This window comes from Burkholderia seminalis (assembly GCF_001718535.1).
GTDB lineage: Bacteria > Pseudomonadota > Gammaproteobacteria > Burkholderiales > Burkholderiaceae > Burkholderia > Burkholderia seminalis.
The window spans coordinates 2,456,844-2,513,324 of sequence record NZ_CP013400.1 but is presented as its reverse complement, the minus strand read 5'-3'; the positions used below and the strand labels follow the sequence as shown (position 1 = coordinate 2,513,324).

Sequence of the window (56,481 nt, the reverse complement as noted above, 5' to 3'; positions counted from 1 at the left end):
CATGAAGTCGGGCGGCGTCGGCGTGGCCCGATGCTTGCTTGCAATGACGGCAAAGAGTCCGGCAGTTGACCGGAAGGATCCCCCGGAGGAGACAATGCGCGATGACGTAGAGCAGGCGGCCGGGTCACGGGCCGTGCATCCCGCTGGCTGGCCCGCGCCGTCGATCCAGAAGGCCCATGAGCGCTCGGAGACATTCGGCCTGCAGGTATCGGCGCGGCCTGATTACGACGTGCTGTCGACCTCGGCGCTGGTGCTCAAGCGCGAGCAGAGCCGGGTGCTGTGCGTGCACGCGATGCCGGTGATGGAGACGCTGCACGAACAGATCGTCAATACGCAGAGCATGATCGTGCTCACCGATGCGGAGGGGCTGATCCTGCACTCGATCGGCGACGACGATTTCCTGCGCCGCGCGGAAAAGGTCGCGCTGCGCCCGGGCGCGAACTGGGCGGAGAACCGGCAGGGCACCAACGCGATCGGCACGGCACTGGCCGAGCTGTGCCCGATGGTCGTCCACGGCGACCAGCACTTCCTGGCCGCGAACCGCTTCCTGACCTGTTCGAGCGTGCCGATTCTCGATCCGTACGGGGATGCGATCGGCGTGCTTGACGTGACGGGCGATCACCGCAGCTATCACCAGCACACGATGGCGCTCGCGAAGATGTCGGTGCAGATGATCGAGAATCACCTGTTTACGACGACGTTTCAGGAAACGCTGCAGGTATCGTTCCATGGCCGCCCCGAGTTCCTCGGCACGCTGATGGAGGGGATCGTCGCGTTTACCGCCGACGGGCGCTTCCTGTCGGCCAATCGCAGCGCGCAGTTCCAGCTCGGCATGCCGCTCGCCGTGCTGCGCGCGCACACGCTGTCGTCGCTGTTCGACGTCACCAGCGCGCAGTTGATCGACCGCATGCGCGCGAGCACCGACCGGCACCTGATGCTCAATCTCGGCAACGGCGCGGTGGTCTGCGCGCGCGTGCACTTTCGCCGCGCGACGCTCGCCGAAGGCAGCCGGCCGACGGACGTTCACGATGCGGGGGCGCCGGCCGCGCGCGCGAACGCGGTGCCCGCGCCGGCGGCGGGCACGTCGGCCGGCCTGTCGCGGCTCAACTATCTCGACACCGGCGATGCGCAGGTCGCCAGCGTGATCGCGAAAGTGCGCAAGGTGATCGGCAAGGACATTCCGATCCTGATTACCGGCGAGACCGGCACCGGCAAGGAACTGCTCGCGCAGGCGATCCACAACGACTCGCCGCGCCGCGACGCGCCGTTCGTCGCGGTCAACTGCGCGTCGATTCCGGAGACGCTGATCGAGTCCGAGCTGTTTGGCTACGAGGAGGGGGCGTTCACCGGCGCGCGCCGCAAGGGGGCGATCGGCAAGCTGCTGCAGGCGAACGGCGGCACGCTGTTTCTCGACGAGATCGGCGACATGCCGTATCCGCTGCAGGTGCGGCTGCTGCGCGTGCTGCAGGAGCGCCTCGTCAACCCGCTCGGCTCGACGAAGACGATCGCCGTGGATATCGCGATCATCTGCGCGACGCACCGCGACTTGCGCGACATGATCGCGCAGAACCGTTTCCGCGAGGATCTCTACTACCGGTTGAACGGCCTCGTGGTGCGCCTGCCGCCGTTGCGCGACCGCACGGATCTCGCGGTCGTCGTGCAGAAGATGCTGCAGCGCGAAGCGTTCGCGGGCCCGGGGCGTCCGCCCTTGTCCGTCGCGCCGGACGTGATGGCGCTGTTCGTGCGCTGCACGTGGCCGGGCAACTTCCGCCAGCTCGGCAACCTGCTGCGTACGGCGGCGGCCATGGTCGACGACGACGGCGAAATCCGCCGCGAGCACCTGCCGGACGACTTCTTCGACGACCTGCGGCGTGGCGATGCGCAGGCCGTGCAGGCCGCGCCCGATTCGTCCGCCGCGGCGGGCGCCGGGCCCTGTATCGCGGATGCGTTGCCGGCCGCCGACGCGCGGCTGCAGGACGTCGCCGCGTCCGCGATCGCCGCCGCGCTCGCCCGTCACGGCGGCAACGTGTCCGCCGCGGCGCGCGCGCTCGGCGTCTCGCGCAACACGATCTACCGGAAGATGCCGGCAGCCGACGCGGGGCGCCCGCCGTCGGACGAAAGCTGACGCGCAGCCGTCACGCCGGGCGCGGCCTGTCACAGCCGGTGTGTCAAGTTGCAACACCGGTGTTCAACGATTCAACACCTGTCACCACTCGCGGACATCGCGCCGCCGGGGTGGCGGCCCGCATTCGCGCGAATCGTGTCGGCCATTCGTAAGGATTGCGCCCCGATCCCCGGACGAGGGCCGTCTGCCGCCGCCGCACCGCCGAAATACGGCTTCGGCACGCTCCTTGCTGAAGAGTAACCGACCGCTCGATTGCCGCGGTCGTTCGACTCATCCGGCAACGCATCAATCCTCAACTCGACAGGAGACACACCATGCAGTGGACGACACCGTCTTACACCGACCTGCGCTTCGGCTTCGAAATCACGATGTACATCGCCAACCGCTGATCGCCGCGCGTGCCGCCCGCTTCGCCGTGGTCGGCGCGGGCGGTCTCGGGAGCTGACGCCCATGAAGATCAAGATACTCGGCTCGGGAGCCGGCGGCGGCCTGCCGCAATGGAACTGCAATTGTGCGAACTGCCGCCGTGCGCGCAGCGGAAGCGGCCACGTGCTGTCGCGCACGCAGTCGTCGATCGCGGTCAGCGACGACGGCATCGACTGGGTTCTGGTCAACGCATCGCCCGACATTCTTTCCCAGTTGCGCGCGGCGCCGGACCTGCAACCGGCGCGCGCGATCCGCGACAGCGGCATCGCCGCCGTCGTGCTGTGCGACGCGCAGATCGATCACGTGACGGGCCTGCTGATGCTGCGCGAGCGCTCGACGCCGCTGCCGCTCTACGCGAGCGCGCCGGTACTCGACGACCTGTCGACCGGCTTGCCGCTCGTGCCGCTGCTCGGCCATTACTGCGGCGTTGCCGCGCACACGATCGTGCCCGGCGAGCCGTTTGCGGTGCCGGCGGCGAGCGGGATCCGTTTCACCGCGATTGCCGTCGACAGCAAGCCGCCGCCTTATTCGCCGCGGCGCGCGTCGGCCGCGCCCGGCGACAACATCGCGCTGTCGATCGAAGACGTCGCGAGCGGGCGGCGCGCCTTCTATGCGCCGGGACTCGCGTCGGTCACCGACGACGTACGCGCGGCAATGGACGGCGCCGATCTCGTGCTGGTGGACGGCACCTTCTGGACCGGGACCGAGATGATCGATCTCGGCCTGTCGGGCAAGCACGCGTCCGACATGGGACATCTCGCGCAGTGCGCGGAACACGGGCGGCCCGGCATGATCGACTGGCTCGACAGGTTGCCCGCGCGAACGCGCAAGGTGCTCACGCACATCAACAACACGAACCCGATTCTCGATCCGCATTCCGTCGAACACGCGCACCTGCGCGCGCATGGCATCGATGTCGCGCACGACGGCATGCAATTCCAGGTCTGACGATGAACGCACCGATCCCCGCTACGGCGTTGCACGCGACGCCCTGGACCGCGACCGAATTCGAGGCGCGCCTGCGTGCGCTCGAATCGCGCTATCACATCCATCATCCGTTCAACCGGCGGCTCAACGGCGGCGCCTGTTCGCCCACGCAGATTCGCGGCTGGGTCGCGAACCGCTTCTACTACCAGATCTGCATCCCGCTCAAGGATGCGGCGATCCTGTCGAACTGCCCGGATCGCGAGACGCGGCGCCGCTGGATCCAGCGGCTGATCGACCACGACGGGCAGGGCGACAACGCAGGCGGCATCGAGGCGTGGGTGCGTCTCGGCGAGGCATGCGGTCTCGAGCGAGACGAACTGTGGTCGCTCGAACACGTGCTGCCCGGCGTGCGTTTCGCGGTGGATGCGTACGTAAACTTCGCGCGGCGCGCGCCATGGCAGGAGGCGGTGTGCTCGTCGCTGACCGAGATGTTCGCGCCGCAGATCCATCTCGACCGGCTCGCGGGTTGGCCGTCGCATTACCCGTGGATCGAGCCGGCCGGGCTGCATTACTTCCGCAGTCGCGTGCCGCTCGCGCAGCGCGACGTCGAGCACGGGCTCGCGGTCACGCTCGCCCATTTCACGACACCGGAAGCGCAGCAGCGCGCGCTCGGCATTCTGCAATTCAAGCTCGACATCCTGTGGTCGATGCTCGACGCCGTCGAAAAGGCCTACCCGTTATGAATGCGATCGAAGCCGCCAGCGGCGTGCCGCTGCGCCCCTGCCTCAGGGGCATGTACCGCCTGCAATGGGAGGCGGCCCAGGATGCGTACGTGCTGCTCTATCCGGAGGGCATGGTCAAGCTGAACCCGAGTGCGGGCGAGATTCTCGCGCGCTGCGACGGCACGCGCGAACTGGACGACATCATCGGCGAGCTCGAGCGCCTGTTCATGCAATCGGATCTCGCGACCGACGTCTACCGTTTCCTCGATCATGCGCGACTGCGCGGCTGGCTCGACTGACATGACGTCCGACACTTCCCGTCCGTCCGCGCCGCTGTGGCTGCTCGCGGAACTCACGTACCGCTGTCCGCTGCACTGCGCGTTCTGCTACAACCCGGTCGACTTCGCGACGCACGGCGCGGAACTCGACACCGACACGTGGCGCACGGTCATCAGCGATGCGCGCGCGCTCGGCGCCGCGCAAATCGGGTTCTCGGGCGGCGAACCGCTGCAGCGCGGCGACCTCGAGACGCTCGTCGCGCATGCGCGCGGGCTCGGCTTCTATACGAACCTGATCACGTCGGGCATCGGGCTGAACGTCGCGCGCATCGAGCGGCTCAAGGCCGCCGGGCTCGACCACATCCAGTTGTCGCTGCAGGATTCGACGCGCGAGCTGAACGATTTCCTGACCAGCACGCGCACGTTCGAACTGAAGCGCGACGTGGCGCGGCTGATCAAGGCGCACGGTTACCCGATGGTGCTCAACTGCGTGCTGCATCGCTACAACCTGCCGCATGTGGGACAGATCATCGAGATGGCGCTCGACCTCGGCGCCGATTACCTGGAGCTCGCGAACACGCAGTACTACGGCTGGGCGATGCTCAATCGCGACCAGTTGATGCCGACCGTCGAGCAGGTGCGCGAGGCCGAGGATACGGTCAACCGCTATCGCAAGCTGATCGGAGAGCGCTGCAAGATCCTGTTCGTCGTGCCCGACTATTTCGAACGCCGCCCGAAGGCCTGCATGAACGGCTGGGGTTCGGTGTTTCTCGGCGTCGCGCCGGACGGCACCGCGCTGCCGTGCCATGCCGCGCGGTCGCTGCCGGGGCTCGCGTTGCCGAACGTGCGTGACCGGTCACTGCGGGAAATCTGGTACGACAGCGACGCGTTCAACGCGTTTCGAGGCGACGACTGGATGCGCGAAACGTGTCGCACGTGCGACGAGCGGCATGCGGATCACGGCGGTTGCCGGTGTCAGGCATACCTGCTGGCGGGCGATCCGAACGAGGCCGATCCGGTGTGCGAGAAGTCCGCCCATCACGGCCAGGTCGAACAGGCCGTGCAGTTCGCGCGACGTCGCGCGCCGCGCGACGAACGGCCGCTGGTGTTTCGCAGCAAGGAGAATTCGCTCGCGCAAGGCGGCGCGGCGTGCGACGGCTGACGGGGCGCGGTCAGGACGAGCGCGGGTGAGGCAGCGCGACGCAATGGATGTCTGAACGATCGATACGCAGTCCTCCGGATATATCTGGCGCAATTTCGCGCGCAACGAAGGCTGAACGCGGGACGGAGTGCGTGATGCGTGCGGCTGATGCGGGTATTCGAAGGATGAACGGGGCGCGCGGCGCCCTCCACGATCGCGTCGACCCTGGCGGCGTGCGTATCGCGTTGGCGATCGCCGCGACCTGTGTGCTGCATGTGGGCGTATTGATCCTGCTCGCCCGCGAACCGGCCGTGCGCGGCGTGACCGTGCAACGCCGGGTGATGGTGGCGACGCTGATTGCGCCGGCACCGGCAGTGCCGACGGCGGCGGCTGCCGCGGCGAATTCGAGGGCTGCGTCGCACGCGATGCATCGCACGGTGTCCGCGCCTCGCTCGCCGGTGAGCAGCAAGCTGCCGACGATCCAACCCGCCGCACCGGATCGAACCCGGCCGCCGGCACGCGATGCGGCGGCGCCGTCGCCGCCCGTGCCGTCCGCGACGGCAAGCGAGCGAAGCGTCACGCCGCACGACGACGCGCATCCCGACACCAGGCAGGCACGATCCGAATCGCAGACCTTACCGGCGCCCGCGACGCCGCGCTTCGTCGCGCATCCCGACTGTGCGCTGGCCACCCCCGGCTACCCGCCGCAGTCGTTGCGTACGGGCGAGCACGGCACCGTACTCGTCGAACTGGTAACCGATGCGGCCGGCCGGGTGGTCGCTGCGCGTGTCGTGACCGGCAGCGGTTTTCCGCGCCTCGATGCGGCGGCGCGCGACGCGGTGCTGGAGAGCCGCTGCGCTGCGCAGGTCGAGAACGGCACGCCGCTGCCGATACGGGCGCGCGTGCCGATCACGTTCACTCTCGATGAATGACCGGGCACTCTGGCGACATTACCCGTCATCCGCCTTCGCCTGCAAATCCTTCAGCCCCTGGATCACGACCAGCAGCGCGCGCCCGTGCTCGTCCGACCCGTCCCACGCGTCGACGATCGCGTCGCGCAGCAGGTCGTTGTAGCGCCGGCGTGACGGCTCCGTATCGACGCCATAGAAACTGCATAGCTTGTTGAATGGCGCGCTGCGGCGCAGCCGCCGTCCGTTCGACAGCCGCAGGCGCGACACGGTCGGCTGGCTGACCCCGGAAAGTCGCGCTATTTCGCTGGACGAGCGTGTGTCTGCCAGCAGGCGGCGCAACAGGTCTTGAACGGGAAAATCTTGGTCCGGGGCTTCCATGCGATGCATTATACCTATACAGTTACGGCTGTTGAATGGGCTTGCTGTCACCAGCGAAGCTGTATCCCGAGAAAGTTGATGACACTGAAACACCTCCCTCCCACGTTCTGCTGGACCAAGATCGGTACCGAGTCCGGCGAGGAACTGCCGACCGTCGTGCTCCGCAAGGAATGGGAGCGCCGGCTCGGGGGCGGGCGTTTTCTGTGGGGCATCAACCAGCCGCTCGGCAGCAGCGCGCAAGTCGCCGCGCATCGCACGGGCTCGTTGCTCGCGTTGTTTTCGCCGGTCGCGTCGCGCCCGCGCGCGGGCGAGCGCAAGGACGCGCTGCTGTGGAATGCATGGGTCGACGCAAGCGGGCAGGTGCGGCCGTTGCCGCCGCATACGTTCATCGCCAGCCGCTCGACGTTGCCGTCGGGCCGGCGCCGCGAACAGCACTACGCACTCGTGTGTGCGTCGTCCACCGCGCTGACGGTCGGCACGCAGCTGCGCGTGTTTCCCGATCATCTGCGCAGCGTGAGCACCGGCAAGCCGCTCGGCGCCGCACAGGGTGCGGCCGTGGTCGATTGCGTCGGGCGGGCGAGGGAGCAGACGGGCAAGAGCTATCCGCTCGCGTTGTCGGTCGAGCTCGAAGCGCCGTATTTCGTGCGGCTCGCGCAGCCGTGCGTGCTGAAGGCGCGCGATCTCGCGGAAGTGAACAAGGCCACGCGCGCGGGCGATTTCGATCGCTTCGTCGAGCTCGTCGCGCGCCTGCGCGGCCGTTCGCCGACGGACGCCGTGCGCGGCGTCACGCGCGATCTGTTCGACGTGCCGCCGATCGAAACGGCGGCCGCGTATGTTGCGCCCGCCCATGTGGCGCGTATGCGCAACCGGCCGGCCGTCGAGCATCCGCGCGATCTCACCGGCGATCTGTTCGACCTGTCGCCGGGCGACGCGGCTGCGTTTGCAGGGCTTGCGCATCCGCGTATCGGGCGCGCGTGACGCCAGGCGCGCGGCAGGCCGCGCAAGAATTTGTTGCAATCTCGCCGTGGCGGATCGGCGAGCGCAGAGGGACAATCGGCACGAAGCGCGCTGCGCGGCGGCCGATGCGTCGATACGCGATGGGTCGTGGTTCACGCCGCCGACATGCGCACCACGTACACTGAGCGTCGGCGTGCTTCACACTGCAATCCTGAGGGAGGAGTGTCGATGTCGACCCACATCTGTTCGCGGGAAGCGCAGGCCGCACAGCGCTTCGTCGAAGCCACGCGCAACGTCGATCAGGCGTTTCGCGCGGTGCGCGGCGAAAGCGACGAAGACGGTTCGTCGGCCGAATACGCACGTGCGATGTCGCGCCTCGATCGCGCGCTCGACGAACTGGCGCGTGCACAGGAATGCTTCGATCGCGTCGTCGGCGCGGACGCCACGCACGGCAACTGACCGATCCGTTTCCGCCGTTGTCTTCGCACGCCGGGCCGCGTGCGTACCGCTTCATGCGAGCGGGTTGCCCGGCCTGTCAATCCATCATCGTGTAACCGAGTGCCGATTGCGGCACGCCGAGTCGGGCGGCCGCACGCGTGAAGCTGCGCTCGCGCGCGACGGCGACGAAGACACGCAAGCCTGCCGGGTTGTCGCGCGGCGCGTGCGTCAGCCCGCGCGCGTCATGCCCGGCGCGGCAGGCGCGGGGCGGTACGCGTAGCCGCGATGCTGGAACGACGTCGCGAAGAACCGCATCTGGTAGCGGATCGCGTTCGCCCAGTAATCCCAGGTATGACCGCCGGGCCGTTCCGTATAGTCGTGCGGCACGCCGAGCGCGACGAGCCGTTCGTGCAGCGTGCGGTTCGAGTCGACGAATGAATCGTCGCGACCGCAATCGATCGTCAGGTCGAGATGCGCACGGACGAACGCGCGCGCGCTTTCGACGATCACGTTGCGGTTCCAGAACGACGGATGGCGCACGGGATCGCCGAACACGTGGTCGATGCCCGGCTCGTCCGCGCAGCAGCGCGGATCGACCGCGCCGCTGATGCTGCCGACCGCGCCGAACGTGTCGGGCCGGTCGAGTGCGATGCGCAGCGCGCCGAAGCCGCCCATGCTGAGCCCGGTGATCGCGCGCGCGTGCTGCGTCGCGATCGTGCGGAAATGCAGATCGACGTAGGACACGACTTCGTCGCCGATGAAGGTTTCGTAGCGGCTGCCCGAATCGAACGGACTGTCGATGTACCAGCTTTCGTGTCCGCCGTCGGGCATCACGAGGATCGCGTGATAGCGGTCGGCCAGCGCGGCGATGCGCGTGTTCGACGTCCAGTCGGTATGGTCGCCGCCGGAGCCGTGCAGCAGATAGACGACCGGATAGCGTTCGTCGCCGCGGTTGCCGTGCGTGTAATCGTCGGGCAGCACGACGGTCGCCTTCAGCGTCTCGTGCATCGCGGCGCTCGGGATCGCGACGACCCGCGCGTGAAACGCGAACGCAGGGCTCGTGACGGCGAGCAGCAGAAGCAGCCAGAAGGTACGTGCCAGGTTCATCGATCCTCGCATGTGTCGACTCGGTCCGGCGCCGGGCACCGGGAAAACCCTGTTCAGGCGACTCTAGCAACCGTGCCTTTCAGACAAATTTCGGTGAATCCTACGGGTTGTCAGGTGGGCGGCGCGGCGACGATGCGCTCGATGGCGGCGCGAAACGCATCGGGCTGCTCGGCCGCGATCAGGTGACCGCAGCCTGCGATCGTGTCGAAGCCCGCACAGCGCGCGAGCGCCCAGTCGGGCACGTGCCAGCCCGCGCGCGAGCGTTCGCCGGCGACCAGCCAGACGCCGTGACGCTCGAAGACTTGCGCGAGCGCCTGCAGGTAGCCGGGAGCGCCGGTCGTCGCGACCACCGAGCGGCCCATCGCGCGCAGCGTCGATGCCGGCTGATGCGCGAGCCAGCGGCGTGCGGCGTCGAGCTGGCTCGGCGACGGTGCGTCGATCGCGCCGCGCAGCCAGTCGAGCGGGGCGGCGCGCAGGCCGTCGAGCATCGCGTCGGCCTCGTCGGGCGTCATGCGGCCGACCGCCGCCGACCAGAACGCATCGTCGAGCGTGAAGTTGCCTTCGACGTTGACGACATGCCGCACGCATTCAGGATGTGCATGCGCGAACAGCATCGCGATCGCGCCGCCGACCGAATGGCCGACGATATCGACCGGCTGCGCGCCGAAATGCGTGGCGACGGTCCGGCGCACGTGTTCGACCTGTGCGGCAAGCGAGATCGCATCGAACGGGGTTGCGCGATGCGCGCCGTAGCCGAGCAGGTCGGGCGCGAGATGCGGGCCGTTCCATCCGCGCACGTCGAACGTGCCGATGAAACCGTGAATGAAGACGACGGGCGCGGGCTGGGTCATTCGGCGGATACGGAGGGCAGGGGCGGCAACGCGAGTTCGGCGAGCAGTTCGTCGAGTTCGAGCATGTGCGTGCGGTCGTGGTCGAGCAGTTCGCGCACGAGTTCGTCGAGCGACATCCGGCGGATCCCGTCGCGCAGCCCGCAGCGCGCGCGTTGCGACGGTTCCAGCGCGGCGGCCGTGGCGCACAGCGCGGCGCGACCCGATCGGAATGCGTCGACCGCGGGGGCGAGCGGCTGCGCAAGATAGTCGCGCTGCGCGGCGAGGGCGGTACCGTCGACCGACTCGATCACGGGCAATTCGGCCGTACGCACGACGTCGATGCGCTCGGCGAACACGGCGTCGAGGTCGCGCAGGTGGTACGCGTGTTCGACGAGCGAGAAGCCGGTACCGGTCGGGCGGCGCGTGCGCAGCGCGACCGGCACCCGCGCGGCATACGCGGCGAGCCGGTCGGGCATGCGGGCCAGCGCGGCGACGACGTCGGCGAACGGCAGCCGCCGCGGAAACGGGCTGAACACCGCACCGTAGCTGAACAGCGCGCCGCCGAGCCGCCCGCGCGCCTGCACGACCTCGTGACCGTGACGGCGCATGACTTCCGCGACCATCGCGCCGCAGAACTGGCGAGCCGTCGTGTCCGCTTCGATTTCGGGGAATTTGCGCGCGATCTCGTCCTGGATCGCGCCGATCGCGGCGACGCCGACGCGCGACAGCGCCGCGAACTCGAGATAGCGCTCGGGCTGTTCGATCAACGCTTCGAGCTGGGCGCCGAGCGCGGTCGTGCGGAAACGGTCGAAACGGGAATGCATGACGAACGGGTTTCGATTAGTAACGTATCAAAACGATACGTTACTAATCGGGTGCTCGTCAACCGGCGTCTCCGGACACGCGCGAGGCGCGTGCCCGCCTGCTGCTCAGGACTTCTGCCGCGCGTCGACTTCCGCGCGCATCCGCGCTTCCTGTTCCTTCAGTTCGGGGGTGAGCGCGTCGCCGAAATCCTCGGCTTCGAACAGCGGGCGGATCTCGATGTCGGAGTCGCCCGGCATCGGGTTCGGGCAGCGCTTCACCCATTCGACGGCTTCTTCCATCGATTTCACCTGCCATAGCCAGTAGCCGGCGACGAGTTCCTTCGTTTCGGCGAACGGGCCGTCGACGACGGAGCGATGCGTGCCGGAGAAATGCACACGCTTGCCGTGGCTGCTGGGGCGCAGCCCGTCCGCGTCGAGGAGGATGCCGGCCTTGACCAGTTCCTCATTGAAGCGGCCCATTTCGGCCATGCTTTCGGTGTCGGGCATCCGGCCGGACTCGGAATCGGCGGTGGCTTTGACGATGACCATGACGCGCATTGTCGTATCTCCTGAAAAATGAATGAGGGAACCGCCGGCCGCATCGACGGCAAAACGATCGGTTACGACAACACGACGTACGAGAAGGACGCGTATCGACAGCGCGCGCGAAGAATGTTCCGCGAAGGGCGAACTGGCGGCCGCCGCCGCGGAGCGCATCACCAAAACTGGTATGCTGATCTTCACCACGTTGACGCGGAGGGTGCCATGGCTGCTAAGGAAGTCTCGAAGAAGAAGTACCTGAAGATCCTGAACAAGCGCCTGCGTGCGGAACCGGCCGCACCGGCCGGCGCGTCGTTTGTGTTTTTCCCGCTGGGTGCGAAGGCGAAGCACGCGACCGGTGTCGTGTCCGGCGACACGCGCAGCAAGCGCGAACTGGCCGTGATGGCCGCGGTCCAGCGCAAGGCGGCCGAAGAGTTCGTCGTCGCCGGTGCCTGACCGGCACCGGCCGCACCCTCATCGTTGAATTGCCGCCTCCGCGGCTTACGCGGCGGCGGCTTCGCAGTGCGCGATCGTCGCGCCGGGTATCGGCAGGAAGAGGCCGAGATCGGGTGCCGGGATCCGCCGCGGCGCGTTCGCCACGTGCGCGAGCGACGGCAGGTCGTCCGGGCGCCGGATCGATTCGAGGATGACCGGCCACGGGCGCGAAGCCTGACGGTTGACGCAGCGGCCGGGAACGGCGCTGAACGCGTTCCCGGCCTGAAAGCGAACCCCGGCGATCACGACACCTTGTCCGCCGCCGCCGCCGGATACCGGCCGCTGCCCCCGGCCGCGTCGCCGGCCGCCAGTTGTTCCAGTGCGAGGCCCTTCGTCTCGATCCCGAGCGTCCACACGGCGATCGCCGCCGCGACGAACGACAGCGCACCGAGCGTGAACACGCCGCCCTGGCCGAAGATCGGCAGCACGACACCGACCACGTAAGGCCCGATCAGCGAACCGACGCGTCCGATCGCCGACGCGAAGCCCGACCCCGTCGCGCGCGCGCCGGTGCCGTACAGTTCGGGCGTGTACGTGTACAGCGCGGCCCACATCCCGAACAGGAAGAACTGCATCGCGAGGCCCGTGACGATCAGCAGCGTCGTGCTGCCGCCGTACAGCGCGCTCTGGCCGTAGGCATACGCCATCGCGCCGCCGCCGATCAGCGACGCGATGCAGGTCGGCTTGCGCCCCCAGCGTTCGACGAGCCATGCGGCGCACAGGAACCCCGGCACGCCGCCCAGCGAGATCAGTACCGTATAGAACACCGATTTCGTGACTTCGAAGCCGGCTTGCTGCAGCAGGGCGCCGAGCCACGACGTGAGGCCGTAGAAGCCGAGCAGCGCGAAGAACCACAGCAGCCACACCATCACCGTGCGGCGACGGTACACGCCGCTCCAGATCTCGCGCAGCGCGCCGTGGCCCCGTGCGACGACCGGTTCCGCGAGTCGCGACGGCGGCGGCAGCGTCGTGACGCCGGCCGAGCGCATCACTTTCGCCTCGATCGCGTGCATCACCGTGTCGGCTTCCGCGTGCCGGCCCGCGTGCTCGAGCCAGCGCGGCGATTCGGGCACGATGCGGCGCACGACGAGCACGAATACCGCGGGAATCGCGAGCAGCGCGAACACGGTGCGCCAGCCGAACTGCGGCAGCACGAAGTACGCGACGACGCCGGCCGTGATGAAGCCGAGCGGCCAGAAGCCGTCCATCAGCGCGATCAGGCGGCCGCGCTTCTCGGTCGGCACGAACTCGGACAGCAGCGTCTGCGCGACCGGGAATTCCATGCCCATCCCGATGCCGAGCAGCACGCGGTAGACGATCAGCGCGTCGACGCTCTGCGCGGTCGAGCACAGGTACGACGCGGCACCCCACAGCACCATGCTCCACTGGAACACGGGCCGGCGGCCGAAGCGGTCGGCGAGCAGGCCGGCGACGGCCGCGCCGAGCACCATCCCGAAGAAGCTCGCGCTCGCGACGAGGCCGGCGGCCGCGGTCGACAGCCCGAACTCCTTGCGGATCGAGCCGAGCACGAACGTCATCGTGCCGAGGTCGACCGAGTCGAAGAAGAACGCGATCGCGATGATGAAGAAGATGCGCTTGTGATAGCCGGAGAACGGCAGGCGTTCGAGCCGGGCGGCGGCGGAGACGGGAGCGGTGGCGGCGGGCATGGCGTCCTCTGAAATGAAAAAGGGGCCGCGCAGCGCATGCTCCAGGGCCCCGATGCTTCACGTTCAGTAGACGCGACCACAAACTGCCGCATCAGAGGAAAAACGCCGCCTGCTTGCCCAAATGCGTCATCGGCGGCGCATGCCACGTCGATTCAATTCTTCAGCTTGTAGCCGGTGCGGAACATCCACGCGACGATCGCGAGCAGGATCACGAGGAACAGCCCGGTCGCGGCGAGGCTGATCCACACGTGCACGTCGGCCAGCCCGTAGAACGACCAGCGGAAACCGCTGATCAGGTAGACGATCGGGTTGAACAGCGTGACGACGCGCCATGCGGGCGGCAGCATGTCGACCGAGTAGAAGCTGCCGCCGAGGAACGTGAGCGGCGTGATGATCAGCAACGGCACGAGCTGCAGCTTCTCGAAGCTGTCGGCCCAGATGCCGATCACGAAGCCGAACAGGCTGAACGTGATCGCCGTCAGCACGAGGAACAGCACCATCCAGAACGGATGCAGGATGTGCAGCGGCACGAACAGGCCGGCCGTGGCGAGGATGATCACGCCGAGCAGCATCGACTTCGACGCGGCCGCGCCGACGTAGGCGATCACGATCTCCCAGTACGACACGGGCGCGGACAGGATCTCGTAGATCGTGCCGGTGAAGCGCGGGAAGTAGATGCCGAACGATGCGTTCGAGATGCTCTGCGACAGCAGCGACAGCATCACGAGCCCCGGCACGATGAACGACCCGTAGCCGATCCCGTTCACGTCGCTGATGCGCGAGCCGATCGCGGAGCCGAACACGACGAAATACAGCGACGTCGAGATCACCGGCGCGATGATGCTCTGCATCAGCGTACGGCGCGTGCGGGCCATTTCTGCGCGGTAGATCGCGCGGATTCCATGCCAGTTCATGCGTCAGGCTCCTTGCACGCCGTTGCGGCGGTTGTCGATCAGGCTGACGAAGATGTCCTCGAGCGAGCTCTGCGTCGTGTGCAGGTCGCGAAAGCCGATGCCGGCCGAGCCGAGCGCGCCGATCAGTTTCGCGATGCTCGCGTCGTCGCGCTGCGAGTCGTACGTGTAGACGAGCGCGGCGCCGTCGTCCGCGCGTTCGAGCCCGAACGGCGCGAGCGCGGGCGGCACCTCCGCGAGCGGGTGCTCGAGTTGCACGGTCAGCTGCTTCTTGCCGAGCTTGCGCATCAGCTCGCGTTTTTCCTCGACGAGCACGAGCTCGCCGCCGAGGATGATGCCGATCCGGTCGGCCATCTCTTCGGCTTCCTCGATGTAGTGCGTGGTCAGCAGGATCGTCACGCCGCTTTCGCGCAGCGAATCGACGAGCTTCCACATGTCGCGGCGCAACTCGACGTCGACGCCGGCCGTCGGCTCGTCGAGGAACAGGATGCGCGGCTCGTGCGACAGCGCCTTCGCGATCATCACGCGGCGCTTCATGCCGCCCGACAGCGTCATCAGCTTGTTGTCGCGCTTGTCCCACAGCGACAACGCCTTCAGCGTCTTCTCGATATACGCGGGATCGGGCGCCTTGCCGAACAGCCCGCGGCTGAACGACACGGTCGCCCAGACGCTTTCGAACGCGTCGGTGGTCAGCTCCTGCGGCACGAGGCCGATCATTTCGCGGGCCGCGCGGTATTGATCGCGGATGTCGTGACCGCCGACCGTCACGCGGCCTTCGGTCGGCGTGACGATGCCGCAGATCGAGCCGATCAGCGTGGTCTTGCCGGCGCCGTTCGGCCCGAGCAGCGCGAAGATCTCGCCGGGGCGGATGTCGAGGGTCACGTGCTTCAGCGCCTGGAAGCCGGACGCGTAAGTCTTGGAGAGGTCGGAGACGGAAAGGATCGGTTGCATGCTCACGGATGGTACGGCCGGCCGGCGCGACGCCGCGCCGCGCGTGCCCGGCGTCGCCGCCGCTGCGAAGCGGCCGGGACCGGGGACGGCATGGCGGTCGGGCGTCATGTCGAACGACGTTGTGGTGCGGGATCGCAGGACCGCCATATTAGCAATCGGTAGATCGAAATGCATTCCGGTGGAAAGGCCGCGTATTGCCGGCGCCGGATTTGCATGAATCGGCCGTACTTCGATCAGTAAATACGTGCTTTATTTGAATTGAGCGAACAATTTGCCGCATTTCTCATGATTCCCGCCGCGACCGTGGTTCCGCCGTTGCGGCACGTCGACTGTGCTGCCGGAAGACCCTTGCGCCGTACCGGGACGGCACGCATCGCGCTCGCGATAATGCGTTCCTTTCATCGTTCATGGAGCGGGGCGCATGTCTTTGATCGATTTCAAGTCCGTGGCCGCCGCGCAGGCCGCCGCATGGAAATCCACGATCGTCGGCGAGGTCGGGCCGGCCCGGATCAAGGTGCTGCGCATGGATGCGCAGCCGTACGACGCGGAAGTGCACGACTACAACGAGGGGCTGCTGGTGCTCGACGGCACGCTGATGCTCGAGGTTGACGCGGAAACGGTGGTGGTCGGGGCCGGGCAGATGTATCTCGCGCGCGCCGGGATACGTCACGCGGTGCTGCCCGGCAGCCACGGCACGCTCGCGATCATCGACGTATGAGGTTGCGCCGCAACATGCGTGCGGGCCGCTGAAGGCCGCCTGGCCTGGCTCGGCGCGGATTGCGCGAGTGCCGTTCAAACGCGTGTTCCACAGCCCGGGTATTTGTCTGAGCAAATAAAATGAAGGCTGTTTGAAAATCTGTTAAATACCGTGTAAACGCTAGGATCGCGCGGGTTCATTCGTTTGGAACTCTGCATCCATTTACTTGTTTGAATGGTCCGATCATAGTCTCGACAAACGACGCATCACGATAACGAATCAAGCGTACGTATGGAGACCACACCATGAGACGCCCATCCGCGGGGCCAGCCGGACTGCCGTTCCCCGATTTTTCGCTGCATGCAGGCGCGACGCAGGTCGCGTGCCTGCGTCGTCACCTCGCCGTGTAGCGCGGCGAACCACTTTCCGTTCCGATCGTTCCGACGGTGCCGTGCCGCATGACGGCGCTGCGGGACCGCGCTTGTCTGCCGCCGCGGCGTGTGCCGCACATGCCTGACCGGCATCGCGGCCGTCTGGCGCGCATCGTCATGCGCCGCGCGTTCGGGCGGCGGCGCGATACCAACCGGCGGGCCATGCAGCCTGGCCGGACGAGACTTGTCGTACCTGAAAAGGAGGGGTTGATGATTTGCATTCCTGAATGGCGGAAGGCGATCCTGTCGTGCGCGGTGCTGGTGCTGCCGTTCGTCGCCGGTTGCGGCGGCGGCGACGATCCGGGGCCGATCAACGTGCCGCAGTGCTCGGGCAGCGCCTGCGGGTCGAGCGGCGCCGAAACGACGCCGCCCGTCGTGACGAAGCTGTGTCCGGACGCGCTCGATTACACGACGACGTATACGGGCGGCGCCGGCAGCGGCGAGTACGTGAAGGTGAAGTTCGACACGACGAAGCTCACCTACCAGATGCAGTTCATCGAATCGTCGGTGCCGACGTCGGCAGGGCAAGTCAACAACACGCGCGCGGGCCTGACGATCAGCGGCGCGTTCCATCATCCGACCAACCTCCCGACGGCCGAGCAGAACCGCTGCGCGTTCGTGCTCGACAGCGGCGCGACGAGCGACGGCGCGTATGCGGTGACGATCAATCGCGCCGATCCGCCGATGCTGTTCGTCGGCAATGGTGTCGTGGGCGGCGGGATTCCGGGGGCGACGATCGCGTTCAAGGGCATCGACCTCGGCGCTCCGTTGCCCATCGGCTACGTGCCGTCGCGCACGTTCGATTTCTATCCGTTCATCGGCTTCATCGAAACGGAAACCGATTTTTCGAAGGTCGCGGGCAATTACAACGAGGTAGGCATCCATCTGTCGCCGCTCGGCGGGGGCGGGCAGAGCGCGCCCGGGCCAATCGGCTGGGAACCGGACGTCGTCAACTGGAACCAGACGCTCAATGCTGACGGTTCGTGCACGATCACCCCGGGCAGCGACTACTCGTGCCAGACGACCGGGACGCCGTGGACGCTGCGCAAGAATGCGGACGGGTCGGCCGACAACGTGTTCGTGAGCAACGGGCTGCCGAACGCGTTTGGCGTGCTCTCGTATCCGATCGCGGGGCAGGGGTCGTCGCTCATCCTTCTTGCGTCGAGCCAGGCCAAAGGCATCATGATCGTCGGCAAGCTGAATGGCGTACGGATACCGGTCGTGATTCGCGTCGGCTACACATATGTCGACGCGACCAATCTGCTCGCCTCCGTCGCCGATGCCGAAGTCGGTATCTCGATGCTGTCGTCGACCACCGCGATCGCCGCGAATTCCCTGAAAGGCGGCTACATCGGCGCGACCAGCGCCTCCGCCTGCGGCATCGTGACGTCTCCCGGCACGACGACCTTCTTCCCGACGGCGGGCCCGAGCTTCAATCCGAACGTGCCGCATCCGGAGCTGCCCGGCAGTTTCGTCAACGGCACCTTCCTGACGGAAGCGGGCACCTGCAACGACGGTACCGCCGTGTCGACGCTGGCTGCGAACTATACGTCCACGCTGTTCCAGGGCAATACCGCGGCATTCATCGATCCGCAGACGTCGTCGGTCACCTCGCAGTTCGCGCTCGACTATACGCAGGCCACGCCCGGCAAGATCAAGGTGACCGCCACGCAGGACTTCAACGCGAAGGGCGCGAACGGCAACGTGGCGATCTTCAGCAAGGGCGACACCGGCTGGCTCGTGACGGCCGGCAACGTCTACGCGATGGTCGTCAACAACAACAAGGTCAACCCGTTCTTCACGGTCGGCGCGTTCGTCCAGTAACCCTGCATTGAACACGTAACACCGGCGGCGCATGCGTCGCCGCCGGCGAATCGAATTTCAAGAGGATTCCTATGAATGTGAAGCAATGGATGGCCGCGGCATCGCTCGCGCCCGTGCTGGCCGCATGCGGCGGCGACGGCGACCCGCCGCCCGCGCCGGTGGTCCGGCTGTGTCCGCAGACGATCGACTACAACACGGTATTCATCGGCGGGTCGGGGTCGGGCGAGCTCGTGAAGGTGCAGCTCGACACGACGAAGATGACGTACCGGATGACCTACCTCGCGTCGCCGGTGCCGACCACCACCGGCACCGTGCAGCCGACGCGCGACACGGCGCCCGCCAATGTGGTCGACGGCACGCTGGCCGACGAAACGGGGCTGCCGACGGTGAAGCTGAACCAGTGCACGTTCCGGATGCAGAACGCGAGCCTCGACCCGAGCCGGCCCGCGCGGCTGTTCCTCGGCGAAGGCGTGCTGGGCGGCGCGATTCCCGGCGCGACGATCCAGTTCGACGGCGTGATCGGCGTCGGCAAGATCCCGAAGACGACGTTCCCGTATTACCCGTTCATCAGCTTCTCGTCGCTGGAAACCGACCTGACGAAGATCGCCGGCACGTACAACCAGCTCGGCTATCACCAGGTGCCGTCGCAGAACTTCCAGCCGGTGGCGCTCGACCAGAAGGTGACGATCAACGCGGACGGCAGTTATACGGAAACCGACAACTTCGGCAAGAAGAACGGCGGGTTGCCGCTCGCGTCGAGCGCGACCGTGAACCAGCCGTTCACGCTGCGCCCCGATGCGCCGGCGTTCCAGTCGCTCAACTACCAGCCGCAGATTCCGCCGACGCTCGCCGCGCTCGATCCGGCGAAGGCCGGCAAGGGGATCCTGATCGTCGGCAAGCTGCGCAACCAGCTCGTGCCGATCTTCATCCGCACCGGCGCCGCGAACGCGGACCTCACGCAAGGCCCGCCGAGCGCGGACGACGAATCGGGCATCTCGTTCCTGAGCCCGCAGACGGCGATCGCGCAGGGCTCGCAGGACGGCGAGTACACGGGCGTCGACAGCGCGTTCAACTACCGCGCGACCGCGCTCGTCGGCGCGCAGGCCACGCTGCTCGATCCGTTCAACGCGTCGCAGGCCGCGCTCACGCGCGCGCTGAACCTCGACTACACGCAGAAGGTGCCGGGCGTCGTGACGACCGTGCACGCGGATGCGGCGTCGGGGCCGGCAACCGGCAAGTTCGTGTTCACCGGCGGCGTGTTCGGGTTCCTCGACATGGCCGATACGAGCAACCCGTACTTCACGGTCGGCGCATTCGTGCAGTGACGCACGCCTGGATGGAGACACGGTGGCGCCGCGCGCGGATGCGCGGCGCCCCGACAGAACGAGGGGGAGACTTCATGAAGAAGCTGATTGTCGCGGGTGTCGCCGCAGTCGCGTCGACGCTCGCATCGGCCCAGCAGGCGGGCGACAACGTCGCGACGCTGGGCTGGCTGCACATCATGCCGCAGGATTCGACCAACGGGTTGACGACGAATCTCGCGAGCATGCCGATCAACGGGCCGCTGCGCCTGCCGGGCTCGTTCACGTCGCCGGGCACGAGCCTGACGGTCAACAATGCCGATACGGTCGGCCTCACGCTCACGCACTTCTTCACCGACCACATCGCGGTGACGTCGGTGCTCGGCGTGCCGCCCGAGTTCACGCTGACCGGCCACGGCGTGATCAAGCCGCCGGGCCCGGCCGGCGCGCTCGGCAACGTCGACATGGACAAGTCGGCGAACCAGCCGGCCGTGAAGAACGCGCGGCAGTGGAGCCCGACGATCATCCTGCAGTACTACTTCAATGCGCCGACGGCGAAGTTCCGCCCGTTCGTCGGGATCGGCGTGGCCTACAGCTGGTTCAGCAACATCGAACTGAACGGCAACTTCGCGAAGGACATCAACGAGAACCTCGGCAGCGTGCTCGCGGCCGGCGCCGGCAAGCCGGGCGCGACGTCGGTGGAGGGCAAGGCGTCGTCGTCGTTCACGCCGGTCTACAACGTCGGCGCGAGCTATGCGATCGACAAGCACTGGGGGCTGACGGCGACGCTGACCTATATGCCGCTGAAGACCTACTCGTCGCTCGTGATCAAGGCGGCCGACGGCTCGACGCTCGCGACCACGCGCACGCGGCTGAAGGCCGATCCGCTGATCACGTTCGTCGGGATTTCCTACAAGTTCTGAGCCGACCGGCGCGCATGACGCGTGCCGGCGGTTTCCTGCGCCCGGCTGGCCGGATCGTTCCGGCCGGAAGGTCGCGTTCCTGGCGGCGTGCCGCCATTTGTGAAGAGAGGGGGCAGTTCAAATGAGCATTCGCAAAATCGTATCGCTTGTTGCTGCAGTGGCTTTCACCGCGGTTTCGGCCGCGCCTGTTTTCGCCGTCACCGTTTCGCGTGCCGACGGCCAGCCGATGAATCCGAACGGCGAGCCGTTCTCGGCGTCGGGGCTGACGGCGCTGGCCAAGGGGTCGATCAACGCGAACTGCAACGCGACCTTCAACGGCACGATCACGTCGACCGGCATCGTCAACATCACGTCGACGACGTTCTCGGGCGGCGCGACGTGCGGCCTGATCAGCGGCAGCGCGAGCAGCACGTCGCCGTGGACGGGCCAGGCCGACAGCACGACGCAGTTGTCGATCAACAACGTGAAGGTGAACGTCACGTTGCTCGGTACCTGCGGGCCGAGCAAGGTCGTGACGGCGTGGAGCGATTCGAACTCGTCGCTGACCTTCGACAAGTCCGCGCTGACGCCGGATTGCACGGTGAGCGGCACGGTCGCCACGTCGCCGAAGTTCCACGTGCAGTAAACGCCGGGCGATCGAAGCGGAACCCGCCGCGCACGAGGGCCGTGCGGCATGTGCGGCGGGTTTCCGCGGCTTCGATGGGTTCGTGCCGTCGCGTGTATCGGCGCGGCGGCCGGATTCATTCGGCGGCGCGGTCGTTTCTGCCGGTGTGCCGCCATTCATATCAAAAAAGAGAGAGGGCAATGCAGATGAACATTCGTCCAATCGCATCGCGTGTCGCTGCCGTGGTGTTCACCGCGGTTTTGGCCGCGCCCGCCTTTGCCGTGACGGTTTCTCGCGCGGACGGTCAGCCGATGAATCCGAACGGCGAACCGTTCTCCGCGACGGGAATGACCACGCTCGGCAAGAAGGCGATCAACACCAACTGCGCGGTGACGTTCAACGGAACGATCACGCCGGCGGGCGTGATCCGCATCACGTCGGCGCAGTTCGGCGGAGGCAACTGGTGCCCGCTGATCAGCAGTACGGCGAGCAGCGCCGCGCCGTGGACGGGGCAGGTGGACAGCGCGACACAGCTGTCGATCAACGATGCGCAGGTGACCTTCACGCTGCTGGGTTCTTGCGGTCCCGACAAGCTCGTGGCGGCGTGGAACGATTCGAACGCGTCGCTGACCTTCAACCAGGCCGAATGGGCGCCGGACTGCAGGTTGGCCGGCACGCTCGTCGCGTCGCCGAAGCTCCACGTGCAGTAACCGTCGCGGAGCGCCAGCCGTGCGCGAGGATCGTGCGGTTCGCACGCGGCCATGTTCGCTTCCTCGATGTATTCGCGTCGTCGCGCTTATCCGCGTGCCGGCCGAGCCGCCCGTGTCGCGATCCGGCATGGGCGGACCCGCGGGGCGGGCGTGACGTACTGCGCTTCCCCGATTCGATCGAAACAAAACGATTCCAATTGGCCGGAACCATGCTTACCGATCCAGCAAAGTATGGCGATGCCCGCGACGCGACGCCCGACCGGCTGCGCACCGCCGCGTGGCTGCAATACCTGATCGACCATCTCGACACGGCGTCCTGCACGATGACCGCGCGCGATGCCGGCGACACGGCCGTCGCCGCGTCGTACACGACGCGCGCGGGAACCGGCACGCGCCTGTCGCGCGAAGCGGCGGCCGCGCTCCACCGGCTCGTCCCGTGGAGCGCGTCGGACGGCGGCGGCTGCGCGTGCGACCCGGCCGATCCGCTCGGCGCGTGCTCGCATGTGCCTTCCGTCCGTCAACTCGCCGAGGCCGAACGTTGCTGCCCGGGCTCGCGTGCCGTATTCGACTCCGCGCACGGCGTGATCGAGGCGTGCGCATTCGACGATCCCGACATCGGCTGGGCCGCGCTCGAACGCATTGCCGGCGGCGTCGAACGCCACGGCGAAGACGCGCGAGAACGCGTCGCGAACCCACCTGACGGGCCGCGCGAGATGCCGCCTGCGAAGAACCCGAGAGAAAGGCTGACCGCTATCGCGGCAGCGAACGGGGAAACGCCGACCCACCCCGGTGCCGTCATCGACGCGATCGTGCTGCGCGCATGCGGCCCGCGAGACGACGCGGCGCGCATCGACGAGATGGCCGCGCTCGCGATGTTCTCGGCCGGGCTCGCGGCCGGCAACGGCGTGTCGGTTCAGGCGTACGGCGGGCAGCACAATCTCGTCGCGCGGGCGATCCGTACGCATCGCGCCGATCTCGCGTCGATGGACGGGCTGCTTGCCGCGCTCGCCGTTTGCCGGCTCGATCGACTCGTCGGCGCGGGCAGCTTCTGGGCCTGCTACCTGCTGGCGGGCATCGCGATCGCCGCACCGGATACGGTGCGGGAAATCGGCGGTCGCTTCCACGGCGACACCTGGCAGGCGTGGCTCGACCACGTGCTCGCGTGGCCGGCGGTCAGCCGCTTCGGGTCGACGGAGGATATCGCGTTCGACCGCCTGCGCGACGCGATGAGCCTGACGTCGCGCTGGAATCCGATCGTCCGCGGCAAGCGGGTGCGCACGCGGGGCGTGACGATTTCCCGCTCAGGCGAAGACGGGAGCAAGGCCGGCTGACGGGGGGCTTGGCCTGGATGAAACGGCCGGCACCGCCTCGCGCGCAGGCGCTCGCCCCGGGGCGACATCCCGGGCCGCGTTGGCACGTGCGGGCGCGGCGTCACGCCATCGGCAGCGTCGTGCGACCGCACGACTGCCGCGCCGACCGGCCGCGCAACGCCTCGGTTCCGCGCTCCATCGACCGGACGCAGTATGTGATGCCGCCGACCATCGCGATCGGCGGCGTTTCATCAGGACACCATCCAGGTTCGGGCAGCGCGCCCGCCGTCGTCAGACCGTCTCGGGCTGCCGCACGGCCTTCGCGACGTTTCTCGCCATCGCGCCGTTCGCGACGAAGTAAGGGACGTCGACCCGCGCGAGCGGCTGGCGGCCGCGGATCTTGTCGGCAATCTTCTCGGCGATCATGATCGTCGGCGCGTTCAGGTTGCCGGTCGTGATGATCGGCATGATCGACGCATCGACCACACGCAGCCCTTCGAGCCCGTGGACGCGGCCTTCTTCATCGACCACGGCCATGTCGTCGTAACCCATCTTGCACGAGCACGACGGATGGAACGCGGTCTCCGCGCGGGCGCGCACGAACGCGTCGAGTTCCTTGTCGCTCTTGCAGTCGGCACCCGGGTTCAGCTCGCGGCCGCGATAGCGGTCGAGCGCGGGCTGGCGCATGATCTCGCGCGTCGCGCGGATCGCGTCGCGGAACTCGCGCCAGTCGAGCGCTTCGGCCATGTAGTTGAACAGGATGCTCGGATGGTCGTTCGGGTCGCGCGAGCGCAGCTTCACGCGGCCGCGGCTCGGCGAGCGCATCGAGCCGACGTGCGCCTGGAAGCCGTGCATCTCGATCGCGTTCGAGCCGTTGTAGTTGATCGCCACCGGCAGGAAGTGATACTGGATGTTCGGCCAGAGGTCGTCGTCGCGCGTGCGGATGAAGCCGCCCGCCTCGAAGTGGTTGCTCGCGCCGAGGCCCGTGCCGTTCAGCATCCATTCGAGGCCGATCTTCGGCTGGTTCCACCACTTGAGCGCCGGGTACAGCGAGACGGGCTCCTTGCACTCGTACTGGATGTACATCTCCAGGTGGTCCTGCAGGTTCTGGCCGACACCCGGCAGGTCGAGCACGACGGGGATGTCCAGTTCCTTTAGCCACGCGCCGGGGCCGACGCCCGAGCGTTGCAGCAGCTGCGGCGACGCGATCGCGCCGCTGCACACGAGCACTTCGCGGCGTGCATGCGCGCTCGCGCGCTCGCTGCCGCGCAGGTACGTGACGCCCGACGCGCGCTTGCCGTCGAACAGGATGCGGTCGGCGAGCGCATGCGTGACGATCTCGAGGTTCGGCCGCACCTTCGCCTGGTCGAGGTAGCCGCGCGCGGTGCTCGCGCGGCGGCCCTTCGGCGTGACCGTGCGGTCCATCGGGCCGAAGCCTTCCTGCTGGTAACCGTTCAGGTCGTCGGTGCGCGGATAGCCGGCCTGCACACCCGCATCGACCATCGCCTCGAACAGCGGGTTCACGCCCGGCTTGCTGGTCGTGACCGACACGGGGCCGCTGCCGCCGTGATAGTCGTTCGGGCCGACGTCGCGCGTCTCGGCTTTCTTGAAGTACGGCAGGCAGTCGAGATACGTCCAGTTCTCGAGGCCCTTGTGCGTCGACCAGTTGTCGTAGTCGAGCGCGTTGCCGCGGATGTAGCACATCCCGTTGATCAGCGACGAGCCGCCGAGCCCCTTGCCGCGGCCGCATTCCATCCGGCGGTTGTCCATGTGCGGCTCGGGGTCGGTCTCGTACGCCCAGTTGTAGCGGCGGCCCTGCAGCGGGTAGGCGAGGGCGGCCGGCATCTGCGTGCGGAAGTCGAAGCGGTAGTCGGGGCCACCGGCTTCGAGCAGCAGCACCGTGACGTCCGGATCTTCCGTCAGGCGCGTTGCGAGCACGTTGCCCGCGGAACCGGCGCCGCAGATGATGTAGTCGTATTCGCGTGTCGTCATGACGGTCAATCTCCTTTCGTGATCCTCAAAACACCGGGTTGTAGCGGCCGAGCTCGACCTGCACCGACTTGATTCGAGTGTAGTGCTCGAGCGTCGTGATGCCGTTCTCGCGTCCGACACCGGATTGCTTGTATCCGCCAACCGGCATTTCGGCCGGCGATTCGCCCCACGTGTTGATCCAGCAGATGCCGGCTTCGAGGCGATGGATCGTGCGGTGCGCGCGCGACAGGTTCTCGGTCACGACGCCGGCCGCGAGGCCGTAGTGCGTGTCGTTCGCGCGGGCGATCACTTCGTCTTCCGATTCGAAATCGAGGATGCTCATCACCGGCCCGAAGATTTCCTCGCGCACGATCCTCATGTCGTCGCGGCAATCGCCGAACACGGTCGGCGCGACGTACTGGCCGTTCGCGAAGTGGCCGTCGGTCAGGCGGGTGCCGCCCGCGAGCAGCTTCGCGCCTTCGGCCTTGCCGCTCTCGATGAAGCCGAGCACCTTGTCGAGCTGCGCGGCCGACACGAGCGGGCCGAAGTTGGTGTCGGCATCGGTCGGCTTGCCGACGCGGATGCGCTTCACGCGTTCGAGCACCTTTTGCGTGAACGCATCCTTGATCGAGCGGTGCACGAACACGCGCGTGCCGTTCGTGCAGACCTGGCCCGAGCTGAAGAAGTTGGCGGTCACGGCGATGTCGGCCGCACGATCGAGGTCCGCATCGTCGAACACGATCAGCGGCGACTTGCCGCCGAGTTCCATCGTCACTTCCTTCAGCGACGAGGCGCCGGCCAGCGACATCACTTTCTTGCCCGTCTCGACGCCGCCCGTGAACGACACCTTCGCGATGTCCGGGTGGCCCGTCAGCAGCGCGCCGACCGAGCCGTCGCCCTGCACGACGTTGAACACGCCGGCCGGCACGCCGGCTTCCGTATAGATTTCCGCGAGCTTCAGCGCGGTCAGCGGCGTGACCTCGCTCGGCTTGAACACCATCGCATTGCCGGCCGCGAGCGCGGGCGCGGTCTTCCAGCATGCGATCTGGATCGGGTAGTTCCACGCGCCGATGCCCGCGCACACGCCCAGCGGCTCGCGGCGCGTGTAGACGAACGACTCGGCGCGCAGCGGCACCTGCAGCCCCTCGATCGCGGTCGCGAGGCCCGCGTAGTACTCGATCACGTCCGCGCCGGTGACGATGTCGACCGCGAGCGTCTCGCCGATCGGCTTGCCGGTGTCGCGCGTTTCGATCGCCGCGAGTTCGTCGTTGCGTTCGCGCAGCAGGTCGACCGCGCGGCGCAGGATGCGCGAGCGCTGCATCGCGGTCATCGCGGCCCATTCGCGCTGGCCTTCCTGCGCGGACGCGACGGCGCGCTCGACGTCGGCCGCGCTTGCCTGCTGCACCTGGGCGAGCAGTTCGCCGGTGGCGGGATCGAAGGTGTCGAAAGTCTTGCCGCTCGTGGCGTCGACGTAACCGCCGCCGATGTAGAGGCGCTGCAAACCGTATACGGACATGAGGATCTCCTGGTAGGCGACTGCGTGACGCGTCAGGCGGACGCGAGCAGCAGGTCGATGTAATCGTGGGCGAGCTTCAGTGCAGCCCGGGTGTCGATCGGGCCGCCGGCGAGCGCGCCGCGCAGCCACAGGCCGTCGATCAGCGCGGCGAGGCCGCTGGCGGCTTCGCGCGCTTTCGTGCGCGGCAAGGCCTTCGCGAACTCGGCGCACAGGTTCGAATGGAGGCGCCGCGTGTTGACGTGCTGCAGGCGCTTGAGCATCGGGTCGTGCATGCTCTGCGACCAGAACGCGAGCCACGTCTTCATCACGGGGGCGCTGACCTGCGTATCGTCGAAGTTCGCGGCGACGATCGCGCGCAGCCGCGAACGCGGATCCTTGCGCGCGGCCGTGCGGCGGCGCGTGGTGGCCGACCACAGGTCGCGCAGCACGTGCCGCATCGTCGCTTCGAGCAGGCCGTCCTTGTCGCCGAAGTAGTGGCTGACGATGCCCGTCGAGATGTTCGCGCGTTGCGCGACCGAGGCGAGCGTCGTGCCGGGCAGGCCCGCTTCGTCGATCGAGCGCAGCGTGGCATCGATCAACTGCGCGCGACGGATCTCCCGCATTCCGACTTTCGGCATCGCGACTCCCTTCGCCCGGACGGGGCCGTTCATGGAAGTCGAAAGCTTAGCGGTTTTTTATTGATCGTTCAATCAACAAAAAATCGGGGTCCGACGGCGAAACAGCACGCCGCGACGGGTGCCGCGTCGCCTCCGCGGTCATGTGCGGGTGCGGAAAAATGCATTGAAAGAAGGTTAATTAAATTGAAATCTGTTTAAAACGGATTCCGAAAAGATGACGCAATGCGAGGGAAAATTTCCACTTCCGGTGCATTACAAAACGAAAGAGTGTCGAAATATGTAAGATTATTCGCAATGTGAAATCGTCAATTCGGATCGTGAATGTGTGCGGCTTTCATGAAATCGTTTTAATCAGTCGATTAAAACATAATATGTATTTGAATTAAAACAAGAATATCGATTTTTGAGCGCTTCTCCAGATTGCTCGCAAACGATTGCGTCCGCCCGCGTGGAGAATCCGCATACCATAGAAATTGACGAAAAAATTTGAATCATGGGCATTTTCTAACAGAGTAGAGGGGATCGTTGGAATGACTTGAGTAAGTAATATCGACCGTATTAGTATGGCGCCGCACCATCAGGAATCAATGAGCGCCGCCGGCATTTGCCGCGGTGCGTCGGCAATGGGCGCGATGACGGATCGCGCACGGGGCCGTCACCTGTCATTGCGCACCTGCAGCATGCCGCGACGTCGAGACGCCGCATCCACCGGAGAACGACGATGCCGACCGAAAAACACGTGGTCCCGCTACCGAATGGCCTGAAGGTCTATGTCGAACGGAACGTGTTCGACCCGGCGTTCGACACCGCGATGCTCGTCAACGGCGCGCTCGCGACGACGGCGTCGTTCGGGCAGACGGTCCAGTACCTCGGCGAGCGGATGAACACGATCTGCTTCGACCTGCCGTATGCGGGCCAGTCGCGTCAGTACAACCCGGGTTGCTGCATCCTGACCAAGGACGACGAAGCCGCGATCCTCCAGTACCTGGTCGAGCATTTCGCGCCGGCGTTCCTCGTGTCGGTGTCGTGGGGCGGCGTCGCGTCGCTGTTCGCGCTCGCGCGCGGCTGCCCGAGCGTGCGTCGCGCGGCGATCTGCTCGTTCTCGCCGTTCCTGAACGACGCGATGGTCGACTACGTGACGCGTGCCCGCGATCACATCGCGGCCGGCGAGAACCTGAAGGCCGCGCAGCTGCTGAACGACACCGTCGGCCGCTACCTGCCGCGCATCATGAAGCTGTACAACTACCGGTATCTCACGCGCCTGCCGCGCGACGAGCAGGACCAGGTCGCGTTCCACGTCGACCAGATTCTGTCGCTGCGGCCCGAGCGCTACTTCAGCGAGTTCTCGAACATCGGCTGCGAGCTGCTGTTCCTGAACGGCGAGCGCGACGAATACACGACGCCGGCCGACGTGCGCCAGCTCGGCGCGCACGTGTCGCGCGCACGGTTCGCGACGGTGCCGGACGCCGGCCATTTCCTCGACATCGAAGGCCGCGCGCAGCGCGAATGCACGCGCACGGCGCTGCTCGAGTTCTTCTGCGGCGAGGCGAGCGTCGCGGCCGGCATGGCGCGCGCCGCCGCGCATGCGTGCGTGCCCGCGCCGATGCACGCGCTGTCGTCGTGACGCCAACCGTCGTGCACCGGGTTCGCCCCGCACATCCGAATTCCCATCCCAACGAGGCAGGCCAGCCGTGAATATCGTTCAGACCATCGCCATCGTCGTTCCGTGGGCCGCATGGCTCGCTTACTGGATCGCCACGTCGCAGGGCGTGAAGACGACCGTGCGCAAGGAAGCGTCGCGCTCGCGCACGCTGCAGTCGATTCCGCTGATCGTCGGCGGCGCGCTGATCATCCTGCCCGATCCGTCGTGGCAGGCGCTCGTGCCCGACTGGCAGCGCTTCGGGCTGCAGGCGCAGTGCGGGCTTGCGGTGCTGGCGGCCGGTCTGTTGTTCTCGGTGTGGGCGCGGTTGCATCTCGGCACCAACTGGAGCGTGTCGGTCACGCTGAAGGAGAACCACGAGCTCGTCCGCACGGGGCCGTACGCGTTGGTGCGCCACCCGATCTATACGGGCTGCCTGGTCGCGCTCGCCGGCGCCGCGCTGATCGGCGGCGAATGGCGCGGCGCGGTCGGCGTGCTGCTCGTGTTCGCGTCGCTCGCGTACAAGGTGCGCGTCGAGGAGAGCTGGCTCACCGGTCATTTCGGGCCGGCGTACACGCAGTACCGCCGCGAAGTGGCGGCGCTGATCCCCGGTTTCTACTGACCTCCGCGAGGCGCGCGATGGCGAAGATGATCGTGACCGCGATCGGCTCGGCGGGCGACGTGCATCCGCTGCTCGGTGTCGCGCGCACGCTCGCGGCGCGCGGTCACGACGTGGTGTTCTGCACGCACGCGCCGTTCGAGGCGGCCGTGCGCCGCTGCGGGTTCGCGTTCGTGCCGGTCGGTACCGCGGCCGAATACGACGCCGCGATGGAGAACCCGGCACTGTGGGATCCGCGCACGTCGTTCCGCACGCTGTGGCAGGTGATCGCGCCGACGCTGCGCCCGCATTACGACGCGCTGCATGCGCTGACCGATGCCGACACGGTGCTCGTCGGCACGCTGTGGGCGTTCTCCGCGCGCTTCATGCAGGAACTGCATGGCACGCCTTACGTGTCGGTGCAGGTGTCGCCGTCGACGCTGCTGTCCGCGCATGCGCCGCCGACGCACCCGCGCCTGACGATTCCCGCGCGCTGGCCGCTGCCGGTGAAATCGGCGCTGATGACGCTGATCGAGCGCCAGGTGCTCGATCGTGTGTGCGGCCCGGCGCTCGACGCGGTGCGCCGCGAGCTCGGGCTCACGCCCGCGCGGCGCGTGCTCGGCCGCTGGCTGCATTCCACCGACGGCGTGCTGTGCCTGTTTCCCGCCTGGTTCGCGCCGCCGCAGCCCGATTGGCCGTCGAACCATCTGCAGAGCGGTTTTCCGCTGTTCAACGATATTGCGACGCCCGACGATGATGTGGCACTCGATGCGTTTCTCGCGGCCGGCGAGCCCCCGGTCGTGTTCACGGCCGGTTCGACCCGCGTCGATCACGCGGCCTACGCGCGCGCGGTGGCGGACGCGCTGCGCGCGACCGGCGCGCGCGGGATCCTGCTGACGCCGCACGATGCGGCGCCGGGCGACGAGCGGCTGCTCGTGCGCCGCTTCGTGCCGATGCGTACGCTGCTGCCGCGTTGCCGCGCGCTCGTGCATCACGGCGGGATCGGCACCGCGGCGCTCGCGTGCGAGGCGGGGATCGTGCAGGTCGTCACGCCGTTCGCGCACGACCAGTTCGACAACGCGCAACGCGTCGTCGCGAACGGCTGCGGCGTGCGCGTCGACGGCCCGGTCGACGGTGCGCGGCTCGGCGCGGCGCTCGCTCGCGCGCTCGACGAACCGGCGTTCGCGGTGCATGCGAAGCGCATGCGCGCGCTGCTCGCGGCCGCGCCGGACGGTTGCGAGGCGGCCGCCGATTTCATCGAACGATTCGTGCCGAAGCGCGGCCGGCTGGCCGCGCGGGCCGATCTCGCGGCGGCCGGCGCATGAGCACCGCGTCGCCGCTTCACGACGGGCCGGTCGCGCCGTCCGCGTTCGACACGCCCGCGCCCGCGCCGGCCGCGCAGCCGGTGCGCGGCATCCGCCTCGCGCTGCTGACGTTCGCGCTGTCGCTCGCGACCTTCATCGAGGTGCTCGATTCGACCGTGACGAACGTCGCGGTGCCGGCGATCTCCGGCAGTCTCGGCGTATCGAACAGCCAGGGTACGTGGGTGATCAGCTCGTACTCGGTCGCGGCGGCGATCGCGGTGCCGCTGACGGGCTGGCTCGCGCGCCGCGTCGGCGAGCTGCGGCTGTTCGTCGGCGCGGTGCTGCTGTTCACGCTCACGTCCCTGCTGTGCGGGCTGGCGCGCGACCTGCACGTGCTGGTGATCTGCCGCGCGCTCCAGGGGCTGTGTTCCGGGCCGATGGTGCCGCTGTCGCAGACGATCCTGCTGCGCACGTTCCCGCCGGACAAGCGCACGATCGCGCTCGCGCTGTGGGCGATGACCGTGCTGCTCGCGCCGATCTTCGGGCCGGTGGTCGGCGGCTGGATCGTCGACAACTTCTCGTGGCCGTGGATCTTCCTGATCAACCTGCCGATCGGGCTGTTCTCGTTCGCGGTGTGCACCGCGATGCTGCGCCCCGACGCGCAACGCGGCGCGGCCGGTCCGATCGACGTGCCGGGCATCGTGCTGCTCGTGATCGGCGTCGGTTCGCTGCAGGCGATGCTCGACCTCGGCCACGACCGCGGCTGGTTCGGTTCGCCGCTGATCGTCACGCTGGCGGTGGTCGCGACGCTCGCGATCGTGTCGCTGCTGATCTGGGAAGCGGGCGAGGCGCACCCCGTCGTCGATCTCAGCCTGTTTCGCGACCGCACGTTCTCGTTCTGCGTGCTGATCATCTCGCTGGGGATGATGAGCTTCTCGGTGGTCGGCGTCGTGTTCCCGCTGTGGATGCAGGCCGTGATGGGCTACAACGCGTTTCACGCGGGGCTCGCGACCGCATCGCTCGGCGTGCTCGCGCTCGTGTTCTCGATACTCGTCGGGATTCACGCGCACCGCTTCGACGCGCGCGTGCTCGCGACCTTCGGCTTCCTCGTGTTCGCTGCCGTGCTCGCGTGGGATGCGCACTTCACGCTGAAGATGACGTTCGCGCAGATCGCGGCGCCGGGGCTGATCCAGGGGATCGGGCTGCCGTGCTTCTTCATTCCGCTGACCGCGGCGACGCTGTCGCGCATTCCGGACGACCGGCTTGCCGCCGCGTCGAGCCTGTCGAACTTCCTGCGCACGCTGTCCGCCGCGTTCGGCACCGCGATGAGCGTCACGCTGTGGGAAAACCGCGCGACCTATCACTACGACACCGTGTCGCAATCGGTCACGCACGCGTCGGCGAACACGCAGCGCTTCGTGCACGCGCTGAACGCGATGGGCGTGGACGGCGTGCGCGAGTTGTCCACGCTGCACCACGTTGTGATGCAGCAGGCGTACATGATGGCGACCAACGACATGTTCTGGATGGCGAGCATGACGTGTCTCGCACTCGCGGCGATGATGTGGCTGACGCGGCCGAAGCGCGGCGCGGCCGCGTCGTTCGGGCATTGAGGAGAAGACCATGACGACACTCGGCGCACTCGTGATCCTGTATCACCCGAGCGATGCGCAGCTCGACGCGCTCCGTGCGTGGCGGCACGCGTGCGATGCGCTGCTCGTCGTCGACAACACGCCGCGGCCCGATGCGCGGGCGCGCGCGCTGTGCGACAGGGAAGGCATCGCGCTGCTGCATCACGGCAATCGCGGCGGGATCGCGGGCGCGTACAACGCGGGGCTCGCGGCGCTGTTTCGCGATCGCATCGACGCCGTCGCGCTGTTCGACCAGGATTCGTCGGTGCCGGCCGCCTATTTCCCGGCGATGCGCGACGTCTGTGCGGGGCTCGCGGGGCGCGCGTTCCTGGCCGGCCCGCGCATCTTCGACGAAAACGCGCGCAGCTTCCTGCCCGAACTCGCGACGAACGGCATCGGCCTGCGCCGCCTGCGCATCGAGCCGGGCGCGCCGCTGCAGCGCTGCGCGTTCCTGATCTCGTCGGGCTGCGTCGTGTCGCGCGACGCGTTCGACCTGCTCGGCCGCTTCGACGAGACGCTGTTCATCGATCACGTCGACACCGAATACAGTTTCCGCGCGCTGTCGCGCAACGTGCCGCTCTATGTCGTGCCGTCGCTGGTGCTGCCGCACCGGATCGGCGCGAAGCAGCGGCACGCGATCGGCCCTTTTGAAATGACGTCGATGAATCATTCGTGGCAACGGCGCTACTACAGCGCACGCAATGCGGTGCAGCTCGGGATGCAGTACGGGCTGCGCTTTCCGGTGGCGATCGTGCCGAACCTGCTGACCGTGTGGCAGGTCGTGCAGATCGCGCTCGTCGAGCGCGACAAGCGCGCGAAGCTGGCCGGCATCCTGTTCGGCGTCGCGGACGGCCTGTTCGGCCGGCTCGGCCCGCTCGAACGCACGCGGCCGCGTCTGGCCGCGCGTGCGCAGCGCGTTCGGCAGGGGTGACGATGCGGCGTTCGAGGAAAGCGGCGGGGCCGGCGCGCGGCGTGAGGGGCGGCGCGACGATCGCGGCGGCGGCCGCGCTGCTCGCGTTGAGCGGATGCGTGCCGTCGGGGTTCCTGCCTTCGCTGTCGCTGCGTGCGCCGGCCGACGACGCGCTCGCGCATACGGCCGGGCCTGGCGCGAACGGCGCATGGCCGGCACCGGACTGGGTGAAGCAGCTCCAGGATCCGCAGCTCGACGAGCTGGTGGCCGAGGCGTCGCGGAACAGTCCCGATGTGCAGGTCGCACAGGCGCGGTTGCGGATCGCACAGGCACAGCTTCAGCAATTCGATTCGCTGACCGGGTTGACGGGCACGGCCGGTGCCACGATCAGCCGCGCGCGGATGCCGAAGCCGGGCGACATCGCCGACGTGACGGCCGGCGGCTATCGCGTGCCGGTGCAGATCTTCGGCGATCCGAACGTATCGCCGTCGTCGATCTTCGTCGGGCTGAACTACCAGCTCGACCTGTGGGGCAAGAACCGCGCGGCGACCAGGAGCCTGATGTCGCTGCGCGACGCGGCCGGCGTCGAAGCGGAGCAGGTGCGGCTGACGCTCGCCGTCGCGATCGTCACCGTGTACTGCCAGCTCGATCAGGCGTACGCGGTGCGCGACCTGTTGCAGCAGAAGCTCGCGATCAGCCAGCGCGTGACGGCCGTGCTGCGCGAGCGCACCGCGCGCGGCCTCGACAACGCGTACGACGCGAGCGACGCGTCGATCAAGCGCAGCCGCCTGCTCGAACAGATCGCGCTGAACGACGAGCAGATCAAGCTCGCGCAATTGCAGCTCGGCGTGTTGTCGGGCCGCGGCCCGGAGCGCGGGCTCGCGCTGCAGCGGCCGCGCGTCGGCGCGTTCGCGGGCGGCGCCGTGCCCGCCAGGCTGCCGGCCGATCTGCTCGGCCGCCGGCCCGACATCGTCGCCGCGCGGCTGCGCGTCGAAGCCGCGTTCGCGAATGCCGATTCGACGCGCGCGCAGTTCTATCCGGACGTGAACCTCGTCGCGCTCGGCGGCGTGTTCGCGCTGACGCCCGCGTCGCTGTTCTCGCGCGATTCGCTCGCGGGCTCCGTCGGCCCGGCGATCTCGCTGCCGATCTTCGATCGCGGCCGGCTGAAGGCGAAGCTTGGCGCGGACGTCGCGCAGGCCGACGTCGCGATCGGGCTGTACAACAAGACCGTCGACGACGCGCTCGGGCAGGTCGCGCAGCTCGTCACGTCGTTGCAGACGTCGCAGACGCTCGTCGCGCAGCAACAGGACGCGGTCGCGGCCGCGCAGAAGATCGTGCAGATCGCGGCCGACCGCCACCGGCGCGGCGTGCTGATGCAGAAGGACGTCGATGTCGCGGATCTCACGCTGATCGACGAGCGCACGCAGATGATCGCGTTGCTCGGCCGGCAGCGGGCGTTGCGCGTCGGTCTGATCGGCGCGCTCGGCGGCGGGTTCGATGCGGGCGCAACGGTGGCGCAGGCACCGGCCGTGCATCGGGTGCGCAGCGGGGCGGCCAGGAGCGGGGCGCCGGCTCCGGTGGCGTCTAGTGCGGCGAACCGCGCCGCGGCGGGCGCACCGTCGAGCGATGCGCGTACGGGGAGCGCGTCCCCGTCACCGGCCGCTACCGTCGCAAGTGTCGCGGCCGCGCCTGCAACCGCACCCGTGCGGCGTGACGACGCGGCGTTGCGCGGCACGCCGGTTCTGGCGCGCACGGCAGCGACGAACGCGGCGCCGGCCCCGTCGGTTACCCAGCCGATCCCCTTGTTCCAGCACGATCGACTGATCGTCACGCAAAGCGACTGATGCACCACGACAACCTTCATACCGCCGCGCCGCCGGCCGCACCGACCGATCCGGCACTCGATGCGCGCCGCGCGACGCGCCGCAAGCGCTTCACGGTGTTCTTCGCGATCGTGCTGCTGGCCGCGATCGCGTGGATCGCTTACTGGCTGTTGAGCGACCGCTACTACGAAGACACCGACGACGCATACGTCGCGGGCAGCATCGTGCAGGTTGCCGCGCAGATCCCGGGCGCGGTGACCGACGTGCTGGTGGCCGATACGCAGGCCGTGCGCGCCGGGCAGACGCTCGTGAAGCTCGACGACACCGAGGCGTCCGTCGCGTTCGCGCAGGCGAAGGCGCAGCTCGCGCAGGCCGTGCGGCAGGTTGCGAACGCGAGGATTTCGAACACGATGTACGTCGAGGCCGTGAATGCGCGGCGCGCCGATCTGTCGCTCGCGCAGCGCGCGCTTGCCGCCCGCTCAGGCGCGTCGGTCGAGATCGTCGCGCCCGAGGAACTCGCGCGTGCGCGCGCGGCGGTGGCCGGCGCGCAGGCGAACCTCGCGGCCGCGCAGGCCCAGCTCGACGCGGCGCGCGCGCTCGGCAGCAAGCTGCCCGTCGACGAAAGCCCGGCCGTCGTGCAGGCGGCCGCGCAGTTCAAGCTCGCGTACCGCAACCTGAAGCGCACGACGATCGTCGCGCCCGTCGACGGTACGATCGGGCAGCGCTCGGTACAGGTCGGCCAGCAGGTCGGGCCCGGCGTGCCGCTGATGTCGATTGTGCAACTCAACCGGCTGTGGATCGAGGCGAATTTCAAGGAAGGGCAGATCCGCCACATGCGCGTCGGCCAGCCGGTCGAGGTCGTGTCGGATCTCTACGGCTCGCGGATCACTTATCGCGGCCGCGTGCAGGGTTTCTCGGCCGGTACGGGCAGCGCTTTCTCGATGCTGCCGTCGCAGAACGCGGCCGGCAACTGGATCAAGGTCGTGCAGCGCGTGCCGGTCGTGATCGCGCTCGATGCCCGCGATCTCGCCGCGCATCCGCTGCGCGTCGGGCTGTCGATGCGTGCGACGGTCGACACGCACGACCGCAACGGCCATGCGCTCGACAGCGAGCCGCCGACGCCGGCCGTCAGCACGCGCGTGCACGATGGCGTCGCGAGCGACGCGGAGGCGGCGGCCGCTTCGATCGTCCGCGAGAATCTGGGCGGGTAGCGCCCGTCGCGGAAAGGGGTAGAGCCGGCCGCGAGGGCCGGTCCGACCCCCGCGCGTCCGGTCCGGATCCTGCCCGGCGGTTCCCGTCCGACTTTCGTATTTCCGCCATCGATGTCGGCGTCGATCAAACGCATGTCGCGTTTGAGACATCGGCGCCCCTGCCTCCGGGACTACTCTCGAACAGCACGTCGCGCGTGCGCCGCACGAGCCGGCGCGCCGCGGCGTCATCCAACGAGACATGGAGACAATACGATGAGCAGCAATCGAGGTGTCGTCTATCTTGGACCGGGCCAGGTCGAAGTCCAGAAAATCGATTATCCGAAAATGGTCGACCCGAGCGGCCGCGCGATCGGCCACGGCGTGATCCTGAAAGTCGTCAGCACGAACATCTGCGGCTCCGACCAGCACATGGTGCGCGGCCGCACGACCGCACCGGTCGGCCTCGTGCTCGGTCACGAGATCACCGGCGAAGTGGTCGAGGTGGGCCGCGACGTCGAGACGCTGAAGCTCGGCGATCTCGTGTCGGTGCCGTTCAACGTGGCCTGCGGCCGCTGCGCGATGTGCAAGGACACGCATACGGGCGTGTGCCTGAACGTGAACCCGTCGCGCGCCGGCGGCGCTTACGGCTACGTCGACATGGGCGGCTGGATCGGCGGCCAGGCCGAGTACGTGCTCGTGCCGTACGCCGATTTCAACCTGCTGAAATTCCCGGACCGCGACCAGGCGATGGCGAAGATCCGCGACCTGACCTGCCTGTCCGACATTCTGCCGACCGGTTATCACGGTGCGGTGAGCGCGGGCGTGAAGCCGGGCTCGACGGTCTATATCGCGGGCGCGGGGCCGGTCGGCATGGCCGCTGCGGCGTCGGCCCGCCTGCTCGGCGCGGCCGTCACGATCGTCGGCGACATGAACGCGGAACGGCTCGCGCATGCGCGCGCGATGGGCTTCGAGACGGTCGACCTGTCGAAGGACGCATCGCTCGGCGAGCAGATCGAGCAGATCCTCGGCGTGCCCGAGATCGACTGCGCGGTCGACTGCGTCGGCTTCGAGGCGCACGGCCACGGTTCGTCGGGCCACGCGGAGGAAGCGCCCGCGACGGTGCTGAACTCGCTGATGGAAATCACGCGGCCGGCCGGCGCGATCGGCATCCCGGGCCTGTACGTGACGGACGATCCGGGCGCGAAGGACAAGGCCGCGCAGCACGGCAGCCTGAGCATCCGTTTCGGCCTCGGCTGGGCGAAGTCGCACTCGTTCTTCACGGGCCAGACGCCGGTGCTGAAGTACAACCGCAACCTGATGCAGGCGATCCTGTTCGACCGGCTGCCGATCGCGAAGATCGTCAACGTCGAGGTGATTTCGCTCGACCAGGCGCCGGAAGGCTACAAGAAGTTCGACGGCGGCGCGCCGCGCAAATTCGTCATCGACCCGCACGGGTTGCTGGCGGCCTGATGCGCTAGCGTTCGTTCGCTGCGCATCGAAGGAAACGGGCGGCTCCGGAAACGGGCCGCCCGTTTTTGTTGCGGGCCCGAGGCGATCGAGGGGGGGGCGGAAGATCGGTTTGGAACGCGAATCGTCCAGCGCGAGCGGCGAGGCCCGCGCTCAGTGGCCGCGATAGAGTTTCGCGATCTCGGCGTGGCCGGATGCGGTGTACCGTCGGTGGCGAACAGGCAGGCTCACGCGACGCATCGGATGCGTGCGATGCGCGGCATGGCGGCTGCTTTTCCAGTCCGCCACGCGAACCGTGTCGGCGCGTTTCCGGTCGGGGGCGCGCATCGACGGCGCGGCCTGTGCAACCTGCATCTTGCTTGCCGGCGGAGTGGCGTTCGCATCGCCGCGGGGCGGAATGGCCGCCTGCTGCGCGCCGTCAGTCGAATGAAACGGATAGGCCGGCGCCGGCAACACGGGCAGCACCGGATCGTTCGCCGCAAGCGGATGCGTCTCGGTCGCCGACGCGGACGGTGCGCCGGATCCTTTACAGACGGGATCGGTCCTGCAGGTGCGGTCGACCATCACATAACCGCCGACCAGCAGCACGAGTGTCACGATGCTCAGGATCGGTGCGCTCGACGCGCTCGGCTGCCGGAAGGCCGCGTCGCGCAACGTACGCGCGATGCGCGACGGCCACGTGTGTAAGGATCGCCGCGCATGCATCGCGTGTGCGTGGCGGGGCGTGCTGCGAACCGGATCGAACGGCCAGTCCCATTGGCCGCAGACGGGGCAATGCTCGAGTGCGTGGAGAGCCACGAAACCGCATTCCCTGCAGCGGCAAGCGGTGCACGGTCGCGATTCGACGCGCGCATTCAGCACGGCGCGCCACGCATCGCGCGCGCGAACGTGCCGGTTGGGCAGGACGCGCATCGTCAGCGGCGGGCGGGCGCCGCCGCCGGAGCACATGCTGGCCGTCGCTCGCAGTCGGTGTTCATGCGATTCTCCATAACATCGGACTTGTGGAACCCGTTCGTCCGCGGCTACCCGACGTTCATTCTTGGCCGGTTGCACGCGAAACGCAAGGACGATGTCGGTCGTCGCGGGCCGCATGTTTCGCGCTAACCGTCGTGTCGTTGCCGGGTCGCGAGCGTTCCGACGGTCTCCATCGCGCGCTCGACGGCCGGCGTCCACGGCCGGCCGTAGTTGAGCCGCAGGTAGCGGCGGAATCCGCCGGTCGCGGAAAAGATCGGCCCCGGCGCGATGCTGACGCCGCTTTCCATGGCAGCGTCGAACAGGTGCATCGCATCGACGTGCGGCGGCAGTTCGATCCATAGAAAATACCCGCCGCGCGGCGCGAACACTTCGGTGTCCGCCGGAAAATAGGCCCGTACGGCCGAGAGCATCTGCGCCTGGTGCGCGGCGAGATTGCGTCGCAGCTTGCGCAGGAAGCGGTCGTATGCGCCGTCGCGCAGGTAGCTCGAAATCGCCAGTTGCGCAGGCACGTCGGCAGCCGGCGCGCGCGTGATCTGGGCCTGCCGGATCTGCTGCGCGAAGCGTCCCGCCGCGACCCAGCCGATCCGGAACCCAGGCGCGAGGCACTTCGAGAACGACCCGCAATGCAGCACGAGCCCGCTGTCGTCATACAGTTTCGCGGGCCGCGTCGGCGACGGGCCGAAATGCAGCTCGCCATACACGTCGTCCTCGATCAGCGGCACGCCGCGCGACGCGAGCAGGTCGATCAGCGCGCGTTTGCGTTCGTCGGTCAACGTCGCGCCGGTCGGGTTGTGGAACGACGTCATGAACCAGCACGCGCGTACCGGATGCGCGTCGAGCGCCGCGGCAAGCGCATCGAGGTCGAGGCCCGCGCGCGGGTCGACCGGAATCTCGACGGCCTTCAGGTGCAGGCGCTGCACGGTCTGCAGCACCGCGTGGAACGCGGGCCGTTCGATCGCGACGAGGTCGCCGGGGCGCGTCAGCGCCTGCAGGCTGAGCGTCAGCGCTTCGAGCGCGCCGGTCGTGATGACGATTTCGTCCATCGGCAATGCGGCGCCCGCGTTCAAGTAACGCAGGGCAATCTGTCGTCGCAATGCATCGTTGCCGGGCGGCAATCCCGACAGCAGTTTCGTGAGGTCCATGTTGCGGGCCGCGGACGCGACGTGACGCCACAGGCTGCTCATCGGGAACAGCGAATAGCTGGCGAACGCCGAGCCGAGCGGCACGACGTCCTCGCGTCGGAGGGAGTCGAGCAGGCGGAACAGCACGTCTTTTTCGCCGGTTGGCGCGGTGCCCGGCTTGCGCGGCGGATCGTGGCCGAACCGCACGTGCTTGTCGTCGAGGTCCGCCACGAAATAGCCGGACCGTGCCCGCGCGACGATCAGACCCTCGCTTTCGAGCGCGTAGTACGCGCGAAACACGGTGGATGGACTGACCCGATGCGCGCGGCATGCCGCGCGCACGGTGGGGATACGCTCGCCGGCTGCCAGGTCGCCGCGCCGGATCGCGTCGGCGATCGTCTGTGCCAGCGCCGCATATCGCTTCATGCCTGCCCCCCGGCCGCTCGAAGCCTCGCTGAAAAACAGAGTAGGGCACGGCACCCGTCGCGTGCAAGCGCGCCCCCAATCGCTGATCCGCATGTTTTTTGAGTGCTCTGATGCTGTTCTTTCGTCTGATAAACGGGCATTCTCCAGCACGTTCCATTCCCGATGACCGACCGAGACGGAATCCACGCCGTACGGCCGTGGCTCCATGACCCAGTGGCGTGCGCGGGTTCTCGTCCGCGGCATCCTGACCCTACTCGGAAGCATCCAGCGTGAAATTGAAAACTCTCGTCGCCGGTCTCGTGGCCGGCCTCGCCCTCAACCTGTTCAGCGGCGCCGCAGCCGCAACCTGTACCAGCAATCCCGCCGCCCAGCCGAACGCGACGTTTCCCGCCGCGTTGACCGGCAAGCTCGTCTATCACAGCTATGTCAAGTACGGAGACGGCACGAGCCAGCTGTTCCTCTACGATTTTTCGGCGCATACGCTGACGCAGTTGAGCAAGAGCACGTGGGGCATCACCGATCCGATGAACGGCGTGTTCAGCCCCGACGGCAAGTGGCTCGCGTTCATGGGCATCAGCAACGGCGCATGGAACGTCTTCATGCTGCAGCTCGGCGCCGGCACGCCGCCCGTCAACATGACGAACAGCACGGGCGCCACGCGCAACGAAGACCCGAAGTTCAGCGCGGACGGCAAGACGCTCGTGTTCAAGCAGAACGGCGACATCAAGCAGGCGACGCTGTCGTATACGAGCGCGGGCCCGGCGTTCACGTCGGTGGTGAGCCTGACGAACGCGCCGACCGGCGCCGAGTATTCGATGCCGTTCCTCGCGCCGGACGCGAGCGCCGTGTACTACGCGACCGGCACCGGCTCGAGCATGGGGCTGATGAAGCGCACGATCGCGACCGGCGCGACCGCCGTGTTCGATCATCCGGCCGGGCTGCAGACGTACTACCCGATCGTGCGTGCGGACGGCATGGTGTACTACGCGCGCTGGAAGGACAGCGGCGGGGCCGACCAGATCTATGCGAAGACGGCCGACCCGGCGTCGGTGCCGAATGCGCTGGCGCTCAACGACTGCATGAGCAACAACTCGGATCCGGCGCCGGCGAGCGGCACGAACTACCTGTTCTTCTCGTCGACGACCGCGGGCGGCTATCAGCTTTATGTGGGCGACGTGACGACCGGCCAGCGCTGGAGCCTGTCGCAGTTCGGCGTGAATGCCGACACGACGAAGGCGAAGCTCGGGTCGAGCTATTACGGCGGGCCGTCCACCGCCCAGATGACGCTGCTGTCGCAGGGCCGTCCGGCCGCGGCGTCGGCGAGCTACAACGCGTCGCTCACGGCGGACAAGGCGTTCGACGGCAACGCGACGGGCACGCGCTGGGATTCGCCGGAAGGCGCGGGCGTCGATCCGCAATGGATCTCGGTCGATCTCGGCGCGACGAAGCACATCGATCACGTCGACCTGTACTGGGATGCGGGCGCGCTCGTCTATCAGATCCAGACATCGAACGACAACGTCAACTGGACGACGCTCTATTCGACGAGCAACGGCGGTTCATATAACCACGTCACGCTGCCGAATCTCAACGGAAGCGGTCGTTACGTGCGGATGCTCGGCACGAAGCGCGCGACGCAGTGGGGCTATTCGCTCTACGAAATGCAGGTGTGGGGATCGTAAGCGCGGGAAGAAATCAGTTTGGCAAACCGGATGCCGTTCAGTTGATGAAACTGAACGGCATTTTTGTTTTTTGAGATCGTGACCTGCGGTGAAGACCCGCGCAGGATTCGCGTAAAAACGCCGCCCGACACTTTGCGATCCTGCGTCGCATCTGCCGGAACCTGTTCGAAGCGGATACGAAGACCAGGTCCGGCATCAAGAACCGACGGTCCGAAGCGGGTGCGGGCGACGGTTACCGTGCTCCGTTTATAACGTTTCACGTAATGGCTCGGGAGTGCAGCCGGAAATTTCAAATATCGTACTTGTACTATTTATTTTCAAGAAAATATAGTTCGAGTTCCATAGATCGCAGATAGAGCGATCCCTAAAATTGCATACAAGAAATCGATATCGCTGTGCGACGTCTTCCGGAAAGCGGGACGACGATGGGGGATGGGGTTTGACGCGAGCTGTACGAATGTAATCAGGGCGTTTCCGTGCTCGCCACCAACGAGAACGGATGATCGTTCGCTCGACGCTTTCTCGGGGCCTGTCGAGCATCATCAGCAAGTTCGACGGCATCGGCCACATCGTCACGACGATTCACTGGAGTGATGGGTCGACAATTATTTGTCGACGGCAATCACACGCGTGTTCGATGACGAGATCGAGCCGCGCGGCGCTCGGCACGTTCGACATCCGCGAGTTGTACGTTCGCGGCGGGGCCCTGTCAAACGGGTAGGGATTCCATTCACTCATTTTCAGCCGGTGGAGGAAACGAAGGAATTGTAAATATTCATGAAGTTAGTTGTACATATGATTGAGCGACGCGTATCCGATCGGAACGAGGCCGCTCAAGATTCTCATTTAACGATTGAGTGAACCAGAAATGAAAAAGATTGCAATGATGATGTCGGCAGCGGGGTTGGCATTCGCGGCGATGAACGCGGCTCACGCGGCGGACGGCACGATCAACTTCACGGGCGAGATCGTGGCCGCATCGTGCGGCATCACGGGTGGCAACGGCACGTCGGTGACCGGCGGCAAGGGCGAGCAGTCGATCGACGTCAAGCTGGGCAAGGTCAGCACCGACGCGCTGGGCGGCACGGCCGGCGGCGGCATCGCGGCCGGCACCGCGATCAACCTCGTCCTCGATTGCGGCTCGACCGCGAAGGGCCTGACCACGGTGAAGGTGCGTTTCGACCCGGCCAGCGGTTCGGGCGTCGACAGCACCAACAACAAGCTGCTGAAGACCACCGGCACGGCCGCGGGCGTCGGCATCGGTATTTACAACACCGCCGGCACGCTGCTGAACCTGAACGCCAACGAGACGTTCGACGCACCGCTGGTGAAGGGCGGGACGGATGCGGCGCCGACTTACACGGCGAACCTGGCGATGCGCGCCGGCTACGTGAAGAACGGCGTCGACATCGTGGCCGGCACCGCAAACGGCACGCTGCCGTTCACGCTGACCTACGAGTAATCCACCTCCGGGCGGGGAGGCGCTGCTTTCCCGCCCGATCAACGACTTTCTGTTCGACATGAAACGATTCCACTTTGCAGGACTGGCGCTGGCCGGCTCCCTGCTGTTGTCTTCGGCGGCTTCGCTCGCCGGCGTGACGCTCGACGGAACCCGCGTCGTGCTGGCCGCGCCGAGCAAGGAGGCGTCGATTCTGGTTCGCAACCGCGCGTCGGCCGACGTCATGATCCAGTCGTGGATGGACGCGAGCGACGGCAAAGGGGACGTGCCTTTCGCGATCACGCCGGCATTGAACCGCCTCGGCGGCGAAAAGCAGCAGACGCTGCGCGTCCTTTACTACGGTCAGGGCCTGCCCGGCGATCGCGAGTCGGTGTTCTGGCTCAACGTGCAGGAGATTCCGCAGAAAGCGAGGGACGACAACACTTTGCAGATTGCGGTGCGTCAGCGCATCAAGTTCTTCTACCGGCCCGCCGGACTGCCCGGCAAGGTCGAGGAAGCGCCCGCGCAACTGCGCTGGAAGGTGGTTCAACGCGACGGCCAGACACAACTCGAAGTCAACAATCCGTCGCCCTTCTTCGTGTCGCTGGCATCGGTCAAGGTGCAGAGCGGCGGTCGCGACTATGACGCGCAAGCCGAGATGGTGCCGCCTTCCGCCACGCGTCATTTCGCCGTCAAGGGCCTGCCGGCCTCCGCCGCGGAAACCGGCGTCAAGGTCCACTTCGAATCGATCAACGACTACGGTGCCGTCGAAGCCCATGACGGCACTGCCGGCTGACATCGCCGGTTCCGCAGGTCGTATTGCTCCTCAACTTCGTCATCCCCGGGCCCTTGCCGTGGGGAGTGGACCGTTCGCGCCTGCGATGCCACTCGGGAGGTGAATCAACATAGAGAAAGGGTATGGAGAACGTCAGGAAGGAAGTCGATGTCAGGACCGCCGCGCAAATCGGCGCGCCGTGCCTTGCATTGATCGGTTTGGTACTGCCTGCGACCGGCCACGCGGTCGAGTTCAACGAGTCCTTTCTGCGCAAGGGCGAAGGGCCGGTCGAGCTGAGCTACTTCGAGAAGGGCAGCGCGGTGTCGCCCGGCCGCTACGACGTCGACATCTACCTGAATCACACGCTGGCCAAGCGCCAGGACGTCGCGTTCCGCGCGGACGCCGACGGCACCGTCAAGCCGATGGTGACGCTCGGGTTGTTGCGCACGGCCGGCGTCAACATCGCGCGGCTGGAAAAGGACGGGCGTATCGCTGCAGGCGCGGACGACGAGACGATCGTCGACTTGCCCGCCGTGGCGGATGGCGCTTCGGTGGAGTTCGAGTCCAATACGCTCTCGCTGAACATCAGCTTTCCGCAGCTCTACGTGTCGCGCACGTCGCGCGGCTACGTCGACCAGTCGCTGTGGGACGACGGCATCCCCGCGCTGTACACCGACTACCAGGCCAACTACAGCCGCAACGATGGCAGCGGCTACGGCAACGAGTCTTACTTCGTCGGTTTGCGCAGTGGCTTCAATGCCGGCGGCTGGCGCTTCCGCAACGAATCGACGCTTACCGGCACCAAGGGCGCGAAGAGCAGCTTCACCAGCAACCGTACCTACGTCGAGCGCGACATCCGGCGTCTGCGCAGCAAGGTGGCGGCCGGCGAACTGTATACGTCGGGCGACATCTTCGACAGCGTGCGCTTCGTCGGTGCGCAGGCCGGCACCGATCTCGGCATGTTGCCGGACAGCGAAGTCGGCTTTGCGCCGATCGTGCGCGGGATCGCCGAGAGCAACGCGGTCGTGGAGGTGCGGCAGAACGGCTACGTGATCTATTCGACGCCCGTGCCGCCTGGCGCGTTCGAAATCACCGATATCTATCCGAGCGGTTCGAACGGCGACCTCGAGATCCGGATTACCGAAGCCGACGGCCGCGTGCGCCGGTTCACCCAGCCGTACTCGTACCTGCCGGTGATGGTTCGGCGCGGCAGCCTGCGGTACGCGTTTTCCGCCGGTCAGTATCGCGTCCAGGGCCAGTCGAGCCCGAAGTTCACGCAGGGCACGCTGGTGTACGGCATGTCCGACAACTTCACCGGTTATGGCGGCATCATCGCCGCGGAAAACTACGTGGCGGCCGCTCTCGGTATCGGCGTGAATACGCGCATCGGCGGCATGTCGCTGGATGTCACGACGAGCCGGTCGCGCACGTCGTCGGGTACCCGGCAAGGGCAGAGCTTGCGGTTCCTGTATTCGAAGACGCTCCATTCGACCAACACGACGTTCACGATGGTCGGCTACCGCTATTCGACGGATGGCTACCGCACGCTGAGCCAGCACGTCGAAGACACGGATCGCACCTACGGGCCGCGCATCGCGCGTCAGAAAAGCCGGCTGGACGTGAACGTCAACCAGCCGCTCGGCAGTGGCTCGATGTTCGCCGGCATCGGCGACACGACCTACTGGAACGGTGAAGGACACAGTCGGCGCCTGCAGGTCGGCTACAGCAACAGCTACAAGAACGTCAGCTACAGCGTGTCGGCGTCGCACATCCAGGAGTCGGGGCCGTTCGGGCGCCCGGACACGCAGTTCAACGTGTCGGTGAGCATTCCGCTGGGCAAGGCGTCGAGTTCGCATCGCCTGTACGCGAACGCGGTGTCGTCGACGCGCGGCGAATTCAACGTGCAGACCGGCGCGTCGGGTTACCTGAACGACAGCAACACCATCAACTACGGCGTGCAGACCGGCTACAGCCGCAGCGGCGGCGGCTCGGGCGGCGTGAGCGCGGGCTGGGATACGCGGAACGCGAAGCTGACCGGCAACTTCACGCAGGATCGTTCGGGCCGCCATTTCGACGCGGGCGTATCGGGCTCCGTCGTCGTGCATGGCGGCGGCATCACGCTCGGCCAGCCGCTCGGCGAGACGTTCGCGGTGGTGGAGGTGCCGAAGGTGCGCGACGTGACGTTCGGCGGAGCGTCGACGATCCGCACCGACCGGCGCGGCTACGCGGTCGTGCCGTATCTGCAACCGTATCGCCAGAACTGGCTGAACATCGATCCGTCGAGCATCGGCACGCAGACCGAGATCACCGACAACGCGAAGTCGGTGGTCCCGACTCGCGGGGCCATCGTGAGGACCCGCTTCGAAGCGGAATCGGGGCGCCGGGTGCAGTTCGAGCTGGGTCAGGACGGAGGCGGCAAGGTGCCGTTCGGCGCGCAAGCCTACGACGCGAAGGGCAAGCTGCTGGGCATGGTGGACAACCAGTCGCGGCTGCTGGTGTTCGGCATCGAGGACAAGGGCAGCATCGACGTGCGGTGGGGCGACAACAGCTGCAAGCTGTCCTATCAATTGCCGACGCAGAACAAGGAACTGGCCTACGAGCGGCAGGCGGCGATGTGCATGCGTGCCGGTACGGTTGTTGGCGCAAGGTGATCGGCCTCCGGAAAGCCTCTGCTTTGTCGTTCACCCAGGGCAGCGATGGCGAAGGGTCTTGTCACCTTCGTTGTAGCGATTCAAGATCGAATGGAAATGTGGATGATTATCCGAAATAAGGTATTTATTGCACTTTGCTTGGCGCTTGCGCCGGTGTGCGCTTCGGCGGCTTGCCAAGCGGATACGACGGATGGAAAGGATTACTATGTTGTGTCGGTAAGTGGATTTAATCCCCCTCCCTTTGATCCCACCCAGACTTACGTCGGCGGGGTGATCTATACGGCAGAGGCGACGGGGATGCAGTTCACGAACGTTAAAGGTTTCCTCCCTTTTACGAGCTGCTCTTCCGCGACAAGGGAGGTTTACACCGGCATCGGCGCTCAGGGAAACAACAACGTCTACCCGACGGACATCCCGAACATCGGGATACGGGTACGGTCCCCAATGGGGCAGCCGTACCCCTTTATTACTAATGGTACTGGATGGACCAATAAGACCTGGGAGTTAATTTTCGCCCCGAAGATATTCGAGTTGGTGAAGACAGGAGACATCACCGCGGGCGGCATATTGACCGGCGCCTACGCCCGCTACACTGCGGACAGCGCCGCCGGCCAGACACTTGTCGAATTCCGATTCGCTTCGCCACTCATCATCAAGCCCAGGGTTCCATCCTGCACCGTCCAGAGTCCCTCCAACATTCCTGTATCCATGGGGCGCGTGATGGCGACGAGTGCCTTCTCGGGCGTCGGATCGACGGCTCCTCCCCAATCGTTCTCGATCAAGCTGCAGTGCTCGGGGGGCGCCGCGGGAACCAGGACCCGGGCTTTCGTCACGTTGACGGACGCAACGAATGCTGCAAACACTTCGAAGACCCTCTCGCTGTCGAAGAGTGCGAAGGCGGCCACCGGGGTGGGCATCCAGATCCTCAAGGATGATGTCGTGCTGGGATACGGGCCGGATTCCAGTGCCGTCGGCAATACCAACCAATGGTATGCAGGTACCGTCAAGCAGGGTCAGGACGGCATGTCCATTGACCTAAAGGCGCGCTATGTACAGATCAGCCCGCGTATTACACCAGGGAGCGCGAATGCCGCCGCGACCTTCACCCTGAGCTATCAATGACCGATCCAGACCGAGAGCGCCGCTCATGCCGAAGGGACCCTCGATTGTGTTGGGTTGCCGTTTGTGAAAGAGCGGGCATGGGCGATGACCTGGACGTCCAGTGGCACCAATAGCGAGTTCCACCGATTTCAGGGCAAGGCTCGCTACGTCGCCAGCGGTGGCGAAATCAAGGCAAGGAAGGCGGACGCGACGCCGACACATGTGCTTCAGTACAACTGATTTTGATAGACGAAGCGGTGAACGACAGCGACTCGCCCGCGATACCTGATTCAAACATTCCTCACGCCGACGAACCAAGGTGCCAAACGATATCGCACTTGAGGCGCCATGCCGTCACTGTCCAACCGTTGCGTGACGCATTTGGCACGTTTCAACATCACGGATTTTGTCGAAATGAATGGCATTTTTGATAAAAAGCTTCGCTGGCTTCGAGCGGCAATGGTTGTCGGCTCGTTGATCTGGTCGGGGACCGCATTGGGCTATTGTTTAAACGACGGCAATTGGGCCGGGGGCACTTACAACGTGACGTTTCCCGCAACGATGAACGTCGCGGCGGCGCCTGTTGGCGACGTGCTGGCGCGCGCCGAGGTTACGTTTGCGGCGGCGGGGACCGGAATCAGCACCGCGTGTTGGGACACCAAGGCTACATTGTCGATGACGGTGCCGGATGGTCAACTGGTTTCCGGATACAAAGGCGTATACAAAACCGGCGTGGACGGCATTGGCGTGAGATTTGTATTTGTCGACTTCGGTAACGCGGCAGGAGATATTCCGCCGATGACCTATCCCAGTGGATCCACGATTCTGGGAGGCGGTGCGCCCGTTTTGTATCCGCCGCACAAGGTGAGAGCGGAACTGGTCAGAACGGCGAAGAATGTGGGGCCGGGCGGCACCGTATCGCTCGCGTTCAATGCGGTCTTCGATGCCGCCAAGGATCCGTCCGGCAAGATCCTCCGTCGCCTTATCAATGGGAGGGGCACGACACAGGTGACGAACAACATCTATTTCGGCGGCTGCCAGACCACGACGCCCGTCACCAATGTGCGGATGGACAAGGAGCCGATCGAACGGATCAAGGGCGGCCGGGCAGCGGAACATCCGTTCTCGCTTGAAGTCGCGTGCGGGACCAACAAGCCGAGCAATCCGCTGCCGGTGAAGGTGTACTTCGAAGGCGACAAGGAGGCTGCGGGCCTGTTGCGTCTGACTGGACGCGGCACGCCGGGTGTCGCCGCCGGTGTCGGCATTGCGTTGACGAGCGACAAGGGCGTGAAGCTGCCATTCACCCAGGCCGACGCGCTGACGATGGACTGGAACCGCTCGAGCCCGGACGGCGAGGTCTACCGCTTTTCGGGCAAGGCGAAGTATGCGCCCACGACAGGCACGATCACCGCAGGCAGCGGCAATGCCACGCTGAACTTCGTGATCCAGTACAACTGAGCGGGAGCGGCAGGCCGGCCGGATGTACCGACAAGGTAATCGGCATCGCAAGCCGCGGCGGCAGCGCGCGCTCGATGTCGTCCGAAAAATCCGGTTCAACCGCCTGATTGCACACCCGGCTCGGCTCCGGCTTCAGGCATGGAGCGAATGGACCGGAAAACTCGACCCGCCGCTCGCGGCACCCTGCGACAGCGGCGCGACCTGCTTGCGGCGCTCGCGCGTCGGCGCGACGCCGAATGCGTCGCGATAGCTCTTGCTGAAGTGGCACGCCGACTGGAAGCCGCACGCCATCGTGATGTGCATGATCGACATGTCGGTCTGCAGCAGCAACTCGCGCGCGCGGCGCAACCGCAGCGTCAGGTAGTAATGCGTGGGCGTCATGCCGAGGTGCTCGCGGAACAGGCGCTGCAGTTGCCGCTGCGACATGTTCGCGAGCCGCGCGAGTTCCTCGCGCGACAGCGGCTCCTCGATGTTGTTCTCCATCAGCGAGATCACTTCGAACAGCGACTTGTTCGCCGAGCCAAGCCGCGCGACGAGCGGCATGCGTTGTTGCGCGCTCGTGTCGCGCACGTGTTCGACGATGAATTGCTCGGCGATCTGCGTGACGCGCGCGGTGCCCACACGCGCGGCGATCAGGTTCAGCATCATGTCGAGCGGCGCGACGCCGCCCGTGCACGTGATGCGGTCGCGATCGATCACGAACAGTTCCTTCAGGAAGCGCGTGTCCGGAAACTCTTCCTTCAGCGCCGACATGTTCTCCCAGTGAATCGCGCACGCGTAGCCCGCGAGCAGTCCCGACTTCGCGAGTGCATAGGTGCCCGTGCACAGGCTGCCGAGCGGGATGCCCGAGCGTGCGAAACGGCGCAGCGTCGACAGATGGGCTGGCGTCGTCGCGCGCTGCACGTCGACGCCGCCGCACACGAACACGATGTCGGGCTGCCCCGCGCATTCGGCCGGGCCCGTGTCGACCGTCAGGCCGTTGCTCGCCGTGACCGGGCCGCCGTCCGGGCTGATCACCGACCAGCGGTAGAGCGGCTGGCCGCTCAGGTAGTTCGCCATCCGAAGCACCTCGATCGCATTGGTGAACGCGATCATCGTGAAATTCGGTAACGGCATGAACGCGAAGTGGGACAGCGACGCTGTGCGGTCGGGCGACATGGGGAGCGTTCCTAGAATCTCTAATAGCTTTATGCCCGAAGGGCACGCATCGGGCTGCGGTATTGTGTGAGCGAGCGCAACAAGCGTGCCATACGGCTAAACCCTAGCTCCATACGTTGCCTGGGCGTCAGGCCCATGCTGCACTGCACCGTAACCGTGACATGCCGCACCCCGACCGGGCGGCAAACGCACTGCCGGTGTGCGTATCCATAGGTGAACGGCCGATACCGTTTGGGTTGGTCATCCCGAAAAGCACGACCGGTCACTTGTACAAAACGGACGCGCATGGCGGAAAAGGCAAAGAACGCGTCTAAATTCATCAATCCGCCGAAAATCCGAACGACAAGAATAGAGCCGTCGGCAGCCTTGCACTGGCGTAGCGGGAAACCCAGGCAGGGCGGGCCTTGAGCTTCGGTTGCAGCCCTTTATTCTTCGTCACGGACGCACTATGTCGAACACCCAGCCTTTCTTCTCGCAGCCCCTTGCCGAGCGCGACGCGCCGGTGCGCAGCGCCATCCTGAAGGAACTCGAGCGTCAGCAGTCGCAGGTCGAGCTGATCGCGTCGGAAAACATCGTGTCGCGCGCCGTGCTCGAGGCGCAAGGCTCGGTACTGACCAACAAGTACGCGGAAGGCTATCCCGGCAAGCGTTACTACGGCGGCTGCGAGTTCGCCGATGAAGTCGAGGCGCTGGCAATCGAGCGCGTGAAGCAGATCTTCAACGCCGGTTATGCGAACGTGCAGCCGCACTCGGGCGCGCAGGCGAACGGCTCGGTGATGCTCGCGCTGGCCAAGCCGGGCGACACGGTGCTCGGCATGTCGCTGGATGCCGGCGGCCACCTGACGCACGGCGCGAAGCCGGCGCTGTCGGGCAAGTGGTTCAACGCCGTTCAGTACGGCGTAAACCGCGACACGATGCGGATCGACTACGACCAGGTCGAGGCGCTTGCCCACGAACACAAGCCGAACCTGATCATCGCCGGTTTCTCGGCCTACCCGCGTGCGCTCGACTTCGCGCGCTTCCGCGCGATCGCCGACAGCGTCGGCGCGAAGCTGATGGTCGACATGGCGCACATCGCCGGCGTGATCGCCGCCGGCCGCCACGCGAACCCGGTCGAGCACGCGCACGTCGTCACGTCGACCACGCACAAGACGCTGCGCGGCCCGCGCGGCGGCTTCGTGCTGACCAACGACGAGGACATCGCGAAGAAGATCAACTCGGCCGTGTTCCCCGGCCTGCAGGGCGGCCCGCTGATGCACGTGATCGCCGGCAAGGCCGTCGCGTTCGGCGAAGTGCTGCATGCCGATTTCAAGACCTACATCGACAACGTGCTCGCGAACGCGCAGGCGCTCGGCGAAGTGCTGAAGGCCGGCGGCGTCGATCTCGTCACGGGCGGCACCGACAACCACCTGCTGCTGGTCGACCTGCGCCCGAAGGGCCTGAAGGGCGCGCCGGTCGAGCAGGCGCTGGAACGCGCGGGCATCACCTGCAACAAGAACGGCATCCCGTTCGACACCGAGAAGCCGACCGTCACGTCGGGCATCCGTCTCGGCACGCCGGCGGGCACGACGCGCGGTTTCGGCGTGGCCGAGTTCCGCGAAATCGGCCGCCTGATCCTCGAGGTGTTCGACGCGCTGCGCGCGAATCCGGAAGGCGACCCCGCGACCGAACAGCGCGTGCGCCGCGAGATCTTCGCGCTTTGCGAGCGCTTCCCGATCTACTGATCGATCCCACAAGAACAGACCCACGAGCGAGAGCGGATATGAGCACGCTGCATCAGGACAGCATCATCATCGACGGACTGAACATTTCGAAGTTCGAGAAGCCGGTGTTCGAGGACATGCGCAAGGGCGGCATCACGGCCGCGAACTGCACGGTGTCGGTGTGGGAGAACTTCACCAAGACCGTCGACAACATCGGCGTGATGAAGAAGAAGATCCGCGACAACGGCGAGCTGCTCACGCTCGTGCGCACGACGGACGACATCTTCCGCGCGAAGAAGGAAGGCAAGACCGGGATCATCCTCGGCTTCCAGAACGCGCATGCATTCGAGGACAACCTCGGCTACATCGAAGCGTTCGCCGACATGGGCGTGCGTGTGGTGCAGCTCTGCTACAACACGCAGAACCTGGTCGGCACCGGCTGCTACGAGCGCGACGGCGGGCTGTCGGACTTCGGCCGCGAAGTGATCACCGAGATGAACCGCGTCGGCATCATGGTCGACCTGTCGCATGTGGGCGGCAACACGTCGTCGGAAGCGATCGCGTTCTCGAAGAAGCCGGTGTGCTACTCGCACTGCCTGCCGTCGGGGCTGAAGGAGCATCCGCGCAACAAGAGCGACGCGCAGCTCAAGGAGATCGCCGATGCGGGCGGCTTCGTCGGCGTGACGATGTTCGCGCCGTTCCTGAAGCGCGGGATCGAAGCGAACATCGACGACTACATCGAGGCGATCGACTACGTCGTGAACCTGATCGGTGAAGACGCGGTCGGCATCGGCACGGACTTCACGCAGGATTTCGCGAAGGAGTTCTTCGACATGCTGACGCATGACAAGGGCCGCTATCGCCAGCTGACGAACTTCGGCAAGGTGATCAACCCGGATGGCATCCGCACGATCGGCGAATTCCCGAACCTGACCGCGGCGATGGAACGCCACGGCTGGAAGGAGTCGCGGATCCGCAAGATCATGGGCGAGAACTGGGTGCGCGTGTTCAAGGACGTGTGGGGCGCGTAAGCGCCGCATCGCACCGAACCGCTACCCGCGATTCAACATTAGAAAAATCGGGACGCGCCCGCGCAAGCCGCGCGGGCGCGCGGACGATGTCGCGCCTGCGCGCTGAACCGCGCGGCCAATTTCCTCACGGAGTCACCACGATGCAACCGCAACTGCCGATCAACGTCGATCCCGATACCGGCGTCTGGACCACCGACGCGCTGCCGATGCTGTACGTGCCGCGCCACTTCTTCACGAACAACCACGTCGCCGTCGAGGAAGCGCTCGGCGTCGACGCGTATGCCGAGATCCTCTACAAGGCCGGCTACAAATCCGCCTACCACTGGTGCGACAAGGAGGCGAAGCTGCACGGCCTGACCGGCATGGCCGTGTTCGAGCACTACCTGAAGCGCCTGTCGCAGCGTGGCTGGGGCCTGTTCTCGATCATCGAGGCCGATCCGGCCGCCGCACGCGCGAAGATCGAGCTGCGCCACTCGTCGTTCGTGCTCCAGCAGCCGGGCAAGGAAGGCAAGCTCTGCTACATGTTCGCGGGCTGGTTCGCGGGCGCGATGGACTGGGTCAACGACACGACGCCGGCAGGCAAGGGTGCACCGCGCGCGCAGTCGAAGGAAGTGCAGTGCGCGGCCGAGCATCACGACCACTGCGTCTTCGAAGTGTCGCCGATCGCGCACTGACGCCTCGTTTCACTGAAGCAGAACAACACCCGCAACACGAGACATTCGAACGCCAGAGGTCGCCAGCGATGCGTTATCCCCACCTGTTCAAACCCATGCAGCTGAACCAGCTGACGCTGCGCAACCGGATCGTCAGCACCGCGCACGCGGAGGTGTATGCGGAGCCGGGCGGCCTGCCGGGCGACCGCTATATCCGCTACTACGAGGAAAAGGCCAAGGGCGGCGTCGGCCTGGCCATCTGCGGCGGGTCGAGCCCGGTGTCGATCGACAGCCCGCAAGGCTGGTGGAAATCGGTGAACCTGTCGACCGACAAGATCATCGATCCGCTCACGCGCCTGGCCGACACGATGCACAAGCACGGCGCGAAGATCATGATCCAGGCGACGCACATGGGCCGCCGCTCGTCGTTCCACGGCGAGCACTGGCCGCACCTGATGTCGCCGTCGGGCGTGCGCGAACCCGTGCACCGCGGCAACGCGAAGATCATCGAGATCGAGGAAATCCGCCGCATCATCGGCGATTTCGCGGCGGCCGCGAAGCGCGTGAAGGCGGCCGGCATGGACGGCATCGAGATCTCGGCCGCTCACCAGCACCTGATCGACCAGTTCTGGAGCAAGCGTTCGAACCATCGCACCGACGAATGGGGCGGCAGCCTCGAAAACCGCCTGCGCTTCGGCATCGAAGTGCTGACGGCCGTGCGCGAGGCGGTCGGCAAGGATTTCTGCGTCGGCCTGCGCATGTGCGGCGACGAATTCCACGAGGACGGCCTCGATCACGAAGCGCTGAAGGAAATCGCGCAGGCGATGTCGGAGACGGGCCTGATCGACTACCTGAGCGTGGTCGGCTCGGGCGGCGACACGCACAACACGATCGCGAACTGCATGCCGCCGATGGCATTGCCGCCGGAGCCGTTCGTGCACCTCGCGGCCGGCATCAAGTCGGTCGTGAAGATTCCGGTGATGCACGCGCAGAGCATCCGCGACGCGGGCCAGGCCGAGCGCCTGCTCGCGACCGGCATGATCGACCTGGTCGGCATGACGCGCGCGCAGATCGCCGATCCGCACATGGTGATCAAGATCCGCGACGGCCGCGAAGACGAAATCAAGCAGTGCGTCGGCGCGAACTACTGCATCGACCGCCAGTACAACGGCCTCGACGTGCTGTGCATCCAGAACGCGGCGACGTCGCGCGAAGCGACGATGCCGCACATCATCGAGAAGTCGCGCGGCCCGAAGCGCAAGGTCGTGGTGGTCGGCGCGGGCCCGGCGGGCCTCGAGGCGGCGCGCGTCGCGAAGCTGCGCGGCCATGATGTCGTGCTGTTCGAGAAGAACGCGGAAGTGGGCGGCCAGGTGATGATCGCCGCGAAGGCGCCGCAGCGCGAGCAGATGTCGGGGATCATCCGCTGGTTCGACATGGAGACGAAGCGCCTAGGCGTCGACCGCCGTCTCGGCGTGGCCGCCGACGAGAAGATGATCATGGCCGAGAAGCCGGACATCGTCGTGCTCGCGACGGGCGGGTCGAGCTTCACATGGCAGGTGCCGGGCTGGGGCGTGGCCGAGGGGCTCGCCGTCAGCTCGTGGGACATCCTGACCGGCAAGGTCGAGCCGAAGCAGAACGTGCTGCTGTTCGACGGCGTGAGCACGCATGCGGGTGCGGGCGTGGCCGACTTCATGGCGAGCCGCGGCTCGAAGGTCGAGGTCGTCACGCCGGACGTGAAGGTCGCCGACGATTGCGGCGGCACGACGTTCCCGATCTTCTACCGACGCCTGTACGCGTTCGGCGTGATCCCGACGCCGAACACGATGCTCGACCGCGTCTATGAAGAGAACGGCAAGATGATCGCCGTGCTGCGCAACGAGTACACGGAAGAACTGGAAGAGCGCGCCGTCGACCAGGTGGTGATCGAGAACGGTTCGTCGCCGAACGACGAGCTGTACTGGAAGCTCAAGCCGGAATCGGTGAACCGCGGCCAGATCGATCCGCACACGCTGTTCGCAGCCGAGCCGCAGCCGTGCCTGTCGGAAGAACTCGGCAACGGCCGTTTCCTGCTGTTCCGTGTCGGCGACTGCATCTCGATGCACAACGTCCACGGGGCAATCTACGACTCACTGCGTCTCGTGAAGGATTTCTGAACGATGAACCCGTCCTTCCTCATTACCGCCCTGTTGTGGCTGTCGGTGGCGGGGCTCGCGTTCGCGGTCGCGAAGCGCTCGTCC

The 56,481-nt window shown here is 66.7% G+C and carries 53 protein-coding genes and 1 pseudogene (1 of these 54 cut by a window edge); 37 read left to right on the top strand and 17 right to left on the bottom strand.

Going from position 1 to position 56,481, the window contains the following annotated elements:
- The first annotated feature begins 94 nt into the window (after positions 1 to 94).
- The 7 genes from WJ12_RS31780 (at position 95) to WJ12_RS31755 (ending at position 6,551) form a co-directional block, all read left to right on the top strand.
- Entirely contained in the window at positions 95 to 2,125 is a 2,031-nt protein-coding gene (locus WJ12_RS31780) for a sigma-54-dependent Fis family transcriptional regulator (protein ID WP_049035952.1), read from the top strand.
- Between the two features lie 314 nt (positions 2,126 to 2,439).
- On the top strand, positions 2,440 to 2,514 hold the full coding sequence (pqqA, locus tag WJ12_RS35580) for a pyrroloquinoline quinone precursor peptide PqqA (protein ID WP_006485436.1): 75 nt from the start codon (positions 2,440 to 2,442) through the stop codon (positions 2,512 to 2,514).
- Between the two features lie 61 nt (positions 2,515 to 2,575).
- Positions 2,576 to 3,499, top strand: coding sequence for a pyrroloquinoline quinone biosynthesis protein PqqB (pqqB, locus tag WJ12_RS31775; protein WP_049035953.1), 924 nt, complete (start codon positions 2,576 to 2,578; stop codon positions 3,497 to 3,499).
- A 2-nt stretch (positions 3,500 to 3,501) separates the two neighbouring features.
- Positions 3,502 to 4,221, top strand: a complete 720-nt coding sequence (pqqC, locus tag WJ12_RS31770; RefSeq protein ID WP_034186052.1) for a pyrroloquinoline-quinone synthase PqqC — start codon at positions 3,502 to 3,504, stop codon at positions 4,219 to 4,221.
- Positions 4,218 to 4,499, top strand: a complete 282-nt coding sequence (pqqD, locus tag WJ12_RS31765) for a pyrroloquinoline quinone biosynthesis peptide chaperone PqqD (protein WP_006480620.1) — start codon at positions 4,218 to 4,220, stop codon at positions 4,497 to 4,499. The genes pqqC and pqqD overlap by 4 nt, the downstream gene beginning before the upstream one ends.
- A 1-nt stretch (position 4,500) precedes the next feature.
- Positions 4,501 to 5,640, top strand: coding sequence for a pyrroloquinoline quinone biosynthesis protein PqqE (pqqE, locus tag WJ12_RS31760; RefSeq protein WP_069246003.1), 1,140 nt, complete (start codon positions 4,501 to 4,503; stop codon positions 5,638 to 5,640).
- Between the two features lie 212 nt (positions 5,641 to 5,852).
- The gene (locus tag WJ12_RS31755) at positions 5,853 to 6,551 is read left to right on the top strand and encodes an energy transducer TonB (RefSeq protein WP_156810512.1); all 699 of its coding nucleotides are present in this window, start codon (positions 5,853 to 5,855) and stop codon (positions 6,549 to 6,551) included.
- 18 nt (positions 6,552 to 6,569) lie between these two features.
- Here WJ12_RS31755 and WJ12_RS31750 read toward each other — a convergent pair whose 3' ends face one another.
- A complete protein-coding gene (locus WJ12_RS31750) occupies positions 6,570 to 6,908 on the bottom strand; it encodes a helix-turn-helix domain-containing protein (protein ID WP_006493567.1) in 339 nt (112 codons plus the stop codon).
- 78 nt (positions 6,909 to 6,986) lie between these two features.
- Here WJ12_RS31750 and WJ12_RS31745 point away from each other — a divergent pair, with 78 nt between their 5' ends.
- Both WJ12_RS31745 and WJ12_RS31740 read left to right on the top strand, forming a co-directional pair.
- A complete protein-coding gene (locus WJ12_RS31745) occupies positions 6,987 to 7,886 on the top strand; it encodes a hypothetical protein (protein WP_034186055.1) in 900 nt (299 codons plus the stop codon).
- Positions 7,887 to 8,093: 207 nt separating this feature from the next.
- Positions 8,094 to 8,324 (top strand): hypothetical protein, encoded by a 231-nt coding sequence (locus WJ12_RS31740; RefSeq protein ID WP_069246001.1) that lies wholly within the window; start codon positions 8,094 to 8,096, stop codon positions 8,322 to 8,324.
- Between the two features lie 85 nt (positions 8,325 to 8,409).
- On the opposite strand, the pseudogene WJ12_RS35575 reads toward WJ12_RS31740, so the two are convergent.
- From WJ12_RS35575 to WJ12_RS31720, 5 genes and pseudogenes are all read right to left on the bottom strand, one after another.
- Positions 8,410 to 8,535 (bottom strand): annotated as a pseudogene (locus tag WJ12_RS35575) (helix-turn-helix domain-containing protein); the annotation flags it as partial.
- Positions 8,532 to 9,410, bottom strand: coding sequence for an alpha/beta hydrolase (locus WJ12_RS31735; RefSeq protein WP_175026750.1), 879 nt, complete (start codon positions 9,408 to 9,410; stop codon positions 8,532 to 8,534). The pseudogene WJ12_RS35575 and the gene WJ12_RS31735, both read right to left, overlap by 4 nt.
- Before the next feature lie 110 nt (positions 9,411 to 9,520).
- Entirely contained in the window at positions 9,521 to 10,261 is a 741-nt protein-coding gene (locus WJ12_RS31730) for an alpha/beta fold hydrolase (protein ID WP_034186057.1), read from the bottom strand.
- The gene (locus WJ12_RS31725; RefSeq protein WP_034186058.1) at positions 10,258 to 11,064 is read right to left on the bottom strand and encodes a DinB family protein; all 807 of its coding nucleotides are present in this window, start codon (positions 11,062 to 11,064) and stop codon (positions 10,258 to 10,260) included. Before WJ12_RS31725 ends, WJ12_RS31730 begins: the two co-directional genes overlap by 4 nt.
- 105 nt (positions 11,065 to 11,169) lie before the next feature.
- Positions 11,170 to 11,601 (bottom strand): YciI family protein, encoded by a 432-nt coding sequence (locus tag WJ12_RS31720; protein WP_034186059.1) that lies wholly within the window; start codon positions 11,599 to 11,601, stop codon positions 11,170 to 11,172.
- Between the two features lie 207 nt (positions 11,602 to 11,808).
- On the opposite strand from WJ12_RS31720, the gene WJ12_RS31715 reads away from it, so the two are divergent.
- Positions 11,809 to 12,039, top strand: coding sequence for a hypothetical protein (locus WJ12_RS31715; protein ID WP_034186060.1), 231 nt, complete (start codon positions 11,809 to 11,811; stop codon positions 12,037 to 12,039).
- 45 nt (positions 12,040 to 12,084) lie between these two features.
- Here WJ12_RS31715 and WJ12_RS36670 read toward each other — a convergent pair whose 3' ends face one another.
- From WJ12_RS36670 to WJ12_RS31695, 4 genes are all read right to left on the bottom strand, one after another.
- Entirely contained in the window at positions 12,085 to 12,324 is a 240-nt protein-coding gene (locus tag WJ12_RS36670) for a hypothetical protein (protein ID WP_034186061.1), read from the bottom strand.
- Entirely contained in the window at positions 12,321 to 13,745 is a 1,425-nt protein-coding gene (locus WJ12_RS31705) for an MFS transporter (protein ID WP_034186062.1), read from the bottom strand. Before WJ12_RS31705 ends, WJ12_RS36670 begins: the two co-directional genes overlap by 4 nt.
- A gap of 152 nt (positions 13,746 to 13,897) precedes the next feature.
- Positions 13,898 to 14,659 carry an ABC transporter permease gene (locus WJ12_RS31700; protein ID WP_034186063.1) on the bottom strand — a complete coding sequence of 254 codons (762 nt, stop codon included), beginning with the start codon at positions 14,657 to 14,659 and terminating at the stop codon, positions 13,898 to 13,900.
- A gap of 3 nt (positions 14,660 to 14,662) precedes the next feature.
- Positions 14,663 to 15,607 carry an ABC transporter ATP-binding protein gene (locus WJ12_RS31695; protein ID WP_034186209.1) on the bottom strand — a complete coding sequence of 315 codons (945 nt, stop codon included), beginning with the start codon at positions 15,605 to 15,607 and terminating at the stop codon, positions 14,663 to 14,665.
- Positions 15,608 to 16,028: 421 nt separating this feature from the next.
- Between WJ12_RS31695 and WJ12_RS31690 the strand changes: the two genes are divergently transcribed.
- The 7 genes from WJ12_RS31690 to WJ12_RS31660 all read left to right on the top strand — a co-directional run bounded on the left by WJ12_RS31690 (position 16,029) and on the right by WJ12_RS31660 (position 23,428).
- Positions 16,029 to 16,325 (top strand): cupin domain-containing protein, encoded by a 297-nt coding sequence (locus tag WJ12_RS31690; RefSeq protein ID WP_069246000.1) that lies wholly within the window; start codon positions 16,029 to 16,031, stop codon positions 16,323 to 16,325.
- A 620-nt stretch (positions 16,326 to 16,945) separates the two neighbouring features.
- Positions 16,946 to 18,559, top strand: coding sequence for a DUF2957 domain-containing protein (locus WJ12_RS31685; RefSeq protein WP_069245999.1), 1,614 nt, complete (start codon positions 16,946 to 16,948; stop codon positions 18,557 to 18,559).
- A gap of 71 nt (positions 18,560 to 18,630) precedes the next feature.
- The gene (locus tag WJ12_RS31680; RefSeq protein ID WP_049035971.1) at positions 18,631 to 19,884 is read left to right on the top strand and encodes a DUF2957 domain-containing protein; all 1,254 of its coding nucleotides are present in this window, start codon (positions 18,631 to 18,633) and stop codon (positions 19,882 to 19,884) included.
- Positions 19,885 to 19,958: 74 nt separating this feature from the next.
- Entirely contained in the window at positions 19,959 to 20,783 is an 825-nt protein-coding gene (locus tag WJ12_RS31675) for an OmpW/AlkL family protein (protein ID WP_034186067.1), read from the top strand.
- A 121-nt stretch (positions 20,784 to 20,904) separates the two neighbouring features.
- Positions 20,905 to 21,408 (top strand): hypothetical protein, encoded by a 504-nt coding sequence (locus WJ12_RS31670; protein WP_049035976.1) that lies wholly within the window; start codon positions 20,905 to 20,907, stop codon positions 21,406 to 21,408.
- A gap of 185 nt (positions 21,409 to 21,593) precedes the next feature.
- Positions 21,594 to 22,097, top strand: coding sequence for a hypothetical protein (locus tag WJ12_RS31665; RefSeq protein WP_059556970.1), 504 nt, complete (start codon positions 21,594 to 21,596; stop codon positions 22,095 to 22,097).
- 209 nt (positions 22,098 to 22,306) lie between these two features.
- Entirely contained in the window at positions 22,307 to 23,428 is a 1,122-nt protein-coding gene (locus WJ12_RS31660) for a hypothetical protein (RefSeq protein WP_069245998.1), read from the top strand.
- Positions 23,429 to 23,698: 270 nt separating this feature from the next.
- On the opposite strand, the gene betA is transcribed toward WJ12_RS31660, so the two are convergent.
- The 3 genes from betA to betI are packed head-to-tail and all read right to left on the bottom strand — an operon-like array spanning position 23,699 to position 27,511.
- On the bottom strand, positions 23,699 to 25,399 hold the full coding sequence (gene betA, locus WJ12_RS31655; RefSeq protein ID WP_059556914.1) for a choline dehydrogenase: 1,701 nt from the start codon (positions 25,397 to 25,399) through the stop codon (positions 23,699 to 23,701).
- A gap of 25 nt (positions 25,400 to 25,424) precedes the next feature.
- Entirely contained in the window at positions 25,425 to 26,894 is a 1,470-nt protein-coding gene (gene betB, locus WJ12_RS31650) for a betaine-aldehyde dehydrogenase (protein WP_034186071.1), read from the bottom strand.
- Positions 26,895 to 26,926: 32 nt separating this feature from the next.
- The gene (gene betI / locus WJ12_RS31645) at positions 26,927 to 27,511 is read right to left on the bottom strand and encodes a transcriptional regulator BetI (RefSeq protein WP_034186211.1); all 585 of its coding nucleotides are present in this window, start codon (positions 27,509 to 27,511) and stop codon (positions 26,927 to 26,929) included.
- A gap of 721 nt (positions 27,512 to 28,232) precedes the next feature.
- Between betI and WJ12_RS31640 the strand changes: the two genes are divergently transcribed.
- The 8 genes from WJ12_RS31640 to fdhA all read left to right on the top strand — a co-directional run bounded on the left by WJ12_RS31640 (position 28,233) and on the right by fdhA (position 38,076).
- The gene (locus tag WJ12_RS31640) at positions 28,233 to 29,135 is read left to right on the top strand and encodes an alpha/beta fold hydrolase (RefSeq protein ID WP_034186072.1); all 903 of its coding nucleotides are present in this window, start codon (positions 28,233 to 28,235) and stop codon (positions 29,133 to 29,135) included.
- Positions 29,136 to 29,202: 67 nt separating this feature from the next.
- On the top strand, positions 29,203 to 29,772 hold the full coding sequence (locus tag WJ12_RS31635) for a methyltransferase family protein (protein WP_034186073.1): 570 nt from the start codon (positions 29,203 to 29,205) through the stop codon (positions 29,770 to 29,772).
- Between the two features lie 17 nt (positions 29,773 to 29,789).
- A complete protein-coding gene (locus WJ12_RS31630; protein WP_069245997.1) occupies positions 29,790 to 31,073 on the top strand; it encodes a glycosyltransferase in 1,284 nt (427 codons plus the stop codon).
- Positions 31,070 to 32,665 (top strand): DHA2 family efflux MFS transporter permease subunit, encoded by a 1,596-nt coding sequence (locus WJ12_RS31625; RefSeq protein ID WP_069245996.1) that lies wholly within the window; start codon positions 31,070 to 31,072, stop codon positions 32,663 to 32,665. Before WJ12_RS31630 ends, WJ12_RS31625 begins: the two co-directional genes overlap by 4 nt.
- 10 nt (positions 32,666 to 32,675) lie before the next feature.
- Complete coding sequence (locus WJ12_RS31620; RefSeq protein ID WP_059556911.1) at positions 32,676 to 33,614, top strand: glycosyltransferase family 2 protein; 939 nt, start codon at positions 32,676 to 32,678, stop codon at positions 33,612 to 33,614.
- Positions 33,615 to 33,616: 2 nt separating this feature from the next.
- On the top strand, positions 33,617 to 35,437 hold the full coding sequence (locus tag WJ12_RS31615) for an efflux transporter outer membrane subunit (protein WP_059556910.1): 1,821 nt from the start codon (positions 33,617 to 33,619) through the stop codon (positions 35,435 to 35,437).
- Positions 35,437 to 36,627, top strand: coding sequence for an HlyD/EmrA/EmrK family protein (locus WJ12_RS31610; protein ID WP_049029605.1), 1,191 nt, complete (start codon positions 35,437 to 35,439; stop codon positions 36,625 to 36,627). Before WJ12_RS31615 ends, WJ12_RS31610 begins: the two co-directional genes overlap by 1 nt.
- A gap of 252 nt (positions 36,628 to 36,879) precedes the next feature.
- The gene (gene fdhA / locus WJ12_RS31605) at positions 36,880 to 38,076 is read left to right on the top strand and encodes a formaldehyde dehydrogenase, glutathione-independent (protein WP_006488979.1); all 1,197 of its coding nucleotides are present in this window, start codon (positions 36,880 to 36,882) and stop codon (positions 38,074 to 38,076) included.
- A gap of 150 nt (positions 38,077 to 38,226) precedes the next feature.
- Here the strand turns inward: fdhA and WJ12_RS31600 are convergent, their stop codons facing one another.
- Both WJ12_RS31600 and WJ12_RS31595 read right to left on the bottom strand, forming a co-directional pair.
- Positions 38,227 to 38,985 (bottom strand): hypothetical protein, encoded by a 759-nt coding sequence (locus WJ12_RS31600; protein WP_069246052.1) that lies wholly within the window; start codon positions 38,983 to 38,985, stop codon positions 38,227 to 38,229.
- 188 nt (positions 38,986 to 39,173) lie between these two features.
- Positions 39,174 to 40,595, bottom strand: a complete 1,422-nt coding sequence (locus tag WJ12_RS31595) for an aminotransferase-like domain-containing protein (RefSeq protein WP_069245995.1) — start codon at positions 40,593 to 40,595, stop codon at positions 39,174 to 39,176.
- Positions 40,596 to 40,864: 269 nt separating this feature from the next.
- On the opposite strand from WJ12_RS31595, the gene WJ12_RS31590 reads away from it, so the two are divergent.
- Positions 40,865 to 42,277, top strand: a complete 1,413-nt coding sequence (locus WJ12_RS31590) for a discoidin domain-containing protein (protein ID WP_069245994.1) — start codon at positions 40,865 to 40,867, stop codon at positions 42,275 to 42,277.
- On the opposite strand, the gene WJ12_RS36190 is transcribed toward WJ12_RS31590, so the two are convergent.
- A complete protein-coding gene (locus WJ12_RS36190) occupies positions 42,250 to 42,537 on the bottom strand; it encodes a hypothetical protein (protein WP_156810511.1) in 288 nt (95 codons plus the stop codon). The two genes, WJ12_RS31590 and WJ12_RS36190, sit on opposite strands and share 28 nt — an antisense overlap.
- Before the next feature lie 239 nt (positions 42,538 to 42,776).
- Here WJ12_RS36190 and WJ12_RS31585 point away from each other — a divergent pair, with 239 nt between their 5' ends.
- The 6 genes from WJ12_RS31585 (at position 42,777) to WJ12_RS36185 (ending at position 49,700) form a co-directional block, all read left to right on the top strand.
- Positions 42,777 to 42,998 carry a hypothetical protein gene (locus WJ12_RS31585; RefSeq protein WP_034186081.1) on the top strand — a complete coding sequence of 74 codons (222 nt, stop codon included), beginning with the start codon at positions 42,777 to 42,779 and terminating at the stop codon, positions 42,996 to 42,998.
- A 147-nt stretch (positions 42,999 to 43,145) separates the two neighbouring features.
- Positions 43,146 to 43,739, top strand: a complete 594-nt coding sequence (locus tag WJ12_RS31580) for a fimbrial protein (protein ID WP_034186082.1) — start codon at positions 43,146 to 43,148, stop codon at positions 43,737 to 43,739.
- Positions 43,740 to 43,797: 58 nt separating this feature from the next.
- Positions 43,798 to 44,511: a fimbrial biogenesis chaperone gene (locus tag WJ12_RS31575; protein WP_069245993.1), complete on the top strand. Its 714-nt coding sequence runs from the start codon at positions 43,798 to 43,800 to the stop codon at positions 44,509 to 44,511.
- Between the two features lie 122 nt (positions 44,512 to 44,633).
- Positions 44,634 to 47,141 (top strand): fimbria/pilus outer membrane usher protein, encoded by a 2,508-nt coding sequence (locus WJ12_RS31570; RefSeq protein ID WP_069245992.1) that lies wholly within the window; start codon positions 44,634 to 44,636, stop codon positions 47,139 to 47,141.
- A 45-nt stretch (positions 47,142 to 47,186) separates the two neighbouring features.
- Positions 47,187 to 48,263, top strand: a complete 1,077-nt coding sequence (locus WJ12_RS31565) for a fimbrial protein (protein ID WP_226103932.1) — start codon at positions 47,187 to 47,189, stop codon at positions 48,261 to 48,263.
- A gap of 327 nt (positions 48,264 to 48,590) precedes the next feature.
- The gene (locus WJ12_RS36185) at positions 48,591 to 49,700 is read left to right on the top strand and encodes a fimbrial protein (RefSeq protein ID WP_156810510.1); all 1,110 of its coding nucleotides are present in this window, start codon (positions 48,591 to 48,593) and stop codon (positions 49,698 to 49,700) included.
- Positions 49,701 to 49,832: 132 nt separating this feature from the next.
- On the opposite strand, the gene WJ12_RS31555 is transcribed toward WJ12_RS36185, so the two are convergent.
- The gene (locus tag WJ12_RS31555) at positions 49,833 to 50,858 is read right to left on the bottom strand and encodes a GlxA family transcriptional regulator (protein ID WP_034186086.1); all 1,026 of its coding nucleotides are present in this window, start codon (positions 50,856 to 50,858) and stop codon (positions 49,833 to 49,835) included.
- 448 nt (positions 50,859 to 51,306) lie between these two features.
- Here WJ12_RS31555 and WJ12_RS31550 point away from each other — a divergent pair, with 448 nt between their 5' ends.
- From WJ12_RS31550 to WJ12_RS31530, 5 genes are all read left to right on the top strand, one after another.
- Positions 51,307 to 52,581: a serine hydroxymethyltransferase gene (locus WJ12_RS31550; RefSeq protein WP_034186087.1), complete on the top strand. Its 1,275-nt coding sequence runs from the start codon at positions 51,307 to 51,309 to the stop codon at positions 52,579 to 52,581.
- 38 nt (positions 52,582 to 52,619) lie between these two features.
- Complete coding sequence (locus WJ12_RS31545; RefSeq protein WP_034186088.1) at positions 52,620 to 53,591, top strand: dipeptidase; 972 nt, start codon at positions 52,620 to 52,622, stop codon at positions 53,589 to 53,591.
- A gap of 140 nt (positions 53,592 to 53,731) precedes the next feature.
- The gene (locus WJ12_RS31540; protein ID WP_059556904.1) at positions 53,732 to 54,265 is read left to right on the top strand and encodes a DUF5943 domain-containing protein; all 534 of its coding nucleotides are present in this window, start codon (positions 53,732 to 53,734) and stop codon (positions 54,263 to 54,265) included.
- A gap of 68 nt (positions 54,266 to 54,333) precedes the next feature.
- Positions 54,334 to 56,397 (top strand): NADH:flavin oxidoreductase, encoded by a 2,064-nt coding sequence (locus WJ12_RS31535; protein ID WP_034186090.1) that lies wholly within the window; start codon positions 54,334 to 54,336, stop codon positions 56,395 to 56,397.
- 3 nt (positions 56,398 to 56,400) lie between these two features.
- Positions 56,401 to 56,481 carry the beginning of a (Fe-S)-binding protein gene (locus WJ12_RS31530; RefSeq protein WP_034186091.1) on the top strand. 1,845 nt of this gene lie beyond the right edge of the window, so the window shows 81 of its 1,926 coding nt (coding positions 1-81); the start codon lies at positions 56,401 to 56,403; its stop codon lies beyond the right edge, outside the window.

Bases quoted from the DNA above. Each gene is read 5' to 3' on its own strand.
- WJ12_RS31780 (WP_049035952.1), top strand. From the start codon at position 95: ATGCGCGATGACGTAGAGCAGGCGGCCGGGTCACGGGCCGTGCATCCC.
- pqqB (WP_049035953.1), top strand. From the start codon at position 2,576: ATGAAGATCAAGATACTCGGCTCGGGAGCCGGCGGCGGCCTGCCGCAA.
- pqqC (WP_034186052.1), top strand. From the start codon at position 3,502: ATGAACGCACCGATCCCCGCTACGGCGTTGCACGCGACGCCCTGGACC.
- pqqD (WP_006480620.1), top strand. From the start codon at position 4,218: ATGAATGCGATCGAAGCCGCCAGCGGCGTGCCGCTGCGCCCCTGCCTC.
- pqqE (WP_069246003.1), top strand. From the start codon at position 4,501: ATGACGTCCGACACTTCCCGTCCGTCCGCGCCGCTGTGGCTGCTCGCG.
- WJ12_RS31750 (WP_006493567.1), bottom strand. From the start codon at position 6,908: ATGGAAGCCCCGGACCAAGATTTTCCCGTTCAAGACCTGTTGCGCCGC.
- WJ12_RS31745 (WP_034186055.1), top strand. From the start codon at position 6,987: ATGACACTGAAACACCTCCCTCCCACGTTCTGCTGGACCAAGATCGGT.
- WJ12_RS31740 (WP_069246001.1), top strand. From the start codon at position 8,094: ATGTCGACCCACATCTGTTCGCGGGAAGCGCAGGCCGCACAGCGCTTC.
- WJ12_RS31735 (WP_175026750.1), bottom strand. From the start codon at position 9,410: ATGAACCTGGCACGTACCTTCTGGCTGCTTCTGCTGCTCGCCGTCACG.
- WJ12_RS31730 (WP_034186057.1), bottom strand. From the start codon at position 10,261: ATGACCCAGCCCGCGCCCGTCGTCTTCATTCACGGTTTCATCGGCACG.
- WJ12_RS31725 (WP_034186058.1), bottom strand. From the start codon at position 11,064: ATGCATTCCCGTTTCGACCGTTTCCGCACGACCGCGCTCGGCGCCCAG.
- WJ12_RS31720 (WP_034186059.1), bottom strand. From the start codon at position 11,601: ATGCGCGTCATGGTCATCGTCAAAGCCACCGCCGATTCCGAGTCCGGC.
- WJ12_RS31715 (WP_034186060.1), top strand. From the start codon at position 11,809: ATGGCTGCTAAGGAAGTCTCGAAGAAGAAGTACCTGAAGATCCTGAAC.
- WJ12_RS31705 (WP_034186062.1), bottom strand. From the start codon at position 13,745: ATGCCCGCCGCCACCGCTCCCGTCTCCGCCGCCGCCCGGCTCGAACGC.
- WJ12_RS31700 (WP_034186063.1), bottom strand. From the start codon at position 14,659: ATGAACTGGCATGGAATCCGCGCGATCTACCGCGCAGAAATGGCCCGC.
- WJ12_RS31695 (WP_034186209.1), bottom strand. From the start codon at position 15,607: ATGCAACCGATCCTTTCCGTCTCCGACCTCTCCAAGACTTACGCGTCC.
- WJ12_RS31690 (WP_069246000.1), top strand. From the start codon at position 16,029: ATGTCTTTGATCGATTTCAAGTCCGTGGCCGCCGCGCAGGCCGCCGCA.
- WJ12_RS31685 (WP_069245999.1), top strand. From the start codon at position 16,946: ATGATTTGCATTCCTGAATGGCGGAAGGCGATCCTGTCGTGCGCGGTG.
- WJ12_RS31680 (WP_049035971.1), top strand. From the start codon at position 18,631: ATGAATGTGAAGCAATGGATGGCCGCGGCATCGCTCGCGCCCGTGCTG.
- WJ12_RS31675 (WP_034186067.1), top strand. From the start codon at position 19,959: ATGAAGAAGCTGATTGTCGCGGGTGTCGCCGCAGTCGCGTCGACGCTC.
- WJ12_RS31670 (WP_049035976.1), top strand. From the start codon at position 20,905: ATGAGCATTCGCAAAATCGTATCGCTTGTTGCTGCAGTGGCTTTCACC.
- WJ12_RS31665 (WP_059556970.1), top strand. From the start codon at position 21,594: ATGAACATTCGTCCAATCGCATCGCGTGTCGCTGCCGTGGTGTTCACC.
- WJ12_RS31660 (WP_069245998.1), top strand. From the start codon at position 22,307: ATGCTTACCGATCCAGCAAAGTATGGCGATGCCCGCGACGCGACGCCC.
- betA (WP_059556914.1), bottom strand. From the start codon at position 25,399: ATGACGACACGCGAATACGACTACATCATCTGCGGCGCCGGTTCCGCG.
- betB (WP_034186071.1), bottom strand. From the start codon at position 26,894: ATGTCCGTATACGGTTTGCAGCGCCTCTACATCGGCGGCGGTTACGTC.
- betI (WP_034186211.1), bottom strand. From the start codon at position 27,511: ATGCCGAAAGTCGGAATGCGGGAGATCCGTCGCGCGCAGTTGATCGAT.
- WJ12_RS31640 (WP_034186072.1), top strand. From the start codon at position 28,233: ATGCCGACCGAAAAACACGTGGTCCCGCTACCGAATGGCCTGAAGGTC.
- WJ12_RS31630 (WP_069245997.1), top strand. From the start codon at position 29,790: ATGGCGAAGATGATCGTGACCGCGATCGGCTCGGCGGGCGACGTGCAT.
- WJ12_RS31625 (WP_069245996.1), top strand. From the start codon at position 31,070: ATGAGCACCGCGTCGCCGCTTCACGACGGGCCGGTCGCGCCGTCCGCG.
- WJ12_RS31620 (WP_059556911.1), top strand. From the start codon at position 32,676: ATGACGACACTCGGCGCACTCGTGATCCTGTATCACCCGAGCGATGCG.
- WJ12_RS31615 (WP_059556910.1), top strand. From the start codon at position 33,617: ATGCGGCGTTCGAGGAAAGCGGCGGGGCCGGCGCGCGGCGTGAGGGGC.
- WJ12_RS31610 (WP_049029605.1), top strand. From the start codon at position 35,437: ATGCACCACGACAACCTTCATACCGCCGCGCCGCCGGCCGCACCGACC.
- fdhA (WP_006488979.1), top strand. From the start codon at position 36,880: ATGAGCAGCAATCGAGGTGTCGTCTATCTTGGACCGGGCCAGGTCGAA.
- WJ12_RS31600 (WP_069246052.1), bottom strand. From the start codon at position 38,985: ATGCGCGTCCTGCCCAACCGGCACGTTCGCGCGCGCGATGCGTGGCGC.
- WJ12_RS31595 (WP_069245995.1), bottom strand. From the start codon at position 40,595: ATGAAGCGATATGCGGCGCTGGCACAGACGATCGCCGACGCGATCCGG.
- WJ12_RS31585 (WP_034186081.1), top strand. From the start codon at position 42,777: ATGATCGTTCGCTCGACGCTTTCTCGGGGCCTGTCGAGCATCATCAGC.
- WJ12_RS31580 (WP_034186082.1), top strand. From the start codon at position 43,146: ATGAAAAAGATTGCAATGATGATGTCGGCAGCGGGGTTGGCATTCGCG.
- WJ12_RS31575 (WP_069245993.1), top strand. From the start codon at position 43,798: ATGAAACGATTCCACTTTGCAGGACTGGCGCTGGCCGGCTCCCTGCTG.
- WJ12_RS31570 (WP_069245992.1), top strand. From the start codon at position 44,634: ATGGAGAACGTCAGGAAGGAAGTCGATGTCAGGACCGCCGCGCAAATC.
- WJ12_RS31565 (WP_226103932.1), top strand. From the start codon at position 47,187: ATGGCGAAGGGTCTTGTCACCTTCGTTGTAGCGATTCAAGATCGAATG.
- WJ12_RS36185 (WP_156810510.1), top strand. From the start codon at position 48,591: ATGCCGTCACTGTCCAACCGTTGCGTGACGCATTTGGCACGTTTCAAC.
- WJ12_RS31555 (WP_034186086.1), bottom strand. From the start codon at position 50,858: ATGTCGCCCGACCGCACAGCGTCGCTGTCCCACTTCGCGTTCATGCCG.
- WJ12_RS31550 (WP_034186087.1), top strand. From the start codon at position 51,307: ATGTCGAACACCCAGCCTTTCTTCTCGCAGCCCCTTGCCGAGCGCGAC.
- WJ12_RS31545 (WP_034186088.1), top strand. From the start codon at position 52,620: ATGAGCACGCTGCATCAGGACAGCATCATCATCGACGGACTGAACATT.
- WJ12_RS31540 (WP_059556904.1), top strand. From the start codon at position 53,732: ATGCAACCGCAACTGCCGATCAACGTCGATCCCGATACCGGCGTCTGG.
- WJ12_RS31535 (WP_034186090.1), top strand. From the start codon at position 54,334: ATGCGTTATCCCCACCTGTTCAAACCCATGCAGCTGAACCAGCTGACG.